This window comes from Paraburkholderia sp. BR14374 (genome assembly GCF_040948685.1).
GTDB classification, from domain to species: Bacteria; Pseudomonadota; Gammaproteobacteria; order Burkholderiales; family Burkholderiaceae; genus Paraburkholderia; species Paraburkholderia youngii.
This window is the reverse complement of record NZ_JBFPKF010000007.1, coordinates 1-56437: the sequence shown is the minus strand read 5'-3', so window position 1 is coordinate 56437 and position 56437 is coordinate 1. Positions and strand designations below refer to the sequence as shown.

The window sequence follows — 56437 nt, the reverse complement described above, 5'->3', positions numbered from 1 at the left end:
CCGGCTCGGAGTAACCCTGACACCACCAGTCCTCCATCGAGACGATGCGCGGCAGAAACCGTTCGCGCTGCGCGTCGGTGCCGAACTTCTGGATCACAGGTCCGACCATCGAAAGGCCAAACGGCATCTGGCGCGGCGCGCCGGCGGTAAAGCATTCCTCGTCGAAAATGTTGCGCTGCGCGGCATTCCAGGCGGCGCCGCCGAATTGCGCGGGCCATGCAGGTGCGCCCCATCCGTTCCCGGCCAGAATGCGTTGCCAGCGCACATAGTCTTCGCGCGGCACATGGCGGAAGTTCAGCACCCGTTCACGAATGTCGTCGGGCAAATGCGTCGCCACGAATTCGCGCACCGTGGCGCGAAATTCCTTGTCGGCGGGACTCTCTTTCAGGTCCATTTCAGCCTCCCTCCGGGCCGCCCCAAGGGAGGCTGAAGCCCCCCCGGGGGGCCGCGAACAACAGTGAGCATGCGGGTCGTTTCATTTCAGGCTCCAGTCGCTGCCCGGCAAAGCACGTCGGGGTTGCCGGGCACGGTTTCAGGCAATTTCCACGATGCCGTTGTTCAGCACCACCGCGTCGCGCGCGTCGACGCGCGCGCGCAAATGCAGGCGCGTGTCACTGTCCCGCCAGAACTGGAAGCGCACTTCTTCGCCGGGGTAAACCGGCGAAGTCAGGCGCAACGCCAGTCGCTTCAAGCGCGATGCGTCGTTGCCCGCGAACCTGCGAATCGCCGCGTAACCCGCCATACCGTAGGTCGCGAGGCCGTGAAGAATGGGACGGCTGAAGCCCGCCTTCGACGCTACCTCCGGGTCCGCATGCAGCGGGTTCGCATCGCCCGAAAGGCGGTAGATCAACGCAGCATGGGCACCGGTCGGGAACACGTATTCCGCATCGGGCGCACGCTCCGGCACCGCCGGCAGCGCTTCGGGCGGCGCGTCGCTCGCGCCCGACTCGGCGCTGAACCCGCCGTCGCCACGCAGAAAGGACACCTGCCGGACTTCGGCAAGCTGTTCGCCCGTCGAGGCGTCGATGATGTCGCGCTTGAGTTCGACGATCGCGCCTTTGCCCGCGCCCTTGTCCGAGATGCGGCTCACCCGCGTCTTGCTGACGATGGTCGCCGCCACCGGCATCGGGCGCACGAAACGCACGTCCTGCTCACCATGCACGAGCTTCAGATAGTCGATGCCGGTGCGCGGGTCGCGCATCCACGATTTCGGCCACGCGAACGCGGCCGCGCAGGTCGGCATCGCTTGCAGGTCCTTTTCGTACACGTAGCGCAGCTGTTCGGTGTCGAGCGGGTCTCCGCCCAGCCCGAGACCCAGCGAATACAGCATCACGTCGCGCTCGCTGTACGTCTGCGTAACATCCTCGATCGGCCAGTTCTTGACGACTTCGTAGTTCAGCATAAGGTGATAGTCCTATGTGTGCTCAGTGGTCCGTGAAGTTGGGCTTGCGCTTTTCGAGGAAGCTCGCCATGCCTTCCTTGTAGTCATCGCACTGGTTGGCGATCGGCATGTCCAGTCCGGCGTACATCACCGCCTCGTGGGGCGTCTGGAACGGCACCTCCCAGACCTGCTCCTTCATGATGCGCATCGAGCGCGGCGAGCAGTACTCGGCCATTTCGCGCGCGTAGGCATAGGTCTCCTCGACGAGCTTGTCGGCCGGGATTGCCCGATTCACGAGTCCCATCCGTTCGGCTTCACGTCCCTTGATCTTGCGTCCCGACATCAGCAGGTCGAGCGCGTGCGCCTGGCCGACGTGGCGCGCGAGTATCCAGGCCATGCCGTATTCCGCGGTCAGGCCCCGGCGCGCGAATGCCGTCGTGATGGTGGCGTCTTCCGACGCAAAGCGGATGTCGCAAAAGAGCGCGTGGATCAGGCCAATGCCGACCGTCGCACCGTTGAGCATCGCGATCACCGGTTTCGGGATGGCCGGATAGTACGAGCAGCGCGTCTGCCAGTCGGCACGCTTGCGCATGTCGAACGGGCGCGGCAGCTTCGTCATCAGCGCGGTCGGGTCGCCGCCAAAGCTGTGGATATCGCCGCCCGCGCAAAACGCATTGCCAGCACCGGTGAAAACGATGACGCGCACGCCATGATCTGCGCCCGCCGCCTGCATCGCCTCGTACACCTCGGTCGCCACCTGGTCGTTCCAGGTGTTCATGTGTTCAGGACGGTTCAGCGTAATGGTTGCGATACGGTCCTTGACGTCGTACAGAATGGTCTCGAAGCGCATGAGATCCCTCCAAAGCTCAGAATGAACGCGGCAGGTCGAGCACGTGCTCGGCGACGTAGGACAGAATCAGGTTCGTCGATATCGGCGCCACCTGATAGAGGCGCGTTTCGCGGAACTTGCGTTCGACGTCGTATTCGCACGCGAACCCGAAACCGCCATGGGTTTGCAGACAGGCATTGGCGGCCTTCCACGAAGCCGTGGCCGCGAGATGCTTCGCCATGTTCGCTTCCGCGCCGCACGGCTGATGATTGTCGAACAGCTCGCAGGCCTTGTAGCGCATGAGGTCGGCCGCGCGCACGTCGATGTATGACTCGGCAATCGGAAACTGAATACCCTGATTCATGCCGATCGGCCGGTCGAACACGATGCGCTCGCTCGCGTACTTCGATGCGCGATCGACGAACCAGTAGCCGTCGCCGATACACTCGGCGGCGATCAGTGCGCGCTCGGCGTTGAGTCCGTCGAGGATGTACTTGAAACCCTTGCCTTCCTCGCCGATCAGGTTCTCTTCAGGGATTTCCAGATTATCGAAGAACAGTTCGTTCGTCTCGTGGTTGACCATGTTCGGAATCGGTCGCACGGTCAGGCCATTGCCGATCGCCTGATGCAGGTCCACGAGGAAGCACGACAGCCCATCCGACTTCTTCTTCACGTCCGACAGCGGCGTGGTGCGCGCGAGCAGGATCATCATGTCCGAGTGCTGCACGCGTGATATCCACACCTTCTGGCCGTTCACCACGTAGCGGCCGTCTTTTTTTACAGCATTGGTCTTCAGCTTGGTCGTGTCCGTTCCGGTGGTCGGCTCGGTCACGGCCATCGATTGCAGACGCAACTCTCCGCTCGCGATCTTCGGCAGGTATTTGCGCTTTTGCGCTTCCGAGCCATTACGCAGCAGCGTATTCATGTTGTACATCTGGCCGTGGCAGAACCCGGAGTTGCCGCCGTTGCGGTTGATCTCCTCCATGATCACGGACGCCTCGGTCAACCCGAGGCCGGAACCGCCATACTCCTGAGGAATCAGCGCAGCCATCCAGCCGGCCTTCGTCAGTGCGTCGACGAAGGCCTCCGGATAGACCCGCTCATGATCGATACGGCGCCAGTACTCGTCCGGGTACTCCTTCGAGAGGTCACGCAACGCGTCGCGCAGTTCCTGATATTGATCGGGTTTGGAAATTCGGCTCATGAATGGATTCCGTTTGCTTGGCTGGACGCGCGGCTCACGCTGCTGCATCGATCAGCCCGCCGGCATTGGCGAGCTGGGTCAGATGATGTTCGGTCGAACCGAACTGGATATCGATCACGCTCAGGCGTCTCAGGTAGTGGCCGATCTTGCACTCTTCGGTCATGCCGATGCCGCCGTGAAGTTGCACGCCTTGCTGACCGACGAAACGGCCCGAGCGTCCGATCTGCACTTTCGCCGCGGACATACTGCGATCGCGTTCGGCCGCATCCGGCTCCTCGCTCATCATGGTCGCGAACAGCGCCATGCTGCGAGCCTGCTCCACCATGACGAGCATGTCGACCGCGCGATGCTGGAGCGCCTGAAACGATCCGATAGGCACGCCAAACTGCTTGCGGACCTTCAGATACTCGACCGTTTCTTCGTGCGCGGCGGCCATTGCGCCCACGGCTTCCGCGCTCACCGCCGCGATGGCGTGCGCAACGACCGTTTCGATCAGCGGCAACGCGGCGCCCGCCGCGCCCAGCACGTCGCTATCCGCAACGCGCACGCCAGAAAATTCGATGTCTGCCGCACGCAACCGGTCTTGCGTCGGATACGAGTGGCGCGTCACTCCCGCCGCGTCGCCCCTGACCACGAACAGACCGATGCCGTCGCGCGCGCGTCTGCCGCCCGAGACGCGCGCCGACACCACCAGAAGATCGGCGCTGCCGCCGTGCAGCACCACGCGCTTGGCGCCGTCGAGCACCCAGCCGTCGGCGTCGCGCCGTGCGGTGGTCGCAACGTCCGCAAGGTCGTAGCGCGACTGCGCCTCGCTGTGGGCGAACGCCATCTGCAGCTCACCCTGCGCAATCTGCGGCAGAATCGCCGCACGTTGCGCCGCGTCGCCGCCGAGGCGCACGAAGCCGCCGCCCAGCACGACCGTCGCAAGATACGGTTCGACTGCGAGCCCACGGCCCAACGCCTCCATCACGATCATCGTTTCGACCGGGCCGCAGTTGCTACCGCCGTATTCCTCGTCGAACGAAAGGCCCAGCAGACCCATGTCGGCGTAACGCGCCCAGAGTTCCCGGCTGAAACCGTCAGGCTCAGCGAGATACTTCGCGCGCTGCTCGAAGCCGTACTCGTCCTTGACGAGCCGCTCGACGCTGTCCTTGAGCATGCGTTGCTCATCGGTGAAATCAAAGTCCATATCTGATGCTTCTCCGCAGTTCGCCGGTCGCTCAAAGTCCGAGTACGGACTTGGCGAGAATGTTCTTCTGAATCTCGTTGGAGCCGCCCACGATCGAGACGTGGCGCGCGAAGTAGTGATTCGGCGCGATCGTGAGCCCCCATTCGGGTTCCCGAACCGGATCGCCAAGCCCGCGCAGGAAGTCGAGATCGAGCGGCAAGGCGTCCGGACCGGCGACCTCGAGGAGCAATTCAGCCGCGAGTTGCTGCAGCTCCGAACCCTTGATCTTCAGGATCGAAGTTTTCGGGTCGGGCACGTGGCTGTCCTGCGCGCTGCTTTCGGCGATCACGCGCATCTGCGTCATTTCCAGGGCCTTCAGCTCCACCTCGACGGCCGCGACACGTTCGCGAAAACGCGGGTCGTCCCACAGCACGCCGTCGCCGCAGGGCACGCGCTTCGCGAGCTCCTTCGCATGACGCACGCGCATCTTCGAAACGCCCACGCGCGCGATGCCACTGCGCTCGTTGCCAAGCAGATATTTCGCGTAATCCCAGCCCTTGTTTTCCTCGCCGATCCGGTTCGCAACCGGCACGCGCACGTTGTCGAAGAACACCTCGTTGGTTTCATGGTGGCCGTCGATCGTGATGATCGGGCGCACGGTCAGGCCCGGTGTCTTCATGTCGATCAGCAGATACGTGATGCCCTGCTGCTTCTTGCCGCTCGAATCCGTGCGCACGAGACAGAACATCCAGTCGGCGTGATGCGCGGTCGAAGTCCACAGCTTCTGCCCGTTGATCACGTAGTGGTCGCCGTCGCGGACCGCCTGGGTTCGCAGCGCGGCCAGGTCCGAACCGGCGCCGGGCTCGGAAAACCCCTGGCAGAACCAGTATTCGAGGCTCGCGATGCGAGGAAGGAAATGGCGCTTCTGCTCTTCGCTGCCGAACGCGATCAAAACCGGACCGATCATGTTCACGTTGAACGACAGCGTCTCGGGCGCCGGCGCCATGTGCAGCTCTTCCTTGAAGATGTACTGCTGCACCGCGCTCCAGCCCGTCCCGCCCCACGCCTTGTCCCACGCGGGAGTCGCCCAGCCGCGCTCGTACAGAATGCGCTGCCAGCGGCGCAGGTCGGCCGCCGAATAACGCTGCCCCAAGGTCGCCTTGCGTCGAATGTCGGCGGGCAGCGCTTCCTTGAAGAAGGCTCTCACCTCATTGCGGAACGCCAGCTCTTTGTCGGTATATCGCAGATCCATGAGTGTCTCGTTTCGTCTTGATGGGTCGCCTGACGGTGCGGATCAGGCCAGCGTTCCCGCTTCTTTCAGCTCGCCGATGCGGCCCGGATCGAGCCATGCGGCCAGCGCGGCCTCGACCGTGGACGCGTCGGGGGCCTCGGGCGGCGTCGGCTTCGCGGGCACGGTGGCGGAAAAGCGTGGCGCCGGCGCGGGCTGCACGATGCCGTCGACTTCGATGAACGTGCCGCGCGCCTTCAGATGCGCATGCTCGGGCGCCTCGGTCCACGACAGCACGGGAGCAAAGCACGCGTCCGTATGCTCGAGCAGAGTCGACCACTGCTCGCGCGTGCGGCTCTTGAACTTGAGCGCGAACAGCGCGCGTGCCGCGGGCCAGTTGCTCGCGTCGAGCTGCGTTCCCAGCGTTTGCGGATCGATGTCGAGCAGGCGAAGCAATTCGACATAGAACTTGTCCTCGATAGGGCCGACCGTGATCCACTTACCATCCGCGCATTCATACACGTCGTAGAAGTGCGATCCCGAGTCAGTGACATTCGTCCCGCGGCCGTCACGCCAGATGCCGGCGGCCTGCATGCCGAAGAACGTGGTGGCGAGGTTCGCCGTGCCATCGACGATTGCGGCATCCACGACCTGCCCGGCGCCGCCGTTGCGCGCATGCAGAATCGCCGAGAGCAGTCCCATTGCCAGGTACAGCGACCCGCCCGCATAGTCGCCGATCAGATTCAGCGGTATCGACGGTGGCTGGTCGCAGCGGCCAATTGCGTTGAGTACGCCGGTGATCGCGATGTAGTTCAGGTCGTGCCCGGCGTACCGCGCGAGCGGACCTTCCTGGCCCCACCCGGTGATGCGTCCGTAAGCGAGCTTCGGATTACGTTCGAGGCAGACCTGCGGGCCCAGCCCGAGTCGTTCGGTCACGCCCGGCCGGAAACCTTCTATCAGTGCGTCGGCGCGCTCCACCAGACCGAGCACGAGCTCGACGGCCTGCGGGTCCTTCAGGTCGAGAGCAATCGTCTTTCGGTTGCGCAGCAACAGGTTGTAGCGCAGCGGACGCTCGATACCGAGCTTGACCGGCTGGCGGCGCTCGATGCGCAACACCGTGGCACCCAGATCGGCGAGCAGCATCGCCGCCATGGGCCCCGGCCCGATGCCCGCCAGCTCGACGATTCGAACTCCTGCAAGCGGCCCCATCGTTCACCCCTTGCGAGCGTGGGCGCGCATCGCGTCCCATTGCTCGTCGGTCCAGTCCTGCATGGCGCGAAAGGTCGGACCGCCCACACCCTGCATCCAGCGGCCGCCGTCGATCACGATCATGTCGCCGGTGATGTAGCCGGAGCCATCCGACGCCAGATAAGCGTATAGATCGGCAAGTTCCGTGTGATCGCCGAAGCGCCGCAGTGGCACCGAGCGCTCCTGCGGTTCGACCTGCGAGCCGGGCGGGTACAACTGCTCCCATGCACCCGGCGTCGGGAAGAGTCCGGGCGCCACCGCGTTCAGGCGAATGCCTTTCGGGCCCCACTCGACCGCGAGGCTGCGGGTCATCGCCAGAACACCCGCCTTCGCCGCGGCGGACGGCACGGTAAAGGCCGAGCCCGTCATCGTGGGCGTCGATACCGTGCTGATCACGTTGCCCGGGTGACCCGCGTCGATCCAGCGCTTGCCCGCCGCGATCGTGCAATAGAAGCTGCCGTGCAGCACGATGTCGAGCACCGCATCCACTGCCCGCGCCGACAGGCTTTCCGTGCGCGCGATGAAGTTGGCCGCCGCGTTGTTCAGCAACACGTCGAGCGGACCGTCCCGCCAGATCGTGTCCATCATCGACTCGACGGACTCCGCGCTGCGCACGTCCGCCTGCACCGTCGTGACACGGGCGCGCGGCACCGCGCCGCGAAACTCGTCGGCCGTCGCGTCCAGCACTTCCTTGCGGCGACCACAGATGACGAGTTCGGCGCCCAGTTCGAGGTAGCGTCGGCCGATACTCTTGCCAAGGCCAGTGCCGCCTCCGGTGATGAGAATTCGTTTGTTCTTCAGCAGGTCGGGCGTAAACATATGCGTTGAACTTCCAGTAGAGACAGCAACGGAGAATGGCAGCGTCAGGCGCCCGTGAAAACCGGCTTGCGTTTTTCCATGAAGGCCTTTACCGCCTCCGTGTGGTCGCTCGTTTGACGGGTCAGCGGATTGAGGTCGGTTTCGAGGCGGCATGCGTCTTCGATCGAATTGCCCGCGTTGACGAGGCTCGCCTTCAGGAGCGCGAGCGTCACTGGCGGATAGCTCGCGAAGCGCGCCGCGGTCTCGATCGCCGCATCGAGCACGCCGCCGCTTGCGGCAACCTCGCTGACGAGGCCGAGGCGGCGCGCCTCGGCTGCGTCGATCACATTGCCCCGGAGCATCAGCTCACGCGCCTTGCCGCCGCCGATCTTTTGCGGCAGCGTCCACAGAATGCCGGTATCGGGCAACAGTCCAACCTTGCTAAAGGCACAAGAATATTTCGCTGTATCGGCGCTTACCACGACATCGCATGCGGCAGCCAGTGACACCCCCGCCCCGTAGCACGTGCCCTCTACCGCCGCAACGACGGGTTTCGTGCCCGTATAGATCAGCTTGAAAAGACGCACGCCCACTGCGATGCGCTCACGAAGCGCCAGCAGCGGTGGCGTGGCCGCGTGCATTTCGGACAGGTCGCCGCCCGCGCAAAAATGGCCGCCCGCGCCCGTCAGCACGATCGCGCGGGTATCCGGGTCGTCGTGCATCAGCCGCTGGAACACCTCGGTCAGCGCGAGACGCATCTTCATGGAGAACGCGTTGCGGCGCTCGGGATAGTTCATCGTGACGACGGTCACGTCGCCTTCGCGGCGTAGCTGCACGATCTCGTCCGCAGCCTTTTCTTTCTGCTCGATAGTCATCGCATTGCTCCCCGCGCTCACTCGCCCGTGAAGACCGGTGTGGTCTTTTCCATAAACGCCTTGCAGGCAGCCTGATGGTCTTTCGACTGACGCAGAATGGGCTGAAAGTCGATCTCGGCTCTCAGCGCGCCTTCCATGGTCGTCGCGACGTTGGTCAGCGCGTCCTTCAGCAGCGCCACGCCGAGCGGCGGCAGCTCGGCGAGGCCGCGCGCCACTTCGATTGCCTTCGCGCGCGCAGTACCCGGCTCGACGACTTCGTTCGCAAGGTGAATCTTTTTGGCCTTGTCTCCGCCGATCTCGGTGGCGAGCGAGAGCATCTCGCGCGCGCGCGCCATGCCGATGCGTTTCGGCAGAGTCCACAGAATGCCGGTATCCGGTATCAGACCTACGCGCAGAAACGCCGCGCAAAACCGCGCAGTCGAAGCCGCGACGACGTAGTCGGTCGCCACCGCGAGCGACAGACCGGCGCCGAACGCCACGCCTTCCACCGCCGCCACGACCGGCTTCGGTCCAGCCTGCATTTCCCGCACCACGACGCACGACTCCGCCAGGATCTCGCGGCTTTGCAGGATCGTGCGCTTCGTCATCTCGGAGATGTCCGCGCCCGCGCAAAAGTGCTCGCCCGCGCCCGTGAGGACGATTGCGCGCGAATCCGCATCGTCGACCATCAGCCGATGCATGGTGTCGCGCAGCAACTGGCGCATCTGGCGTCCCATCGCGTTGCGGCGCCTGGGATTGTTCAGCGTCACGATCGCGACGGGTCCCTCGCGGGTCACCTCGATCAGCGACGTCACTTCGCTTTCTGCCGTTTGTTTTTCGCTCATATCGCCTTCCCTCAGTCGGCCACGAATACCGGCTTGCGCTTTTCCATGAAGGCGCTTACCGCCTCCTGGTGTTCGCGGCTGCGGCGCAGGATGGGCTGCAGGTTGACTTCGGCTTCGATCGCATCGTCGAGCGTGCGGATGCCGGTCGCGAACGCGGCCTTCAGGTGCGCGGTGGCCACCGACGGCAGTTCCGCGTACTGTTGCGCCACCTTCAATGCGGCGTTCAGCGCCTCGCCGGGCTCTACGACCTGATTCGCAAAACCGGTCTCGCCTGCTTCGACGCCATCGAACTCGCGCGCGCTCAGCATCAGTTCGCGTGCAAGACCGCCGCCCACGCGCTGCGACAGCGACCAATACAGCCCGGTGTCGGGCAGCAGCCCCACCTTGACGAACGCGCTCGCGTATCGCGCGGCCGACGACGTGACGACGTAGTCGCAAGCGGCGGCGAGCGAGAGCCCGGCGCCGAACGCAAACCCTTCGACGGCGGCGACAACCGCTTTCGGTCCTTCGACCATCAGCCTGAAAATATCGAGCGGCAGTTCATTGCGCTGGCGGTATTCGAGTACCTTGCGCGCCTGCATCTCCGAGATGTCTCCGCCTGCGCAAAACGTATTGCCTGCGCCGGTCAATACGATCGCACGGCAAGTTTCCTCGTGATGCATCAGGCGATAAAGCTGCGCGTACAAGGTCTCACGCATTTTCAGCGAAAACGCGTTGCGCCGTTGCGGATAGTTCAATGTGACGATCGCGATCGCACCGTCTTGCCGGACCTGTACGATCTCTGCTGCATCGTTGCTGGTCTCTTCGCTCATCTGTCCGTCTCCTGTCGATCAAAGTTGGCGCTGTAGCACTTACTCTGATCCCATGCAAAGCTGTTGACAGTGACCCTGGCGGGCGGCGTGTCTTACAGCGTTTCCTGCGTTCCGAGAATCACCGTGGCCTGGCTCGACAGCACACCGCCGTTGCCGTGCGCGATCGCCAGCTTCGCGCCGGGGATCTGGCGCTCGCCGGCGCGGCCCGTCAATTGCCGCATCGATTCTTCCATCAAAAAGAGCCCATACATGCCGGGGTGAACGCAGGACAGACCGCCGCCGTTGGTGTTCACCGCGAGCCGGCCGCCCGGCGCGATGCCGCCGTCCGCGACGAAGTGGCCGCCTTCGCCTTTAGCGCAAAAGCCAAGGTCTTCGAGAAACAGAATGGTGTTGATCGTGAAGGCGTCGTAGAGCATTGCGACGTCGATATCGCCTGCTTTCACGCCCGCCATTTCGTACGCCCGTCGGCCTGATTCCGCTGCGGCGGTCACCGTGAGGTCCGGCATGTTCGCGATTTCGCGGTGCGAGGTGGCCGAAGCCGCACCGAGCAGATACACCGGTTTGTCCGTCAGATCGCGCGCCCGATCGGCGCGCACCATGACGACCGCCGCCGCGCCATCGGTCACGAGACAGCAATCACGCACGGAAAGCGGGTCTGACACGAGGCGTGCGCCCATCACATCTTCGATCGACAACGGCGTACGCATGTACGCTTCGGGATTGAGCTGCGCCCACTTGCGCGCGGCTACGGCCACTTCGGCGAGATGCTCGCGCTTCGTGCCGTACTGATGCATATGCCGTGCCGCCGCAAGCGCATAGGACGAAACCGGATTCATCGGCTTGTACGGGCTCTCCCACGGCGAGGGGCGCGACGATTGCACCAGCTTGCCCGCCGCGCTGCGCTGATTGCTTCCATATGCGATCAACGCAACGTCGATCTGTCCCGTACACAACGCCATGGCCGCGGTGTGCGCGTATATTTCGAACGCCGAGCCGCCGCTTCGATTGTTGTCGGTGAACCTCGGGTTAATACCGAGGTATTCGGCAAACGTGAGGCCCGAGAGCATGTCGTCCGGCGTACACACGAAAAGCCCGTCGACATCGCCAGGCGTGAGCCCTACCTGAGCCAGCGCGTCAACGGAGGCACGCGCAGCAAGATCCAGCGACGACAAGCCAGGTGCTTCCCCAATGCCATAGGTGGCGCCTGCCACCAGTGCGGTACGCCCGCGCAAGTTGAATTCCATCGATCTACCTTTCATCGGTGCGACCGGCTCTTGACGGCCGGTTGCGGTTAGCGGGCGTCAGGCTGGTTCGAACACAAGCAGTGCCGCATCTCCCCGGTACACGATCTTCGCCTGCACGGGCATACCAATGCGCACGGCCTCTGACTCGATGCCCTCTACACAGCTGAGCATGCGCACACCTTCTTCCAGATCGATCACGGCGACGTTGTAGCTTGGCGTGGGCGATTTCTGGCGCACCACGGTGGTGGAATAAACCGTGCCATTCCCGCAGGCTTCGACCCACTCGAGGTCGCGCATCCCGGTAACCGGCTCAGCTACGCGCGGGTAGAACACATAGCGACCGCTGCTGCGGCTACGCTGGATCATCAAGCGGCCCTCGGCCAGAAACTTCTGATAATCGACTTCAGGACAAAGAGAGTCCATTCCCCGCTCCTCCAAATCGTTTTGCCACGGGCTCGCGCCGAATCGAGCCGCTCTGTCGGGTCAAAATGGAACACATAACCGAACACTGTTCCAAATCTTAAACGCATTGGAAGAATGCTGTCAACGCCGGGAAACCCCTGCCACGCCCCGTCGCGCAAGGCTGCCACTACATCCCGACCAAATTCCTGGCGCACCTCGGAGAAACCCGCGGCCGCAGGTTTCAGCGCTTGACGACCCGCAAGCGATTCGTTTAATTTATCGAACATTGTTCAAGTACGTGAAGAGACCGGACGTGATTCGGAAGAGGTCGGCGGGGGCGACGTGCCCCTCTCCGGTGACGAATCCGGGGCCGCCCCAGAAAAACCGCTAGCAAGAGAGCTCGAAGTGACATACGAACTAACAGACGACCAGGTTCAGATCCGCGACCTCATCCGCCGCGTCGCAAGGGAGCGCGTGGCGACACGCGCCGACGAGATCGACCGTACGGCCGAGTATCCACACGATATGTACGCTCTGCTCAAGGAACTGGGCCTCTTCACGCTGCCGTTTCCCGAAGCGTATGGCGGCGCCGGCAGTTTGATGTCGGCCTGTATCGCCGTCGAGGAATTCGGGCGGGTTTGCTACAACACGGGCTATCTGCTGGTCGTGCAATGGACGCCGTTCGGAGCGATTCTCGAAGGCGGCACCGAAGAACAGAAGGCTCGTCTTCTGCCTGGACTCGCCTCCGGTGACTTGCGCGGTGCGCTGTCGATTACCGAAGCGCAAAGCGGCTCCGACGTCTCGGGCATTCGCACCACGGCACGCCGCAAGAACGGCGGATATGTGCTCAACGGCTCGAAGATCTGGTGCACGAATTCGCATATCGCCGACTTCATTCTGGTCGCCGCCAAGACGCTCGATGAAGAAGGACAGCCGCTCGGCATCAATCTATTCATCGTCGATCGCAACACGCCGGGTCTGACGATCGGCAACGAAGAAGACAAGATGGGCGCGCGCGGCGTCCCGTCGTGCCCTCTCTATTTCGACGACGCTTTCATCCGCACGGAAGATCGTCTCGGGCCCGAAGGCGGCCAGGGGTTCAAGGTGGCAATGGAGGCGCTCAACACCAGCCGCCCCATCGTGGCCGCGCGCGCGGTAGGCATCGCGCAGGGCGCGATCGATCACACCGTCAAATTCATTCAGGACCGCGTTGCATTCGGTCAGAGCATCAGCAACTTTCAGGGCGTGCGCTGGATGATCGCTGACATGGTCACCCAGACCGAGGCTGCGCGCCAGCTCGTCTATCGCACGGCGTCGCTCGTCGACGCGGGCGTCAGAGGCCGTGAACTCGCCCCAATGGCGGCGATGGCGAAGATGTTCGCATCGGATGTCGCGATGAAGGTCGCGACCGACGCCGTACAGCTTTTCGGCGCCGCGGGCATCTCCAACGAGTACCCGATCAATCGATATTTCCGCGACGCGAAGGTGGTGCAGATCATCGAGGGCACCAACCAGATTCAGCGCAACATCGTCGCGGACAACGTGCTCGGCCGCATCAAGAAGAACTGACGACGACAGCTGATCTAACAATCGAGCGACAACAACAGAGGACAGGCAATGGTAGAAATCGAAACGGTTGGTCTGGGGATTCACTGGGAGGATCTGCCCGTTGGACGCAAGTTCAAGACCGTAGGCCGGACGGTCACGGAAACGGATGTCGTGAATTTTGTCTCGGTGACCGGCATGCTGGAAGTCCTGTTCACCAACACCGAGTTCTTGCGCGAGCAATCCGCCATCAAGGGCCGTGTCGCGCCGGGAGCGCTGGTGTTTACGCTCATGGAAGGGCTGCTCACGCAGGCCACCATGCAGGGCGTCGGCTTTGCGTTCCTGAACATGGAGCTCGACATCAAAGGCCCGACCTACGTGGGCGACACGATCCATGTCGAATGCGAAGTGATCGAATGCCGGCCTAGCAAAGGGCGCCCCGGCCTCGGGCTCGTGCGCACCCGCAACCGCGTGGTCAAGCAGGACGGCACGGAAGTGATGGTGTACACGCCGCTCAGGCTCGTTAAGGGCAAGGAGTACAAGGCCTGAGCATGGAAAATCCACAACAACCTCTCGAACAGGCGACCGGCCCGCTAGCCGGTGTCCGCGTGATCGATCTGACCATCAACGTGCTCGGTCCGGTCGCCACGCAGTTGCTCGGCGACATGGGCGCGGACGTCATCAAGATCGAACCGCCCGAAGGCGACCAGAACCGCAAGAACGGTCCCGGCCGCAATCCCGACATGGCCGTGTTCTATACGATCATGAACCGCAACAAGCGGAGTGTGATCCTGAATCTCAAGCTGGCCGAATGCCGCGAAGCGCTGCTCAAGCTCGTCGAGACCGCCGACGTGATCGTGCACAGCATGCGCCCGAGCGCGGCTGAGCGCCTCGGCATCGACTATGAGACGGTGCGGGCGCGCAATCCGCGCATCGTCTATGCGTCGGGCGCGGGCTATCGAATCGACGGTCCCTACAAGGACCGCCCCGCTTTCGACGACGTGATCCAGGGCGAGAGCGGCATCGCCTCGATGAACCGCGACACGGACGGCTCGCCGCGCTACTTCCCCACCGTGATCGTCGACAAGTTCTGCGGCTACGTGCTGGCGTCGTCGATCGGCATGGCGCTCTATCACCGCGAGCGGACCGGTGTCGGCCAACTCGTGCATGTGCCGATGTTCGAGACGATGCTGCAATTCAATCTGTTCGAGCATCTTTGGGAAGGTGCACTGGGCTCCAATGACGGAACCGGTCTCGGCTACCCGCGCATGTTCTCGCCGCACCGCCGGCCCTACGCGACAAAAGACGGGCATATCTGCCTGCTCGCCGTGAACAACGAGCAATGGCGCCGCGTGCTGTGCGCAATCGATGCCGCGCATCTGCTCGACGACCCGCGCTTCTGTCACATGACCGAGCGCATGCGCAACATCAACGAGCTGTACCGCATCGTCGGCGACGCGATCCGCAACAAGACGACCGCGGAATGGAACGCGATCTTCGCCTCCGCCGACGTGCCGCACGGCCCGGTACGCGACCTGAAAGACCTGATGCACGACGCGTACATCAAGGAGACCGGCTTCTTCCAGCGTTTCGAGCACCCAACCGAAGGCGACATGGTAATGACCTCGATACCGGTGCACTTCTCCGAGTCGCCCGGCAACGTTCGCTATCTGCCGCCGAATCTCGGCGAGCACAGCATCCAGGTTCTGATCGAAGCGGGTTACAGCGAAGACGAAGCCAGCGCGCTAGTCGCCCGGGCCACGGGCAAAGCCGACGAAGTTTCCGAAGCGCTGAGCAAGGATTAACTGGCGCGAAAGCGCCTCGCATATCAGGGAGGGAATCAATGAAGGGGCTCAAGGAGAAGGTCGTCATCGTCACCGGCGCCGCAGGCGGAATCGGAACGGCCATCAGCAAGCGATTCGGCGAGGAAGGCTCGACCGTCGCGCTGTTCGATCTGAACGAAGAGGGCGCGGCGCGTGTTGCGGCGGAGATCGAAGCAGCGGGCGGCAAGGCGCGCGCGTACCGCGTCGACATCACGGATCACGAAGGCGTGCATGCCGCGGTGGCGAGAGTCGAGGAAGAACTGGGACCGATCGAGGTTCTCGTGAACAACGCCGGCTGGGACATGGGCGCATTTTTCCTGCAAACCGAGAAGCCGTTCTGGGATAAGGTAGTTGCGATCAACCTGTACGGACCGCTGAACATGCACCATGCCGTGCTGCGACGGATGTCCGAGCGCGGCCGCGGCCGTGTCGTCAATATCTCGTCGGATGCGGGGCGCGTGGGCTCCTCGATGGAAGCGGTGTACTCGTTCTGCAAGGGCGGCCTGATCGCATTCACGAAGACGATGGCGCGCGAAATGGCTCGCCAGATGATTCCCGTCAACGTGGTTTGCCCAGGTCCCACCGCGACCCCTCTTCTCGACAACCTCGCGCAAGGCGAGAAAGGCGAGCGCATCAAGGCGGCCCTCGTGAAGGCCGTACCGTTCGGCCGCATGGGCGACCCGAGCGACATCCCGGGCGTGGTTGCCTTCCTCGCGAGTGACGACGCCGCCTTCATCAGTGGCCAGGTCATCAGCGTGTCTGGCGGTTTGACGATGGCCGGCTAAAAGGCACTGCTGCCGCAAACAACCAACAACATTGGACTACGACATGGAATTCAAGGACATCAGCTATCAGGAGGCGGATGGGATCGCGACGATCACCATCAATCGCCCGAAGGTCTACAACGCATTCAGCGCCAACACCGTCGAAGAGCTCATCAAGGCTTTCGGCCTCGCGGGATGGAACAAGGATATCGGCGTCGTCGTGCTCACGGGTGCCGGCGACAAGGCATTCTGCACGGGCGGCGACCAGTCCGGCGACGGCTACAACGGGCGCGGCACCGTCGGTCTGCCGATCGAGGAACTGCAAAGCATCATCCGCGATATTCCGAAGCCCGTGATTGCCCGGGTGAACGGCTACGCAATCGGCGGCGGCAACGTGCTCGTGACGATCTGCGATCTCGCCATCGCTTCCGAGACCGCGGTATTCGGCCAGGTCGGCCCGAAGGTCGGGTCGGTCGATCCCGGTTTCGGTACTGCCTACCTCGCGCGCATCGTCGGCGAGAAGCGCGCGCGGGAAATCTGGTATCTGTGCCGCAAATACAGCGCGAAACAGGCGCTCGACTGGGGTCTCATCAATGCCGTCGTGCCGCCCGACCAGCTCGACGCCGAAACGAAGAAGATGTGTGACGAGATTCTGCAGATGAGTCCCACCGCTATTGCGCTGGCGAAGCGTTCGTTCAATATCGACACCGAGAATATCCGCGGTATCGGCGCATTCGCAATGCAGGCGCTCGCGATGTACTACGACACGGACGAATCAAAGGAAGGCGGCAATGCGTTCCGCGAAAAGCGTAAGCCGGAGTTTCGAAAGTACGTGAAGTAAGCGAAGAAGAAGCGTGGGCGACGGGCGTGCGAGCCGCCGCCCGTTCACCTGGCTCGAGTAGTGAGGGCCACGCTGGCCGCTTCAACGATCGCCGATCTCGATCCATCGTCCGCTGCGGCCGGACTCGATCACCGCCTCCACTACCCGGTGCGCGTGGGCAGCCTCTTCGAAGCTCGGCGATGGTGTGCGCTCGTGCTTGATCGCTTCGAGCATGTCGTGAAACATCCAGCCCATCGACACCATGTACGACGGAGCATTCTGTTTCGAGAACCCCGTTCCCGGCACGGCGAAATAGTGCTCCGGGGTTTCGAGCCATTCGCCCGCGGCCGTGCCGAATTCGAGCGGCTCCGGCTTGCCCGCATAGAGACGCGATGAAATGCCATCGCCGAACGTGGGATCGACGTAGAGCAGGCGTCCTTTCGTTCCCCACAATTCGGCACGAATGCCGGGGCCGTCGGCGACTGCCCAGCTTGTCTGGATCGTGCCCAACGCGCCGTTTTCCATGCGCAACACGCCGCAGCCGAGATCGGCGGTGTCTGGCGCGTACGTGCTACCGTCCGGCAAACACCATTGCTTGATGCCCGTCGTGTCCGACCCGGTCGCCGCCTTCACCCGGCCGAGCAATGGCATCAGAAACAGGACCATGTGGCTGCCGAAATTGCGCCATGCGCTGCCGCCGCTTGTGGATTCGGCTAACCACTTGTACGGCGACACGCCGCCGCCAGGATAGGAGGCATGGGGATAAATGAAACCATCGTGGTTACGCAATGGCTGAAGAAGCTGAAAATTGAAACCGAGTGGCTCGCCAAGGAAGCCCTCTGAAACAAGCTTCAGCATGTGCATCGCCGCGGGCACCCAGCGGAACTGCGCGTCGACCACACCGACCAGCCCTTTTTTCGCGGCCAGTTCGCTCTGCGCGAGCGCATGTTCCGTATCGACCGCGAACGGCAGCGCGTCATAGACGTGCTTGCCCGCGTTGAGCGCGGCCATCACCATGTCATAGCGATACGAAGGCCGGCTGCCGACATCGATGATGTCGAGAGTGGGATCGGCGACGAGATCCGCGACGTCCCAGTAGGCGCGCGGCACGCCGAAGGCTTTCGCCGCTGCTTCGGCGGTCTCGCGGTGCGCGGTGCAGACTGCCGCCACCTCCACATCCGGCAATAGCCGCCAGGCGCTGCCATGCACTTTCAGGCTCCAGTTGGCGCCGATGATGCCGATTCTGCGTGTCACGATCGTTTCTCCATGTCTCGTTGCTCCCTGTCGTTGGTCAAAGGCCTGTCGGGTCCAGCCGCCGCTTTGCCTCGGCGCGATAGCCGCTGATGATCGATTCGAACTCTCCCCAAACGCTTTGCGGCTGGTCGAAGTGCGTCGTGTCATCGATTTCGGCCAGATGTCTCTCGATGTCTTCCGGCGTAGGGGGACGGCCGTGCTGGCTCAACCACCCATCGGCCTCGCCGACGAAAACGCGTGCGAACCGCCCGCCCGTTGCCGTGTAGAGCGCGCGATTGGCCTTGCACCGTTCACTTGCCAGCCATATCGCCATCGGCACGACGAATTCGTTGCGGATGCCCGGCGCGACTAGTGCGAAATCTTCCGGCATACCGTCATGGAAATCGGCAGGCCATTCATCGCTGCCCTGACCGAGCCGGCTGGCGCCGCACGGGAGCAACGCGTTGACCTGAATGCCGTACTTCTCGCCTTCGGCGCCGATGCTGTTCATCAGCCCCACCAAGCCCGCTTTTGCGGCACCGTAGTTGGCTTGCCACATGGAACCAAACATCGCGGATGCGGAACTGGTCAGGACGATTCGCCCATATTTCGCGGCCTGCATCGCGCGCCACGCTGGCTGGCCCACATAAAATGCGGCCATCAGGTGAACATCCATGATCGAGCGAATCTGCTCGTCGGTGAGTTCCTCAAATGGCGCGTTGCGTAGAAATCCGGCGTTGTGAATGAGGACATCGACCCTGCCGAATGCGTTCAGCGCGGCGTCCACGATTGCAGTTCCACCGGCTCTCGTCGCGCAACTTTCATGGCAGGCGATCGCTTTGCCACCTGCGGTTTCGATTTCTTCGACGACACCCAGAGCCGCGCTCCGGGCACCGATGTCCGACAGCACATTGCCGCGCGGATCGGTTCCCAGATCGTTCACGACGACGGCGGCGCCACGCGCCGCCAACGCCTTCGCATAGTCGCGGCCCAATCCGCTTCCCGCGCCAGTCACGATCGCAACGCGGCCGTCGAAGCGAATTGTCGAATCCGCATCCAACACGTCCTGCGCGTTCATGCCGGCGCTCCGACATCGACGCGCAGTCGCTGCAGCTTCATGCTCTTGATATGCCACTGGCCGTCGATCTTCTGGTAGGTCTCGACATAGTGGCCGTAGCCGTGGAGCGTGCGATTCGGATATCCCGAGTCCGCTTCCCAGCGCAACATGTCTTCCATCGCCCAGATGCCGCTCGCCGTCGTGCCCGACGTGATCTCGATTTCCGGACAATGGCCGTGATGAACAGTCACGCATTCCGCAAGAGGAACACTGACTGCCCGTTCGATTTTTTCCCTGCCGACGAGAATGCATCCGGGCACGTCATCGCTGATATCGAACCGGGCATCAGGCGCGAATACGGATTTGAAGCCGTCCCAGTTCTTTGTGTCGATGCAACGAAAATAACGCGCTTTGAGTTGCTTGATCTCCTCGATCGCAACGAGCTTTTCGATGTCGGTCACTCGGGTTCCTCCATTGATCGACGCGGTCGCATCGGAGTCTTTATCGAAACCCGCTATCGCGTGTTCCGCTGATTGCCTTGAGGTTCTTGATCAACAATAGCACCGCCAGTACCATTATTCAATACATGAGATTGCGACACGCTTCGGTCTCGCGCACATCACTAAACGAAAGGACAAGGCGAATGGGCATTCTGGATCGCAGAGGCGCACTTGAAGGTCGCAGAGCGGTGTTGATTGGCGGCGCCGCAGGAATTGGAAAAGCGGTCGCCCTGGCACTAGGCGAGGCCGGCGTCGATATCGCTTTGTGCGACATCGATGACGAAGGCATTGCGGACACATCGGCGCAATTGCGAGCGCTCGGCCGCCGCGTGCTCGGCATGCAAGCGGATGCCACACAGCCAGAGCAGCTCGCGCAGTTCTATGACGCGACTGCGGGCTACTTCGATGCGATCGATCTACTCGTGAACGTGGTTGGCGGCACTCGTATGCAGCCCTTCATCGAACGTACGCAACGCGATTGCGCGGACGACATTCAGCGCAACTTCGGCTACGTGATTGAATCCATGCGTTACGCGGTGCCGCTGTTACAGCGCGGCGGCCGTGGCGGCTCGATCGTGAACTTTACGACCATCGAAGCGCATCGCGGCGCCGGCGGCTTCGCAGTCTACGCTGGTGCGAAGGCCGCAACGACCCACTTCTCGAAGGCAATGGCCTGGGAGCTCGGTCCGCTCGGAATCCGCGTGAACCTGATTGCGCCCGACACGACGCCCAGCGCGGGCAACGCCGCGGCTATTCCCGAACCCTGGCGCTCGCTCAACGCCGATGCCCCGCCCGAGTGGTGGGCGAAGGCCTTCGAGATGTACATCCCGTTGCAAGCTCCTCCGAGTGCGGACGATCTGGCGAATGCCGTATTGTTCCTCGCGTCTGACCTTGCGAAATCGGTCACGGGTCAGGTGCTGCATGTGGATGGAGGCGCCGCGGCCGCCCTCGGCATGTTGCGCTGGCCATACGACGATGGCGCAACGCTCCCCGTTCCGATGGGGGGCACCTTGCGTAAACTGTTTGGCTAATGCCGTAACGGAAATCGCGACTACTTCCGATCCATTGCGCGCGGAAGTATGCCGTCGAGGAACAGCGTAAGTGCCAGCTCTAGCGCGGCATGCCGCTCTTTATCGCGAAGCGGCTCGCCAAGGAAGCTGGCGAGGCCGCCACTCGTCAGCGCGCCAAAGCACGCGGCCGCCGCGCGCGGATCGGAGACCACGATCTTTCCGTTGATTGCCAACGCGGTGAGATAGTCAGCGATCGGAGCCAACGCCCTGTCTTGCTGATCGACGACGTCTTCGAGCATCTCGTTCAGTTCTTCTCGCGCCTCGCTTACCGCCCTCCACATCGCGCGTATGTTCGGGTCCGCATGGTAGGACTGGATGATTTCCCCATAGTCGCGCAGCACGGAGCGCGGCGAACGACGTGCGTCGGTGGACACGTTGGTGAGCGGATCGAGCAGCAGCGGAACGCCGCGCTCCATCGCCGCGCGCAGCAGGCCCGCCTTGCTTCCATAGCGCCGGTAGATCGTAGACTTGCTCGCGCCAAACGATGCCGCAATGCCGTCCATCGTCGCGGCTCGATAGCCGACGGCCATGAACTGTTCCAGCGTATGGTCGAGCAGTTCGTCCTGGCGCCTCTCTGCATCGGCCTTGAATGGGCGACCCCGTTTTGCGCGTGGTGAAGCCTCCCCCTTACGCGCGGCTCGCGACCCTTTCTCTGCGCTCATGACTTGTCGATAGATGATGCGTATGGTTCGCCGGTATTGGAACCACTTCGCGTCAGATTGTAGCCTGGGGGTCGCAACCGCCTGAGCCTCGTGACGCGCTGCTGCTCGCTCTATCGTCGCCGCGCTGGCCGTCTAGGTCATCAGTCTGTTCAACCGGCTCGACGCCGCCACCGCGTCGTCGATGATCTCGTCGAAAATTGCCTCGACCTTCCGGACCGCGTCAGCAAAGACCGCGGCGTGCCCGTAGTCGATCATGCCTTTGCTTGTGTCGCCAGTCACGTAGGCCTCGTGCGCGAGCGCGCCCATCACATGCGGACGAAACCGCTCGAACTCGCTCACCTGCGCACGATCCAGTTCCATGACCGCCTCGGCGCTCTCGTTGCGCAGCACGCGGTGGTGATCGCGAATCGCAGACTTGACCACGACGCTTTCGCTGCCGTCGCCCGCCACGACCTTTGCTTTGACCTCGGGATGAATCCATAGCTCCTCGGCGACCATCATGCGAGTACCCATCAGGACCGCGTCGGCGCCCATCGCGAGCACCCCTGCAAGCTGCCGCCCGGTGCCGATGCCGCCGCCGATCACGACCGGCAAGCCGATTTCCCGCGGCGCCTGCGCGGCCTGCACGATGCTGCCGATCTGGTAGACGCCTGGATGGCCGCCGCATTCATTACCGACGACGATCACGCCGTCGACGCCCATCCGCGCCGCCGTATGTGCATAGCGCACGGCGGGCACCTTGTGCAAAACCTTGATGCCCGCCTCCTTGAGCAGCGGCACGACCGCTTCCGGGCTCGCACCGGCCGTCTCCACGCAGGCAACCTTCTCTTCGATCAGAATGCGGATCTGTTGCTTGACCCGCTCCACGCCACCCGCTTGCCGCGATATGTACAGATTGACGCCGAAGTTGCTGGCACCGGTGAGCTCACGGCAGGTGCGCAACTCATTGCGGAATTCGTCGGAATCGGGAAAGCCCGCGCCGACAATGAAGCCCATGCCGCCTGCGTTGACCACCGCCGCGACATATCGTGCGTCGGATACGCGCGGCCCGAGACCGCCGCAAAGAATCGGGTGGCGAATACCGAGCAGATCGGTGATTCGCGTGCTGAACGTGTGGGGGCGCACGATGCCATTTCCTCCCGCACGTCAGCGAAACGAAATCGTGTGGCCGCCATCCACCGCGATCGTCTGGCCGTTGATATAACCGCCCGAAGGCGAAGCGAGCATCACGGCGAGCCCGGCGATCTCCTCGACCTCGCCGAAGCGCTGCGATGGATTGCGGCCACGGTACCATTCGACCAACGCCTCATCCTCCCATTGCGATCGCGCCATCTCGGTCTTGAACGTTCCGGGCGCGATGCAATTGGCGGTGACGCCTTTTGCTGCGAATTCCATCGCGAGGTTCCTCACGAGCTGCATGTCGGCGGCTTTGGTGAGCCCGTAAGTTCCCGTCGCGGCATCACCGAAAAGGCCGACCACGGATGCCACCGAAATGAAGCGCCCATAGCCACGCTCGATCATGCCGGGCACGGTCAATTGCGCGAGCCAGATATTGCTCTGAACGTTGACCTGCATGAACTTGTTGAACGTTTCGTCTTGCAGATCCAGGGTGGATCCGATCCACGGATGAATCGCCGCATTGGCCATCACGATATCGACTCGGCCCCACTCGCCGTTCGCCGCGGCCACTAGTCCTTGCAGTTCGGCTTTACGGCCGATATTGCACGCGAACGGCGTGGCCACGCGGCGGCCGATCTTATCGTTGATGGATTGCGCCGCAGTTTCGCAGGCGTCGGCGTTCCGGCCGGAAATGACGACTTTCGCGCCGTGCTCCGCCATGCCGAGGGCGCTGGCGTAACCGATGCCGCGACTTGATCCGGTGACGATCGCGACCTTGTCGGTGAGGTCGAATAGTGATGAGCGCATTGGTACTCCCGAAGTGAGCGGACCGATGAACACGAGGTTCAACGAGCGGATTTAGCCTTGCTTGCGCTTCTGCTGAGCGATGAAAGCCGACGCGATCTGATGATGCTCGTTGCTGAGCGTCGCCGCCAACTGCCGCGCAAGCGTCGTGTCGAGCATCTGCGCCGCGCTGCGATGAAGATGCAGGTTCATCAGCTTCTTGGTTTCACGCAGCGCATTGCGCGGTTGCTTGAGCAGTTTTTCAGCAAGCGCCAAGGCCTCGTCCATCAGCTTTTCAGGTTCGACGACGCGATTGGCAAGACCGAATTCGACCGCCTGCTGCGGTGTGATCCGGTCCCCGGTGAAGATCAGTTCTTTCGCACGCAGCAGACTGGTGTAGAGCGGCCACGCCACGGAGATCCCATCACCGACGACCAGACCGATGTTGATATGCGGTTCCGCGAGAAACGACTTCTCCGACATCAGAACGATGTCGCACAAGGTCGCCATTGTCGCGCCCCAGCCGACGGCCGGCCCGTTGACCGCGGCGATCAGCGGAATCGGCACGTCGATGAAGCCGTGTATCGTTCGACGCGCGTTCTCCTGGACCTGCGCGGCGAACTCGGGGTCGTCGAGCGTCTTGACAAAGTGATTCATGTTTCCGCCAGCGCTGAACGCTCGTCCCGCACCGGTGAGAATGCCGACACGCGCGTCGGGGTCCGAGGCTAGCGCAGCAAAAAGCTTGGGATAGCTGAACAGCATCTCCGTGGTCGACGCGTTCAGATCGTCTGGCCGATTGAGCGTAATGACGCGCAGGCCGCCGGCGGCTGTCACCTGAATATCGTCTGGAAGATCGTAGAGATTTGTCATGCGGGTACATACGTCCCTTGAGCTAAGCGCTTTGGTTGGGCAGCCGGTTATTTCCCCACCTGCCACGCCATGCCGCCATTCTTCTTTCTTTGCGCCAATGCAGCCTTCTCGATTCGCAAGGCCTCTTCCAGTGAAGTTAGCGCACCCTGATCGACCACACGCTTGACCGTCGCGACGAGATCGGGCCGGCGGCTCGCGATCGTCTTCGCGAGTGAGCTTGCCCGCTCCATCAGTTGATCGTGGCCGACCACCTCGTTCACGAGGCCAATGCGCAACGCCGTGGCCGCGTCAATCGGGTCACTGGTAAAGCTGATCTGCTTGGCCCACCTCGGACCCACGATATATGGCAATCTCGCAGTCATGCCGCCGCCGGCGAGCGCGCCGATTTTCGTATGCGTATCGGCAAAGCGCGCGCGCTCGGACGCGATGATGAAATCGCATCCCATCGCAAGTTCCAGACCGCCGGTAACGGCAGCGCCGTTGACCGCCGCGATCACCGGCTTGGTGATGCGCGGCCACATATCGATCATTTCCGCGACCCACGAGCGCGGCGCATCGGGCGCCGAGAAGTCGTTCAGATCGAGCCCCGCGCAAAAGGCCGGATCTGCGCCGGTCACGATCAGCACACGCAGGCTTTCGTCCGCTTCGAAGCGGTTCAACGCGCCGACGAGTGCTTCGGTCAATGCAAGGTTCAGCGCGTTGCGAGCCTCGGGCCGATTCAGTGTCAGCGTAAGAACGGCATCTTCTCGAGTCACGCCGAGCAAATCGGTTACTTTCGCGTCCATCGCAATTCCTCGCTAGGGTTCACGCCAGCGCAGCCAATACCTCGCACTGAATCTGCCGTGCGTAACGATTCAGGTGATAGTCCATGTTGCCGAACAACGCGTCGAGTACCAGATGGCGGCGATAGTGATGGCCCACCTTGTATTCGTTCGTAATGCCGTAACCGCCGTGCAACTGGATGCCTTGCTGCGTCACGAACTTCGCGCTGCGCGTGGTCTGCGCCTTGCAGCCTGAAACCTCGACGCTTCTATTTGGCCCGTTCTCGCTGAGCGCGAGCAATGCGCGATGCAGTGTTGCTCGCGCCTGCATCGCATCGATCGCCATGTCGGCCATCCGGTGTTGCAGCGCCTGGAAGCTGCCGATCGCGACGCCGAACTGCTTGCGGGTCTTCAAATATTCCGAAGCGAGTTCGATGGCGTCCTCGATATCACCCACGAGTTCCGCACAGATCGCGACGATCGTTTCGTCGACGGCGGCCTGCAGCCCTTCGAAGGCATTGCCCGCTTCGCCTAAGACATCGGATTGCGCCACCACGACGCCTTCGAGCAGCAAGTCGGCCGATGGCGTGCCGTCGAGCAACGCGCAGGTCTTGAGCGTCACGCCTGCCTGCTTCGGATCGACGACGAAAATACCGATGCCATCCTTGTCGCCGGCCGCACCGGCCGTGCGTGCGACGACGAGGAGGCGATCGGCGACAGGTGCGCCCACCACGAGCGTCTTATAGCCATCCAGCCTCCAGGTCCCGTCGGTGGTCTTCGTGGCGGTGGCCGTCACATAGTGCACCTGGCCTCGCGCCTCGCGCTCGCTGTGCGCGACCGCATAAACAGCCTCCCCCGAGACGATCTCGGCAAGCAGCGTCTCGCGCTGCCCTTCGCGCCCACAGCGAGTCACCAACGACGCGGGAAACACACCGCACATCGCATACGGTTCCAACACCAGCGCGCGGCCGATGTGCTCGGCCACAATGGCGCTTTCGACGGGCGAGAAACCGAGCCCGCCCATTTCCTCCGGAACGGCGATACCGAGCCAGCCCATTTCGCCGAGCGTGCGCCACGTGTCGCGCGAAAAGCCTCCTTGTTCCGAGGCCAGTTTGCGGCGATGTTCGAACGTATAGCTCTTTTGCACAAAGCGCTGCGCGCTTTCCTGTAGCATCCGCTGTTCGTCGCTCAACTCAAAATCCATGCTGCACCCTCTTTCTGCCGGCAATTGATGCGATTCCCCCCAACGGGAATCGACGGATGTTCGTGGATCGACTCGAGCTCACAGGTCGAACATCGCCTTGGCGATGATGTTTCGCTGAATTTCGGCCGTCCCGCCATAGATCGTGCAAGCACGTCGATAGAAAACCTCTGCCGCGAGGCCCGGCGCGTACTCGGGCCCGATAAACGACGCGTCGCGCAGCGCTCGCTCTTCGTTCGGATCGGGATAGAACACGGCAGCGTAGTCGCCGATCACCTCGAGCAGCATCTCGGTCAGCTTCTGATGGAGCTCCGAGCCTCGCACCTTTAGCATGGAGCCGATTGCCATTCCGCCGCTGCGCTCGTCGATCCCTTGATGCAGGATCTTCTGCACCGCCATGTCGATGGCGCGAACCTCCAGCTCGTACTGCGCAAGACGCGCCGCAAACGTCGGGTCCTGGATCAACGGCTTGCCGGCCGCGTGCTCGCGCGACGCGTAGTGCCGGATCTTGCGCAGATAGCGCTTGAGCGCCGGGGCCTCGGCGCCGAGGAACGCGCGCTCGTTGAAGAGCAGAAATTTCGTATACCCCCAGCCCTTGTTCACTTCGCCGATCAGGTTTTCGGCGGGCACGCGCACGTTGTCGTAGAACACTTCGGCAAGGTGGTTGCAGCCGTCGAGCGAGCCGATCGGTCGCACGGTAACACCCGGCGAGGTCATGTCGAGCAGCAAAAAGGAAATGCCTTTTTGCGGCTTCGCTTCAGTATCCGTGCGCACCAGCACGAAATTCCATTGGCCAGAGGTGCCAAAGCTGGTCCAGATCTTCTGCCCGTTGACGATGTAATGGTCTCCATCGCGAACCGCCGTCGTGCGCAGCGATGCGAGATCGGAGCCCGATCCCGGCTCCGAAAAGCCCTGCACCCAGAACACTTCCCCGCGTTGAATCGGCGGCAGAAAGCGGCGCTTCTGCTCTTCATTGCCGAACTCGCAAATCACCGGGCCAACTAGCGACACACCCGCCTGGTTCTGCGCCGGCGCACCCGCCAGATAGCACTCTTCTTCGAATATGTAGCGCTGCATCGCGCTCCAGCCTGTGCCGCCGTCCGCAACCGGCCAATGCGGCACTGACCATCCGCGCGTCTCATGCAGAATGCGGGTCCAGCGCTGCGAATCGTCGTCGCCTGCGAGAAAGCCCTGCTGCCCGCGAAAGGCCATATCCGCCGGCAGATGCTGCTTGAGAAACGCCCGAACTTCTTCACGGAACGCCATGTCCGCAGGGTCTACGCGAAAATCCATTGTTTAGCTTCCGGCGTTTTCAGTACGTTGAACCCGATCTGCATCCGCTGCCGCGGCAGCGTTACCGACCAGGGTGCGCGGCGTGGGCGGCACGCGATACAGCTCGTCGACGACGCCACGCCGCCGCTCGAGCACATTGCGTTGGCTGATTGCGCTCTTCGCGCTCAATTCGCCGTTATCGAGCGTCGGCTGCTCGCTTTCGAGCACGATGCGGACAATGCGGGCAGAGCTACCGCCGGCACGCGCGGCGAGCTTGTCGAGCCCCGCCTGGAAGAAGGCGCGCACACCGCGGCTGTTGATGATCTGGTCGACGTCCGGCATCGGATCGTGAAGGTCGTCGCAAAGCGCACGGCACGCTTCGATGTCGGGGAAGACGAGCGCGCTCAGGTATTCGCGGTCGTGCCCGGCGATCACGATGTCGCGCGCATACGGGCCAAACACGTTCAGCGCGTACAGTCGCAACTCCGCGACGTTGACCCATGTACCCGTGGATAGCTTGAAGTTCTCCGCGATGCGTCCGTCGAAACGCAGTCCAAGTTCCAGACGCTGCGGGTCGATGAAGGTTGCGGCGTCACCCGAGCGGAAATAGCCCTCGTCGTCGAACGCGGCGGCGGTGCGCTCGGGATCTTTCCAGTAGCCGGGCGTAACACAGTCGCCGAAAAAGCGGATTTCCAGCTTCTCGTCCACCGGAGCCACTTTCACTTTGACGCCGGGCACGGGCAAGCCCGCGATCGCCTCGCGTCGCGGATCCCAGGCTGCCGACATTGGCGTCGGGCCCGCTTCCGTGCCGCCGATGCCCGACATGATAAGAACACGCTGGCCGATGGTTCGCACCGCGAGCTCGTCGAGTTGCGCCCAGATGTGCTTCGGCAGGCTAGCGCCGCCGTAGTAGATGAGCGCAAGCTTGCTGAAGAATTTTTTGCGCAGCGCGTCGTCCGCCTTCAGATGCGGAATCAGCGAGGCCAGCCCTTGAGGCGTATTGAGGTAGACGACCGGTGCGATTTCGCGCAACGCCTGCACCGTCGGACCAATTTCCTCCGGCGTCGGCTTGCCTGGGTCCAGGTAGTACGTACCCCCGCCATACAGCACCATGCCGAAGTTGTGCGTGCCGCCAAAGGTGTGATGCCACGGCAGCCAGTCGACGAGATCCGGTGGCCCATCCTGAAGAAACGCGAACACCTGGGCGACTTGCTGTCGATTGCTGCACAACATGCGTTGCGGGTAGATGACGCCTTTCGGTGCGCCCGTCGTTCCCGAAGTAAACATGATCTTGCCCACCGTATCGGGGCCGACCGCGTTGAACGCCTTTTCGACGTCGGCCGTAACCGGCGTCTTCAGCCAGTCGGCGACACGCGAACCGGCACGCCCCTCCGGCAACGGACCGACGACGACACATTCCACGTCGCCGAACACCTCGCGCAATGCACGGCCATATTGCGCGCCGTCATCAGCGAAGACGAGGCCGGGCGTGCATACGGCAGCGAGTTGCCTGAGCTTCGAAAAGTCCTGCGACAAGAGCGAATATGCGGGCGTCACCGGAATATAGGGAACCCCTACGTGCAATGCGGCGAGCGCGAACAGCGCGTGTTCGAAGCCCCGATCCGAAAGAATCATCAACGGACGGGACGGCGACAAGCCTCGGTCGAGCAACGCCTGCCCCAGCGCACGCGCACCGTCGAACGCCTGCCGATAGGTCAGGGACTCCCAAGACTTGCCGTCCGGCGTCCGCCGCGCGAGCAGCGCACGCTCGGGTGTGACACTCGCCCAGTGTTCGAGCCGCTCCGTCAAGCGGACGGGATACGGTTCGAGCGGTTCCTTCAGTTCATACACCACGCTTCCGTCGGGCCTTCGCTCGACGATCGCGTCCATGCTGCCGAGGCGGATCGGGCGAAACGGCACATCCATCAGGGCATCGTGCGAAGCCGTAGCTGCATCCATCTGAATCGTCCTGTTGTTATCTGGCACGTCATGTCCCGCGCGCGCTCGCATCGCCATCCGATACACGCAAAATCTCGCGGATCAAGACAAACCAATAATTGAACGTCGATCATCAAGTTGAACCAGCATAGCGCGAAATCGAACCCGCGTCTATCCGTTGTCACCCACAAGGAAGCCGGATATCCAACCCGCGATCCGGCGCGAATGAAGCAAGAAATGCTCGGCACCATCTCATCCTTGCGCACTGCACAATTGCGTGGACACGAAAACAAAAATGCGCTAATTTTCGAACATCATTCATATTGTTAAACACGAACCGGATCGTAACCGATTCGCGGGACCAAGGAGCCATCATGTCGGATGAGGTCGTCGTCACCGCTGCCGTTCGCACCGCTATTGGAGATTTCGGTGGCGCGCTATCGAGCGTTCCGCCCACGACGCTCGGCGCAACCGTCGTTCGCGCGCTGCTCGAGCGTACGAATCTGCCGGGTGAAGATGTGGGTCATGTGGTGTTCGGCAACGTGATCCATACCGAGCCTCGCGACATGTATCTCGCGCGCGTCGCCGCGATGGAAGGCGGCGTCAGCGCCGAAGCACCGGCACTGACGCTCAACAGGCTGTGCGGCTCCGGCCTCCAGGCAATCATCTCCGCCGCCCAGGCCATCGCGCACGGCGACACCGAAATTGCGATCGGCGCAGGTGCGGAAAGCATGTCGCGCGCAGCCTACGTGGCCACCGGCGCGCGTTCGGGTTCGCGCATGGGCGACATCCGTCTGATCGACATGATGGTCGGCGCGTTGACTGATCCGTTCAGCGCTTGCCATATGGGCGTAACCGCAGAGAACGTCGCGAAGAAGTACGGCATCACGCGCGAAGACCAGGACTCGCTCGCCGTCGAATCGCACCGGCGCGCTGCGCAAGCCATTCACGACGGCAACTTCAGCGAGCAGATCGTGCCGGTCGCCTTGCGTACGAAAAAAGGCGAAATCGCTTTCGATACCGATGAGCATGTGCGGTCGGGCACGACCCTCGCCGATCTCGCCAAATTGCGCCCGGCGTTCCAGAAAGACGGTACCGTCACGCCCGGCAATGCGTCCGGTCTCAATGACGGCGCCGCAGCTGTCCTGCTGATGGCCCGCCGCACCGCAGAACAACGTGGCCTTCGTCCTCTTGCGCGGCTCGTCTCCTGGGCTCACGCGGGCGTCGACCCGCAATTCATGGGCATTGGTCCGGTGCCTGCAACACGGAAGGCGCTGCAGCGCGCGGGTTTGACCGTCGCCGATCTCGATGTGATCGAAGCGAACGAGGCGTTCGCCGCGCAAGCTTGCGCGGTGGTGAAGGAACTGGAATTCGACAGCGCCAAGGTCAACCCGAACGGGTCGGGTATTTCGCTCGGTCATCCGATTGGCGCGACCGGCGCCGTCATTGCGGTCAAAGCCATTCACGAGTTGCATCGTTGCGGCGGCCGCTATGCGCTCGTGACGATGTGCATCGGCGGGGGCCAAGGCATCGCGGCCATCTTCGAGCGCATTTAAGGCTTTCCGCAGCGTTATTCGTTCAACCAGAGGGGGAGACGTGGTACGTCCCGAACAACTGCTTCACGCGCAACGACAGCCGGTGGCGCCACGCCCCGCTGCGACGATGCTCCTGGTCCGCGACGCGCAGTACGAAGGTTGGCCAACCATCGAAGTGCTGATGACACGACGGTCGGCGCAGGCGAGCTTCGCGCCGGGCGCGTTCGTCTTTCCCGGCGGAGCGATCGACTACTCCGATGCACGAATCGCCGGCAGCGCACGACGGCGCGCCACGCAAGACGATACGCAGGCGGTTCAGGCCGTGGCTGCCATTCGGGAAACATTCGAAGAACTCGGCGTGCTGCTGGCATGGCGACACGACGGTGTGCTCGTCGACGACCACGACATTGCGAAGCTCGAGCGGGCAACAACGATCGAGGACCATTGCTCGCAGCATGGGCTCACGCTCGCTGCGGATTGCGTTTATCCGTTTGCTCATTGGATCACCGACCGTGATCTGCCGCGGCGCTTTGACGTCCGGTTTTTCGTGGCGCGCATGCCGGTCGATCAAACCGCGGTCGCGGACGGCGCCGAGCAGTTCGAACCCTTGTGGGTCCGTCCCGACGAGGCGCTGGCACGCCATGCCGCTGGCGACTTCGCGATGATCTTCCCAACGGTGCGCACGCTCGAGCGCCTTCGCTCGTTCGACTCGGTTGATGCACTGCTCGCCGCGTGTAGGGCGGAAAAATCACTCTGGAGCAGTTGTCCGCGTGGTGGGATGAAAGCAGGCAGTGTCATGCGGTGCATGGAAGGCGATACCCCATACGGCGAATTGCGCCTCGTGTGCCCCGATGGCCAGGTGCTCCACTGTCTCGATTGGCGATCCACAGAAGCGATCCCACTCCTGCGAAACGTGATGCGATTGACCGCGACGAACGGCGGCTTGATGACCGGTCCAGGCACGAATAGCTACATCGTCGTCACGGCGACGACTGGCTTCATCGTCGTCGATCCGGGACCAGGCGACCAGGCGCACCTTCAACGCATCTTCTCGGCAACGGGCGGCGACATTCGCATGATCGTCTGCACGCACTCCCACGTGGACCATGCGCCTGGAGCGAGGCCGCTGCAGTCGATGTGCCCGCACAAGCCACCCATCCTCGGCGTGCCGTCAGGACCTGCCGCCAAGGCAAACAATCACTTCGTCCCCGACCGTGAATTGCTCGACGGCGAGGTGCTCACGCTTGCGCATGACGGACAGACGCATCGATTGCTCGTGGTCTCGACGCCCGGGCACGCAAGCAACCACGTGTGCCTGGTCCTTCTGGAGGACGGACTGCTATTCAGCGGCGATCACATTTTGAATGGCAGCACGACCATCATCGATCCGCCGGACGGCAATATGACGGCGTACCTTGCGTCACTAGACCGACTCGACGCGATCTGTACCGAACGAGAGATCGAATTTATTCTCCCCGCACACGGGTACGTGCTCGACCGGGCGCGTGACCAGATCGCGCGCCTCAAGGCACACCGGCTCGCCCGGGAAGCCAAGATCGCCGACGCGGTCAAGGCGCTGCCGAGCGGTTCGATCGACGATTGGCTGCGGCTTGCTTACACCGATGTTCCCGAAAGACTTTGGCCAGCCGCTTGCCGGTCGCTGCTGGCTCATCTGGAGCGGCTCGACGAACACCGTCATCTGACCGCGCGCGCGTGCTTGCGCTCGTAATGCCCTGTATCGGCTGTCCACCCGCCCCCTGAATCTCAAGCGCGGACAGCCGCATTCGATTGCCGTCCTCTTTCGACTTCAGCTCTCTGCTACGAGCGCGGTCAGCCGGTCATGAATGAGTGCGCGCGCCTCAGCCACCATCCGATTCACGAGTTCCGCACAGGTGGGTATATCTTCGATAAGCCCGATTGCCAGACCGGCCGGGAACGTTCCATCTTCCGTATCGCCCGTCTCGTACATACGCTTGCCGCGCTCCCCGCTGACCAGCGGCTTGAGATCCGCAAACGTCGCACCCTCTTTATGCTCCAGTTCCAGCACTCGCTCCGCTACCGAATTCCTGAAGATACGCGACGTGTTCTTCAGCGTGCGGAAGATCAATGCCGTATTGCGCTCATCATGCTCTACTAGCTTGCGCTTGACGTTCTCGTGAATCGGCGCCTCCCGCGTTGCCATGAAACGCGTTCCCATGTTGATGCCATCCGCGCCGAGCGCGAGTGCGGCGACCATGCCGCGCGCATCGGCGATGCCACCCGAGGCAATCATCGGGATGCGCAGCTTCGCGGCCGCGGCCGGCAACAGGACCAGATTCGGCACGTCGTCCTCGCCGGGATGGCCGGCGCATTCGAATCCGTCCACGCTCACGGCGTCGCACCCCAACGCCTCGGCTTTCAGCGCGTGACGCACCGACGTGCACTTGTGGATCACCTTGATCCCCGCAGCCTTGAATGACGGCATATACGGCTCGGGATTGCGTCCCGCCGTCTCGACGATCTTCACGCCACTCTCAATGACCGCTTGCACGTACTCGTCGTACGGCACCGGCTTAATCGTCGGCAGGATGGTCAGGTTTACGGCGAATGGCCGATCCGTCATCGAGCGAACGCGAGCTATCTCGTTGCGCAATGCCTCCGGTGTGGGCTGAGTGAGAGCGGTGATGGTGCCGAGCGCACCGGCGTTCGAGACAGCAGCGGCCAATTCCGCGCGGCCCACCCACATCATGCCCCCTTGAACAATCGGGTATCGAATCCCAAGCAACTCTGTAATGCGCGTTTTCATCTGCTGATTCCTGTGTAAGTGCATCCTGATTCGTCAACGTGCAGCGGTCGAGCGTCGCGTGTGAAATGCGTCGTTGGTTTATATTTACGAACATCGTGCAATTATATACACTTCTCCATTGCCGATGCTCATGTGCTGCACTCGCGGACACGCATGTGATTGCACGAGGCATGAACGATCAGGAGAATTGATGAACAAGCGAGACAACGAGATTAGCGCTGAGGAAGCGTCGGTTCTCCCGACCATGGATCAAGCGGAAGAAGCCGTGCGAACACTCATCCGATGGGCAGGCGACAACCCCGAAAGGGAAGGCCTCATTCAAACACCCGCACGCGTCGCGCGCGCATACCGCGAGTTCTTCTCGGGCTACGAATCCGATCCAATGCAGATCCTGGCAACCACGTTTTCCGAGGTGGATGGCTATGACGAGATGGTGGTGCTAAAGGACATTCGCTTCGAAAGCTACTGCGAACATCATATGGTGCCCATCATCGGACGCGCGCACGTTGCCTACTTGCCCGAGCATCGCGTGGTCGGCATTTCGAAACTCGCGCGCCTCGTCGATGTCTATGCCAAGCGTCTGCAGATTCAGGAGAAGATGACCGTTCAGATCGCCGACGCGTTGAACACCGTGCTGCAACCCAAGGGGGTCGCCGTCATTCTCGAAGCCGCACATCAGTGCATGAGCACGCGAGGCGTGCATAAGCCGGGCGCGTCGCTGGTGACGAGTCGAATGCTGGGCGCATTCCGTGATGATCCTTCCACGCGCCGCGAGTTTCTCTCGATTGTCGGTCACGGCGGGAATACGTCATTACCCAATAGCTAAAAGCCAACGTCGGCTTCCAGCCGGCGTTGGCTTTTTGGGGTAAATCGATTTGCGTATCCGCGGCGAGCGTCGTTACAGGCTTGCGTGCGGCGTCAAGCCTCGGCGGGTTGACGCGTCGTTAGAGGCCGTTCATAAGAAACGTCTTCACGATTTCTTGAACTTACGCCATTGCTCATCAGGATTTCACGCCATGCCGCAGGTACTTCTGCAGGCGTGAGTTCGTTGATAGCTTCAGAGATGCAGACACGAGCCGCGATCGCCCATACACCATCACGCTTCTCGAAGCGGTCGATATAGCGCCCCACCGCCAGCGTGTCCGGCTTGACGCGATTTTCTCCGAAGAAAAGCCAGTACGTTTCCGCGTGCGCCTCATTGCCCTGCAATTCGACGCTGTGATTGAACACCATATGGTGGTGCGACAACTGATGCTCGGTGTGGTATCCAAACGCCCAGTCGACGAATTCCTCTGCAGTTCCAACGAATGCGCCGTGATCGTCGATGGCGCCCGGATGGTATGCCGACAGCGTCAACTCACGGTCCATGCGGTCGACCCCGCGACAATACCGGTGCACGCATTCGAGTATGTCCTGTTTGTCCAGCAGCGCTTCCACGCGTGCGTTCAACTCTTCATTCATCGTTTTTACCGTTAGATGGTCATGGCGACAAAAAAGACGACCGCGCCAATCACGGCGCCAACGAAGCAATAGCCTTCGCCTGTCGACAAATCAGCTTCCTGCGCTCGCGCACGGCTCGCGATCGCACATCCGATGATGCCCGCAAGTGCCGTCAAGCCAAGCACGGCAAACGTCATCACGACGCCGAACAGCGCGGACCGACCTAGTTCTTCCATGTGCAGGTCACGTTGCAGCAGCCAGACCGCTGCTGCCGAAATCGACAGAAGAATGAGCGGCAGCCATACTCTGCGCGCTTCTCGTGCGCTCTCGCGAGTCAGCGTTTTCATCTTGTCCGGCCCCCCGTGCGCAGTTTGCCGAGAGTACCAGGCGCCATTGCTTCCAGCGCGCGCGTCACCCAATTCGGCTGTCTTGCGCGAGCCGATTCGTCCGGCGAGGGAGCGCCGTTTTCAGCGCGCTCACGACGATAGTGGAACGTGTAGTCCGCAAGTGGACCACGTAAATCGCTGTCGAGAAAGTACATCGCATGTCTCCGATCAGACTTATGCCTGGCGGGCGCTTGCATGGCGCCTCTAGATAGACATCCTAGGTCACGGAAAACCGTTATGCAACAAGTCGTTCAATTAATGACGTCGGTGTTTTCACTAGCCGTGAATGGATAGACCGAATCGCATGCCCGGGCGGCCGTTGCACACATGGTCATGTGTGCAACGGGGTCGGCAATGAGACGCGGACGGGCAATCAGGAGACCTGGAAGCCGCCATCGACAGCGAGAAGCTGTCCGGTGACATAATCCGATGCCGGCGACGCGAAGAACAGCACAGCCCTCGCGATATCGGAGGCGACACCGATGCGGCCCAGCGGCATGCGGCCAGGCTGCGTAATGGGCCCGTGGGCCTGATGAACCTTCGTCGATGCGGCCGCGCCCTCCGTTGCCACGCCGCCGGGCAGCACTGCGTTCACGCGAATTCCATGTGGTGCGAATTCGAGAGCTGCGACCTTGGTGAGGTTGTTGACACCCGCCTTCGATGCGCCGTAGTCGCCGTTGTCGAAAATCACCGGCTGCAGCGAAGCCACCGACGAAATATTGATGATCGAACCGCCGTTTTTGGCACCCTGCATCCGCTTGATCGCTTCGCGCATGCACAGGAAGGTGCCGCGCAGGTTGACGCCGAGCACCTTGTCCCACTTCTCGGCCGACGTCTCGACGAATTGCGTCTTCGGATAGATACCCGCGTTGTTGACGAGAATATCGAGGCGCCCGAGCTTCGCCTGCACGGTTTCGTACATCGCGAGAATCGACGCTTCATTGCCGATGTCCACTTTGACCGCGATAGCCTTGCCTGACGCGCTTTCGATTTGTTTGACCGTCTGCTGCGCCGCTTCCTCGTTCAGATCCGCCGCGACCACCGCCGCGCCGGCCGACGCTAGCAGCAGGGCCGTCTCCCGTCCGATGCCCGAACCTGCCCCTGTCACCACCGCTACTTTCTGATCGAGATTGAATAGACTCGCCACATTCGTGCTCACTGCTCCTCCTTTTGGCTCGCATCGCGAGCAAGTTGTTTTCTGAACGTCATTCGGAAAAATAAACGCACCACTTGATGGTGTCAAGATAAACCAGGAACCGGATGACGGAAGGAGCAGCGACTGCGCGTATCACGTAGCAGTCGACGACGCGATTTCACGCATGATGTCGAGCATCGTTCGGTGGTAGGGCTTATGAGGCCTATCCGCCCACACCAGCGACACTTCGGTTTCGCCCGAAGCTGGAACATCCTCGATGTCGATGTAGGCGACACCCTCCACGGGCAAGTAACGCGCCGAGTCCAGCATCAGGCCGACACCCAGTTCGTGAGCCACGAGATTGAGCATCGTATAAGGATGGCGCGCTTGCTGGGTCACGCGCGGCGACAGCCCCGCCTCGCGGCGCGCTGCCTCGAACGCGGCGAAGAGCGGCTGCGACATCTGCTGAGGGAACATGATGAGAGGATATCGCGCGAGATCCGCGATGTGAATCGAACGCTGCGTCGCCACCGGCCACTTCGCCGGAACCGCGGCAACCACACGCAGACGCTCGATCACCACGCTTTCCAAACCCGAGACGTCCGCGGCGCTGGTGACCACCACGCCCAGGTCAATGCTGCCGTTTTTCACGCTGGCGACGGTCAAAGCACTGCCGCGCTCGATCAACCGGACGTCGACACCGGGCCATTGCTTGCGGAGCCCCTGAATGGCTAGCGGCATGATTCGAACCGCGCACATTGGCACGAACGCAACGCTCAAACTCGCCAGTTCGTCGGCGGCTTGCCGCACGCGCCGCTCGGCCAGCTCGGCTTGCGCGATCAGTGGCTTCGCTTCCGCGAGCAACGCGGCTCCGGCGGGCGTGAGGGAAACGCCTCGCGGTGTGCGTTCGAGCAGTTTGATACCAAGCTGCTCCTCCAGCCGCATGATCGACTGGCTGAGCGGCGGCTGCGCCATGCCCAGTCGCGCAGCCGCACGGCCAAAGTGCTGGGTCTCCGCAACCGCAACGAAATGTCTGAGATGCCGCAATTCCATGAGCTGATATGACTTTGATATCGACTGTCGCCAGCATATCGCCTTTGTCCCGTTGCGGGGCACTGCGGACGAACCCTGGTCACATTCTTGAACGCGGGGGCCCCAACGACATATCGGGTGCTCCGCAGCTTGACGTCAAGCAGCGATCCACATACATTTTAGAATGACGTTCTACAATACGAATAATAACCAAAGACAGCTCAGGTGAGCTTGGACAGACATGGGGCAACAGGACAATACGAATCGCGATTACGAGCTACAGGACCATGAGCTGATGGTCTGCTGCGTAGGCGTGCAATCTCAGGTGGTCTATACGAACCCGGTTTATCAACGCGTCACAGGCTTTTCGCTGCAGGAACTTCGGGCTACGCAGGGAGCGGACCGCATACGCGGAAGCACTGTATCGACGTTTTCGCTCTGACCATGACGGAAAGCTCGGATGGGAGCAAGGGCGCATCGTGCGCCGCGGCATCGTTGGCAAGGCCGCCGGCCGGATTCGCTCGGTTGGTCTGAAGCGCTACATCTGGGGTGTCCTCGGCGTGCTCACCCTGGTGGACATACTCGGACTGGCGAGTTGCGCTGACGGTCTTTCCTCGTTCTCGTTATGGAGCGAACTCGCCGCGCTGATTCTGCTGACCTCCGCTGCGGGCGTGTTCCTGTCTCGCGTCATCGCTGCCCCGTTGCAGGAAGCCGCGCGAACTGCGATGAAGATTGCCGCGGGCGATCTGAGCGCCACGTGCCACAGCGTTCGAAGCGATGAAATCGGTGATGTGCTCCGAACGCTGAATCAGGTCAGTATCAACATGCGTGCCACCGTGCTCGACGTCCGTAATGGCGTAAAGACCATGCAACAGGCAACGAACGATATTGCCGCGGGCACGTTCGAGCTTTCCGGACGAACGGAAACGCAGGCCAGCAGTCTCGAAGAGACGGCTGCTTCGATGGAGCAGATCAACTCGACGGTGGGTCACAATGCCGACGCGGCCAGACAGGCGAGTAGTCTGGCCGCCCGCGCGAGCCAGGCGGCCGAAGATGGGGGACGAGTAGTAGATCAGGTCATCTCGACGATGGAGAAAATCACGCAGTCGAGCAGCAAGATTTCGGACATCATCTCCGTCATCGATGCCATTGCCTTCCAGACCAACATTCTGGCCCTGAACGCCGCGGTCGAAGCCGCGAGAGCCGGCGAAGACGGACGTGGGTTCGCCGTGGTAGCGGGCGAGGTCCGGAATCTCGCTCAACGCAGCGCGCAGGCCGCAAAGGAAATCAAGGCGTTGATCACGCAAAGCGTCGAAACGGTCGAAGGAGGATCGAAGCTGGTCGATTCGGCAGGCAAGACGATTGCCGACATCGTCGCACAAGTTCGTGGCGTAACCAATCTGGTCAGCCAGATCGCGGAGGCATCGCGAGAGCAGTCGGCCGGAGTCAGTCAGGTCAGCGTTGCGGTAGAACAGTTGGACCGCATGACGCAGGTGAACTCAACGCTCGTTCAGCAGCACACGGCCGCAGCCGCTAGCATGAAGCAGCAGACCGAGCGACTCGCCGAAATGCTGTGCGTTTTCACGCTTTCACGCGACGAACGAAACGCGCTACTGAGCGGAACTGCGGCGTAAAGCCGTAATGGTAGATGTGTTGACGATGTCTCCAGCGTCCCGGCTATTCGATAACACCGTCCTGATCTCCGACCGCCGTGTACTAACACAACTTTGGAAATGCTCATTCGCGCGCTCCAGATCAGGCAAATCGTCGCAGAGGTCAACCCGCGATAATCATCTCCGCCGCCTTCTCAGCCACGGCGATCGTCGCGGCGTTCGTGTTGCCCGAAATGATGTTCGGCATGACGGAAGCGTCGACCACGCGTAGCCGCTCGACACCGCGAACCCGCAACCGGGTGTCGACTACGGCCATGTCGTCGGCTCCCATCCGGCAACTGCCTACCGGGTGGTAGCCGATGCCCACGTGTTGGCGCACGTACGTCTCCCACGCACTATCGCTTTCAGGCAACGACGCAGGTTCATGATCGCCGATCACGTGTCTCGCCAGCGGGGTTGCGGCGAACACCTCGCTCACAAGACGGCTGCCCTTGATGGTCAACGCAAGATCGCGTGGATCACCGAGCAACGCGTGCTCGATGACCGGCTTCGAGCACGGATCCAGATCCTTCAGGCGGATCCGTCCGCGGCCGTGGGGTCTCAGCACCTGCGAGCCGATCGTCACGCCTGCCTGCTTCGCGAGCGCGGGATGTCCGCCGACGAAAGCTATCGCCAGCGGCAAGAAACTCATGGCAATGTCCGGCTCGGTCAGTTCGGGTGCGCTGCGCGCGTAGGCCATCGCGTGGACGGCTATCGAGGTCAGAATCCCTCTCTTTACCGTTGCATACTTCAGCAGATGTCCCGCGAGACGCAGTGCGCCCACCATTGTGTTGTACGTCGGCACGTCGGTCAGTCGGCTCTGGGAAACCCCGCAATGTTCCTGCACATTACGGCCGACGCCGGGCAGATCGGCGACGATTTCAACACCCATCGCGGACAGATCGGCACCAGCGCCGATGCCGGATCGCAGCAACACGCCGGGCGAAGCGATCGTTCCCGCACTCAGCACAACTTCGCGGCGAGCGGTAAAAGTGCGCCTCTCGCCTGCGACAATCACCTTCACACCAATCGCCCTCCGTCGTTCGAAGAGCACACGGTCCACGATCGCGTCAGTCGTGACAGTGAGATTGGGCCGATCTAGCGCAGGTTCGAGGTAGGCCTTGCGAGCGCTGCAGCGTTTGCCCTTCCGGGTCGTGCCATAGACGATGAATGATCCATGCACGTCGCCTGCGCAATACTCGGCACGCGCTGGCATCCCGCACTGCCCCGCAGCCTCGAGAAAGGTGTGAGCCAATGGATGCAGTACGCGCGGCGGCGAGACGCTCAGCGGACCATCAGAGCCATGCGCCGGGGACGCGGGACCGGTGAAATTCTCGGACTTGCAGAAATACGGAAGTAGATCGTCGAATGCCCAGCCCGGGCACCCGCTGTCCCGCCACGCGTCGTAATCTCCACGCTGGCCACGGATATAAACCATCCCATTGATGCTGCTGCTTCCACCTAGCGCCTTTCCCGCTGCCCATGTCGTCACGCGCGCACCGGCGGAGGGATCGGGCGCGGTCGCATAAATCCAGTCCGCCTTGGGATTGCCCATCAGCGCGAAACTGCCGGCTGGCACGTCGAAGAGAAATCCCTTCCCTTCCTTGCCCGCCTCCAGCAGCAACACGCGTGTCGAAGGATTCTCGCTCAATCTCGCCGCAATGACGCACCCAGCCGAACCGCCGCCGATCACGATATAGTCGAAAACGCTTTCGCTCATCGCTTGCCTTCTCTGCGCGCAACGAAGACGTTCTTGAGTTGCAGATATTCCTCCATACCGGCCCAGCCACCCACCCTGCCGAAGCCGCTTTGGCGGTATCCGCCGAACGGCGCGCCGGGTGCCATCGACGCGAAGCCGTTGATGTTCACGTAGCCCGCGTCGAGGCGCTCGGCGAACGCGTGCGCCCGGTCGAGATCATTGGTGTGCAGATAAGCACCGAGCCCGTAACGGGTACCGTTGGCGATCGCGAGCGCTTCTGCGTCATCGGCAAACGGAGTGATCGACAACACGGGACCGAACACCTCGTTCTGTTCCAACGCACTCCCGGGCTGCACATCGGCGAACACGGTCGGCTGGATAAAAAAACCGTTGGCCAGTTCGCCGCCCAATCGCTCGCCGCCCGCAACCAGCTTCGCGTCGCGTCGCGCTTGCGCGATGATGCCGAGGATACGATCGCAAGCCGACTGGCATATCACCGGTCCGGCGACCGTGCCGGAATCGAAGGGATCACCTACCTTCATGCTGGCAGCCACCGCCGCGGCGCGCGCCACCATTTCGTCGTAGCGGGATCGGTGCACGAGCAAACGGGTCGGGTTCACGCAACCCTGCCCGCTCAGCCCCAATGCGCCATACACCGCCTGGATCGCTGCGGCGTCGAGATCGGCGTCTTCGAAGACGAGATTGGCGGACTTCCCGCCCAGTTCCAACGCGACCGGCTTCAGACATGCCGCCGCTGCCGCCATCACACGCCGCGCGACGCCTTCGCCGCCCGTGAACGTGACCTTGGCGACGTCGGGGTGAGCCACGAGCGCCTCGCCAGCCTCGGCCTCGCCGGGCACGACGTTGAACAGACCCGCTGGCAAGCCGGCCTGATGAGCGAGTTCAGCGATGTGCAGCGCGACGAAAGGCGCAAGCGCTGGCGGCTTCAGAACGACGCCATTGCCGGCCGCGATTGCCGGCAGCGCCATCATGCAGGTCGCCATCAGCGGACCGTTCCAGGGAATGATGACGCCCACCACACCATAAGGCTCTCGCCGGGTGTAATTGAAGCCCGGCGCCGGATAAGACTCGCCGTACGAACCTTCGATCTTGTCGATCCAGCCCATGTAGTGATCGACCCAGCCCAGCGCCATGTCCATCAGCGGCAATCCCACTGGAATGCCGGACTCCCGGGCGCCGAGAAATGCCAACTGCTGCTGGTTCGCTTCGAGCAGCTCGCCGAGGCGCCTGAAGCATCGTGTCCTCGCGCGCGGCCCCATCTCCATCCATACGCGTTGGGCCGCCTTGGCCGCCTTGACGGCGCGGTCGATGTCGCTCGCGCTAGCCAGGCGCACAACGGCCTGAGGACGACCCGTCGAAGGGTTGACGTGCTCGATGGCGTCGCCATCACCTTCGACAAATGCGCCGCCGATAAAGAGTCGGCCGGGGACGTCGAGCGGGTGTTGATGCGAGGGGGAAAGTGACATGTGCTGTTCCATTGAGCGTTTGACTTCTCGAGGCAGAAGACGCGTGCAGGAACAGACGCCGGGCGCGCCGTCGTGGTCGGTTTTGTCGTCTCCTGAACGTTCTGCTGCCCGGCTGACGCGCGACGCGAGCCGGCTCTGATAAATTCGATTCTAGCGATGGCCCATGCTTTACACTGCTTACCGAACGGAACATCTAGAGTGACTTTCTTTCATTAATTGACGATGCCCGAAATCCGAAACCTGCAGCCTTTCGTTCAGGCCGTCCGTTGCGGCAGCTTCATCGCAGCGGCCACCCGGCTCCAGGTCACACCGCCTGCCGTCAGCAAGAGCATTGCCGCTCTGGAGCGTGAACTGGGCGTGCGCCTCTTCAACCGGACCACCCGCAAGCTCAGTCTGACGAGCGAAGGGCGGCAGTTCTTTCAACGCGTGGCGCCGTTGTTGAGTCAACTCGACGAAGCCGTCGCGGATGTGCGGCGCAGCCCTGAGCATCCGGAGGGGGTGATCAAGGTTTCGGTGACGCCCACGTTCGGAAGGCATTGCCTGACTCCGGTGATCGCGGCGTTTCTGCAACGTTACCCGCTCGTCGAAATCGACATCAGCTATGACGAGGTTGCGCCAAGTCTGGTCAATGACGGTGTCGACGTGAGCATTCAGCATGCGCGCGGACGAGGAACCAACCATGTCTCCCGTCCGCTGTGTGACTACCCAATCGTACTGGTCGCGAGTCAGGACTACCTCGAACGCAGGGGCGTGCCGCAATCGCCGGATCAACTGGCCGCACATGACTTCATCGGCATCCGGATGCCTTTTGGGCTCGCGGCGCTTCATCTCGAACGCTTGCCCGGCGGCACGCGAAAACGAACCAATCGCGGGGAAAAGGCGTTCATCCATCATCCCCGCGGCCGCCTCACCGTCGCGGGTCAGCCGGATACCAGCCTGATCGCCGCTCTCAGCGGCGCCGGCATCACGCCGTCCTCGGTGCCTGTGGTGCTGCCGTATCTGCACTCCGGAGCGCTCAAGATCGTGCTTCCCGACTACAGGGTGCGCGGAGACGAGGCGGAGGGTGCGGGACCACGCATTTACGTGCACTATCCCCACCGCCAGTATCTGCCCGCGAAAGTCAGGGTTTTCGTGGACTACCTGCTCGAACGCTTTCGGACAACCGATTTCGGCAAAGCGCAACTCGACGGATATTCGGCCTGAGCGCCGGCCGCCTTCACTCGCGGTCGGTGCCGCGCCGCCGATACGCGGAAGGACTCGTCGAAACGTGCTTGCGAAAGATGTTGCGAAATGCGCGCACGTCCGAATAGCCCACCATGACGGCGATCTGCTCGACGGAGATCTGCGTGTTGCGCAGCATCCTCTTGGCAGACTCGATGCGCAGTGAACTCGCATAGGCACGCGGCGTCACGCCCAGGCTACGTGTAAAGCGACGCAGCAACGTGGCATGACTGACGGCGAGGAGGTCCGCCAGCTCGCTGATCTTGAAGTCCTGAGCGAAACGCTGCGCGAGCCAGAATTGCGCGCTGCTCACGAGCGGATCGTCGCTCGTCAGGCGGCCTTCCTCGCGCTCGCCGTCGGTGCCGGTCGTCGATGCGAGCCATTGAGCGGTGTGCGGCGATATCGCACGATCGACCAGACGGGCTACGAGTTGCCACTCGCTTGCCGGCACGCTGCAAGTGTGCACGCCGTCATGCTCGGCTATCGTGGAACCCGGGTCCACGCGCACCTTTGGAAAGCGCGACCGGAACAGGCTTCTGAGCACTCGCGGGACCGCTGCCGGGCCACCGTCGAGCAAGCCCGCCTGCGCGAGCAGCGCCCCTGCCGTGCCGCTCGCTGCCAATACTGCTCCCCGCGCACGCTGCCAGCGCAGCCAGTCCGTCACCGGCTCCGCGTGGTCGAGGAGCGTAACGAGTGCCTCTTCACTGGCGACCGCAAAAGCCGGGACATAGACGATGCGGTACTCGGTATCGCCAAGCAGGTTCCCGTCACTCTCCATCCTTCGCCCGCCGGCGAACTCCAGGTCGTTCCCGTTGGCGCCGAGAAGACGCACCTGGGTCTTCATCGTGTGCCGGTAGGGAGGAGCGAACTGCCCAAATATGTGTCGTGCGATCAGCGCGAATCCGTCTACGAGCGCGCCGACGCTCGATAGATAACTGCCTGGCAGCACGAGCGCGGCAACGTCTTTTACCGGTTCAGTCGGAGCGGCGGGCTTGCGAATTTCGATCCCCCAATATGCAGATTTTGATCCTCTTTCGCCGCGATCTTAGCACGCATCATCGTTGCTATCGCCGGCCACCAGAACGGCGGGGAACGCGGAATCGCATCCGCTGCCAATAGCCGCGCCGTCGCGGTCAAACAGGAGACAGAAGTGAAGAACCTCGAAGAAAAGCTTGCCTACGGTTTAAAGGTATTCGGCGAAATCATGGGTGAAGACAAGGCAGCCGGCTTGCGCGCCGCGAGCGAGTCCACCGGCTTCGGATCCGACATTTCGCGCCTTGCCGTCAACTACGCGTTCGCGGATGTATGGGGCGACGACAAACTCGAGCGCAAGCAGCGCAGCCTCGTCACGCTGGGCATCCTCATTGCCAACCGGCAGACGCTCGAACTGAAGAACCACGTCCGCATTGCCGTGCGCAACGGTCTGAGCGCACGCGAACTCGAAGGTGTACTGATGCAGGCGCTCCCGTATGTCGGCTTTCCTGCCGTCGCCTCCGCTACCACGGCCGTTCTCGAGACGCTGCGGGAACTGGGCATCGACACCACCACCCGCACCTCGGAAGAGCGCGGCTTGCTGTAAGGCGCCATCGGAGCGCCCCGCGATCTAAGGAGACAATTTATGAGCACGCCAATCATGGATATCGTGCCGGCAATGCGCGAATTCAACGTTTCCAACGACCTGATCGGCGATCACGCCGCGCTGCAAGCACGATGGAACGAAGACGGCTACCTGTTTTTCCGCGACGTTCTGGACCATGAGCCGCTGGAGCGCATGCGCGGTCTGCTGGTCGACCACCTCGACAGCCACGGCTTCGTGGACCGCAACGATCGAGACGTGCGATGGACCGGCAAAGAACGCGAAAACTTCAGCTTCTTTCCTGTGAAGGCGATGAATGAACAGCGTGCCGCACGCACCGTGATGGAAGACCCGGCGATTCGTGCGTTCTTTCAGCGGCTGTTCGGCGTACCGCTTTACTGGGTGCCGTTCACCGAATACCGCACGTCGCCGCCCGCTATCGACAAAAGCCGCACGCGCTTCGACTTCATTCATGAAGATGCCATCTACAGCGACCGGCTCGATTTCATCATCTGCTGGATTCCGCTCAGCGATATCGATGCGCAAGTTGGCGGGCTGGCCGTAGCGGAAGGATTGCACAAGCTTCCGTGTCTGCACAGGAAAGACGGCGACAAGATCATCCCGATCGATCTCGCTAGCGTGCCCGAAGACGCATGGCGCCGCACGAATTACCGCTTGGGCGACGTCCTGTTGATGAGTCGGCGCACGCCGCACTCCGGCCTCAGCAATCATTCGGATCGTTTTCGTCTTTCTCTCGACACGCGCATTCTGCCGCACGGCGGAAGTTTCCCGTTCGAGCCGCGCCTGCCGTATGTGGGGACGCTGACGTCGATCGCATCGGACCAGATCGTCGTGCGCGACGCGCATGGCGACCATGTGCTGCGACTCGACGAGACGAGCTATCTGCGCGGTTTCCAGGGCAACCGTCTGCGCGGAGACGAAATCGCCGACGTTTATCAGCCGGGCTGCGAAGTGATCGTTGCGCATGAAGGCGGCCTCGTTCAAACGCTGCGGCCGCAGCACTGATCGTCGTATCAGACGCGAAGACGAGGCATCGTCTTCGCGCCACCTCACGCCTTACGTTTCCAAAGCATCGGCTCACGCTCCGCTCCCACATTAATTGAACATCGTGCTAGTATCAGAACGCGTGCTTCGGAGCACGAGGCCGCGCATCTGCAATTACTGTCACCGGGATCAGCGGCATCGCGCGCGAACCGTCCAGGCATGACACGCCTGGCCTGCGTATCGTTCGACCACGGGACAAGTCATGATCGATTCATCCGACGCGGTACTGGTCATCGGCGCCACTGGCATGCAAGGCGGTGCCACGGCTCGGCATCTCGTTGCGGCTGGGCGCAAGGTGCGTTTCCTGACACGAAATCCAGACTCGCCGGCTGCGCGTGCACTTGTCGAAATCAATGCGCAGGCCCTCCAAGGAGATCTGGACGACAGCGACTCCCTCGAAAAAGCGCTGGAGGGCGTCGGTTCCGTCTTCTCCGTTCTCCTTCCTGATTTTGATCGCAGCGACAGCGAACGCCGCCAAGGCTTTGCGCTCATCAACGCAGCACGTAACGCGGGCGTCGCGCAGTTCGTTCATACTTCGGTGGCGCAGGCGGGCAATCACGAAACGTTTCCCGGCTGGAACGACAAGCGTTGGAACCGAAAATACTGGACGGACAAATGGGACGTCGAAGAGGCCATTCGCTCGGCGGGTTTCCAATCGTGGACGGTCTTGCAACCCGCATTTATGATGGACAATCTGGCTGAGCCGAAAGCAGCCGCGATGTTTCCGCACCTACGCGAAGGCCTGCTGCTCACCGCATTACTACCCGACGCACGACTCGACTGGATTGCCGCCGACGACGTGGGTGCGCTCGCGACCAGCGCGCTAAACGATCCGCAACGCTGGCACGGGCAAACCGTGCCGCTGGCGTCCGAAAAGCTCACGATGTCCGAAGTCGCGCAGCGCCTCGCCAACGTAATGGGTGTACAGATCCGCGTTTCGCACGTCTCACCGGATGAAGCCAGAGCAAAGGGACTCTTACCGGGATGGGTGAATGCACAGGAATGGATCAACGCGGTCGGGTATCGCGTCGATCTCGATGAGCTTTCCGAACGTGGTGTCCAGCTCACTCCGATGGTGGACTGGATCGATGCGAATCGACAGCGCATCCCACTCGCATAGCGGTCGTTGCGAAGCAATCGATCTGTCGCACGTGCGAGAAGTCCTGCTTATGTCCAGCCCCAAGCAATGGAAAATCCACGATGAATGACCGTGCACCCTCATGGTTCGATGGCGCGATGACGCAGCCGCGTCGATCCCACTTCACCGAAGGCAGCGGGGTCAGCGTGCACTATGTCTCGTGGAATGCCGCAGACACAGCTAAGCCGCCCCTCGTTTTCGCGCACGGCTTTCTCGGGCACGCGCACTGGTGGGACTTCATTGCGCCGTTCTTCACCGATCGCTTTCGCGTTTTCGCTCTGGATTTCAGCGGCATGGGCGACAGTGCCTACAGGCAGGAATACAGCGCCGGCATTTTCGTGCGCGACCTCGTCGCCGTCGTGGATGCAATCGGCTCTGGACCGTGCGTCGTGGTCGGCCACAGCTTTGGCGGATCGCGTCTGCTTCAGGCGTGCGCGACCTTTCCCGATCGTCTCTCGCATGCAATCGTGCTCGATTCGTATTTCATGCTACGCGGCGACAACTTGCCTGCGGTGGAAAGACGGCCGCCGCCACGCCCCTATCCGGACTGGCGTACCGCCGTCAGTCGCTTTCGACTCATCCCTGAACAAGATTGCGAGCCGTGGCTGCTCGAGCATCTCGCGCAAACATCGCTTCGTCAAACCGCCGACGGCTGGATATGGCGCTTCGACCCGAAGCTGCGGACTCTCCAGCCGGTCGAAGGCGAGGAAGACCTGCTGAATCGCATCACAGTACCCGTCAGCTACGTTCATGCCGAGTGCAGCAGCGTGGTCAGCGCCGATCGCGCTCGCCGCATCGTGGATGCGATTCCCGGCGCGAAGGGCCCCATCACGATGCCACGCGCAGGCCATCACATGATGCTTGACCAGCCACTCGCGCTGGTGAGCCTGCTACGAGCATTGCTGGCATGAACCCCGACATGCGCGATCCGACGACAACGCCGTGGTCGACCGAGCTGCCTCTCTCGGCCCTGATTGCGCACGCGGTCGAAAAGCGCGGCGCCACTGCGCTGCATTTTCATACCCAGGGCGGTGCCTACACTTGCACCACCCGGTCGCTGCTGCACGACGCGAAAGAGATAGGCCGGGCGTTGAGAGCCATCGGCCTGCGTCGAGGCGATGTGATCGCGATACAACTGCCCACCCAGCGTGAGACTGCGTTGCTGTATCTGGCTGCACTCGAGATTGGTGCGGTGCTCGTGCCAATCGTGCACATCTACGGTCCCGCCGAAGTCGGCTTCATCCTTCGACAATCGCGCGCCCGATTTCTTTGCGTGCCCGACTTTTGGTCCGGCACCGACTATCTGGAGCGTGTCGCCGCGCTTGGCAACACGCCCGACCTCGAGCGCGTTATCGTCGTTGGCGATCGGGCGCCCTCGAACGGCATCACATTTGACGCGCTGCAACGACTCGCCGCGACAACGCATGATCAGCGCCCTGTCGACCTGCCAACGTCGGAAGATACCTGCCTGCTGCTGTACACGTCGGGAACGACAGCCTCGCCGAAAGGCGTGCAGCACTCTCATCGCACCGTAGGCGCAGAGTGGATGATTCCATTCATCGACGGGCCAGGGCCGTATATGACACCCTTCCCTGCTGGTCATATTGCAGGCTTCAATTTCCTGTTGCGTCCGTTCATAACCGGCACCGAAATGGTGTTTATGGACCGATGGGACGCCTCACTTGCCGCGCGACTGGTCGATGAGTATCGCGTGCGCCTTTCTGGCGGCACACCGTTCCATCTTCAGGCGCTTCTAGAAGCCGCTCGCCGCGACGGGCGCAGTTTGGCGTCCCTCGTGTCTTACGGCCTGGGCGGCACAGGCGTCACGCCGGAGCACGTCGCGATCGCCGACCAGGCCGGATTCGCCGGAACCCGCGCGTACGGGCTGACCGAGCATTCGACAGTGAGCGTCGGATGGGCCGATTCTCCCTTTGATATCCGGGCCTGCACGGACGGCCGCATTCAACCCGGCTCGCAGGTGCGCGTCGTCGACGAGTTGGACAGCGACCTGCCTACGGGACGCGACGGTGAGATTCTGATCAAGGGACCAGAGTTGTTTGTCGGTTACACCGATCCCGCGCTCAATGCGACCGCGTTCACGCATGATGGCTGGTTCCGGACCGGCGATATCGGCCGCGTCGACGAAAGCGGCTGCCTGACCATCACGGATCGCAAGAAAGACATCGTCATTCGCGGGGGAGAAAACATCTCGTCGCTCGAAGTAGAGCGAGTGCTTGCCACGCACCCGGCCGTGCGCGATGTCGCCGTCGTCGCGCAGCCAGACGCGCGATATGGCGAAAGAGTCTGTGCGGTCGTCGTCTTGCACGAACACACCTCGCTCGATCTGAGCGCAGTCCAGACCCACTTTGCCGCTGCGGGAGTGGCGAAGCAAAAGACGCCGGAACACCTTTGCGTGGTTTCGGAACTGCCGCGTACGCCTTCAGGAAAGGTGAAAAAAGGCGATTTGCGCAAGCAGCTTGCGGCGCAATAATAGTGGGTCGGTCGATATTTATCGAGCCTGGCCGTCGTGGCGAGACTTAAAAAATCGATCTCGCCGCCTTGACACCTCATCGGACGAAATAAGGCGATCATAGATCGCACGCGCCGCGGCCATACCCGCATCGAAATCGGCCGATTCGGCCGCGGCGGCGATAGCATTCAGACACTCGCTTTTCACCGCCTCGCTACAGCTGAGGCGTGAGCGCGCCTCGGCAACCACGGAAACCGGATCGCAATCGGGCAACGGCAGCCGGCGAATCAACGGTAATGACGTGCTCCCTACCTTCTCACGCGCCAGTTCTATCGCAACGCGCAACAGGTGCTCCTCATCGCCCTCAACGATCCGGTCGAATAACGCGGTGCCGCGGAACGTTCCTGCGCGCACGATCTGAGCGCCAAGAATGAAATCGATCGACTTTGCGAGGCCCAGCACGCGCGGCAAACGCTGCGTGCCGGAAAGAGGGATCACGCCGAGCTTGCATTCGGGCAGACCGATCTGCGCATTGTCCGCGACCACACGGTAGTGGCACACCAGCGCGGTTTCCAGGCCGCCACCAATTGCGAACCCGTGGATAGCGGCTACAACCGGCTTGTCGCTCGCCTCGATCACCGGATGAACATGCATCGACAACGCTGGCGCAGCCGTTGCAGCAGAAGTGCCGAATTCGCGAATGTCGCCTCCCGCCGAAAAGCCGCGTCCACTGCCGGCAAGCACGATCGCGCGAGCAAGCGCATCGCGTTGGGCTGCGTCGAACGCAGCGACGAGTCCACGGCGCAGCCCCAGCCCTAGACCGTTGACCGGTGGATGGTCCATCGTGACGATAGCGATGTCGTCTTCTACACGATACGTTACGTCGGCGAAGCGCTGCGGCTGGCAATGCATCATCTGTTGTTGGCTGTAGCGTTTGACGAGGCCGGTAATGTGTGGCTAGCGGCTGTTCGCAAGCCAGCTGGGCATATCCGCTGGCCACGGATCGGCGTACACCGCGTGCACACCCATCGCGGTCGTGTAGGCCAGGTTCAGTACGTTGCAAAATGCGATGAAAGCCAACACCCGAAGCGCCGTGCGAACCGCTGGACGACAGTCGATACGATCGACGCCTCGCTCGATGGCCGTATGTCCGTTCTTGTCGACGCTCAGCAGAATGAAGGCCGACGCCACGAAAGCAGACGGAAACAGCAAAAACTCATAGACCGGAAACTGGTAGTAGTGACCGCCCCAGAAAGAAGCGCTCTGGAACGCACCTGGCCACGCGTCGAACCCCATGAACCGGCTGGCAGAGATGTCGAGCAAGCCCATTGTCATCCAGATCACGGCGAAGCCCGCGAGCGCGAGTCGCAGGTTGCCGGCACGAGGCCAACGCTTGCGGGTCGCACGCATCGCCCACAACGCCACCACGGCGGTGCCCGTGAAGGTATAGAAGTAGCTTGGCGCGTCGATCAGAATCGGCTCGGCGATGCGAGCATGCGACGATTGCCAGAACGGAATGAAACGGCACCAGCAGCCGAAGTTCAGCGCATGGGCGTTATAGGTGAACATCGGTCGAAGAAAGTCCAACCACGGATCAAGCCAATATGCTGAGAGCCAGCCGATCATCATCAAACGCACCGCGTCGATGCGGCGACTCTTGACGATTCCGTAGACATACCAGATCGCTACTGGAATCAGGATCAGCACGCTGACCCACTGGTAATGGTCGATCGTCGCTTTCACGGACTCTGGAATCGGATCCGCGCCCAATTCCACGGGGCGGAAGTCCTCTGAACGAATCCATGCCACATAGGCGCGGATTTGTGCAAAAGCGAAAAGCGCACCGAGCGCTGCCCACGCATACACCCTATGCCAGGTTGTGCTGCTGCGCGGGGCGACCATTTCCGACATGCGTTGCCTCCTTCATCACGCCGTCATTCACCTATGTGAATGTTGATCGCAAAAATGTACTCCTACCGATGCGGCTACGTCAAGCGCATACGCAGGTTATCGACCCATGAGCTCGTGAATCTCGTGATCGAGCGCCGCCTTCGCGAACCGAGGCGCGACTGCGCAATTGTTGACTTCCGCCTGCCACTCCACGGGATTCACAAGCCAGAAGAACAGCCCATAAACGATGTGGCGCCGGTAAGCATCCAGCGCGCTTTCAAATGACGGCGGCTTGTCCACGCCGTGAAAAGCGAGCCGCTCGAGATAGTATTCGAGCAACTCACGCTCCCATCGCGGCCGATCCGCGATATCGAGTGCCGATATCAGAAAGTACGTGACGTCATGGGCCCACGGTCCGCGTCGATACGCCTGCCAGTCAAGCAAGCCGGGCTTGCCGTCGCGGTCGAAATAGAGGTTGCCGAGGTGCACGTCGCCGTGAAGAAACGTCATCGGCCCGATCCGGTCGAAAGCACGCAGATCGAGGAGCGCCTGCTCCATCCAGTCACGATCATGAAACCGCTTAGGCACTGCAGCGCCGCGCGGCAACTGTGTATAGCTGGCGAACACATCCGGTTTCAGTTGGCCCCAGTGATACGTGCCCGCCTCGCCGTCGGGCAGCGGGTCCTGCGCGGGGAGCCAGCCCAGTTCGCCACCGTTCTCGAGCGCAGGCGATTGCCAGAACTGCGCATGCCACCGCGCCTGGGCATCCAGATTTGCCGCCGCCTGCGCAAACGTCAGCGGCCGCTGCACGCGACAGAACTCCACTTGCCGAGAACGTAGATCCTCGAGGATCACGATTGACTGCCCGCTTCGACTGTCCGTCTCTGCATAGAAGCAGGCAGGCACATTCGCAAGTAAGCACGGATGGACTTCTTTGAAGAACCTCGCCTCGTATTCGTATATGTAGGCGTTCAGATTGCGATACTCGGGAACGAAGCCGCCCTTGACGATCAGAGACTCCGGCATGCCAAGCTCGCGTCCTCTTGCGTTGTAAGCGAGACGCACCCTGACTTTGGTAGCCGTGCCGTACATCACGTCGTCTATAGCCAGCGATTTGATCGCTACGCCCTCATGGCTCTGGGCGAGCGCCGAGGTCAGCCATGAAGGTGTGATTTCCTCGACCTGCAACGGAAGCCTGCCGGTGTCTGACTGTGGCCCGTGTGATTCCGTCAGGGCGAGGTTTTTCTTCGCAACACTCATCTTGACGCGCTCCTGTGAGTTCCGTGTGCGTTCGTGCTCGACATCGTCCACGCGCATGTTGCGCGGCACGTCTGAAGGCTTACAACGAGGGAAATCCCGGCTGGCGCTTCTGTTTCTTTATTAGCACGACGTGCGTTTATCTGCACGGCCCCGCTTCGACGGCTCGCTAACACGGCGCCGAGCCGGCTTTTTTCTCGCGGTTCGCGAAAGCGCGGAATTAGTGAAATTCGTTCACTCTAATCGTTCCGTCCAGTAACCATTGTGTACCGGGTGTTGTGGCTAGAATTCATAAAAATGCCTAAACCGAGCCCCCCAGGAGACAACTCGATGACCACGACCGTGCTTGAACGGCTATTCGGCATTAGCGGGAAAATCGCTGTCGTTACCGACAAGGGACGCAATTCCAGCATCGATATTGCGCCGGTTCTGGCCGAGGCCGGCGCGCGGGTGGTAGTCGCGGATCACAGTGCCGCGCATATGCAACCGGTCGTCGACAAGATCCTTTCGGCGGGCGGCGAAGCGATCGCCATCGAGACGGACGTGGAACGCGAAGCGTCGGTGATTGCCTTATTCGATCTGGTCAAGGCCACTTGGGGCAGCCCGGACATCGTAGTCAATTGCGCGGCGATGACCAATAACGGCCCGCTTACGGAGTTCTCAGAAGCCGCCTGGGACGAAGTCATGGCGATCGACCTGAAGTCTGTGTTCTTTTGCATGCGAGAAGCGATCAAGCACATGCTCGCCGCAGGCCGGGGTGGACGCATCGTGAACGTCACCACCATGGGCGCCACCCATGCCGTGCTTAATGGCAATGGCGCCTATGGCGCCGCGCGCGCCGGCGTCGCGGGGTTAGTGCGGTCCGCAGCGCTCGACTATGCCCGATACCGGATTCTCGTCAACTGCGTGCTGCCCGGCGCGGTGCCCGGCAAGGTTCAGTTTCATCCGGATATGCAGGCTCGCCTGAAGACAGGACAACTCACCGGACCCGGTACGGATGCGGAGCGACGTCTGCCGCTCGGATGGGGCGACCCCGTCGATATCGCCGCCGCGGTGCTTTATCTCGCGGGGCCATCGGGCCGCTATATGACGGGCCAATCGATTACGCTCGACGGCGGATTTCTGATTAGCTGAAGGCGTCGGCGGCCCGAACTTCATCGACCAATCAAACCGGAGCATTCCATGTTTAGTGAAACGCAGATCGGCGCGCGCCTCGCGCAGATTTTCAATCTCACGGGCAAGACTGCCGTTATTACCGGCTCTGCGCAAGGTCTCGGCCGCGAGACCGGGCGGCTGCTTGCCGAGGCCGGCGCTAATGTCGTGATTGCCGACCTGAACCCGGATGCCGCTTCCGCAACAGCAGCAGAGATCGAAGCCAACGGCGGCGTCGCGATTCCATGCAAAGTCGACGTTGCCGACGAAGCATCCGTCAAGGCACTCTTCGCCGCCGTCGATGCAAAGTTCGGCGGTGTGGACATTCTGATCAATAACGCCGCGCACCGTTCGAAAGCCGAATTCTTTGAAATGTCCGTCGAACAATGGGACCAGATGCAGGACGTCACACTGCGGGGCACGTTTCTGTGTTGCCGCGAGGCTATCACGCGTATGAAGGCAAAGGGCGGCGGTGGCTCGATCGTCAACATTTCCTCCGTTGGCGCACTTCGACCCACGCTGTGGGGCGTCAATGCCCATTACGACGCTGCGAAGGCTGGCGTTGATAGCATCACGCGATCACTCGCCAGCGAGTTCGCAGCCGATGGCATCCGCGTCAACTCGATCCTCCCAGGCGGCATGGCCAGCGAAGGCGGCAAGAACATCAGCGCGACCTTCAAGATTCGAGGACCAATCGTTGGTGCAGGCCGAGTTCCGATGGGACGGATGGCCGCCCCGATCGAGGTCGCCCAAAGCGTGTTCTTCCTCGCAAGCCCTGCCGCTAGCTATGTCACTGGACAGATCATCGCCGCGGACGGCGGCTTCACGGTTAGCTAGGTAACTGCCACTGCGTGGCTCGCCCGACTGCAAAACATCAGGACACTGAAATGCCAAAGATTACGTTTATCGAGCACGACAACACCGAGCATATCGTCGATGCGATTGCCGGACAGTCGTTGATGCAAGCAGCAATCGACAATTCGGTGCCCGGCATCCTCGCAGACTGCGGGGGCTATTGCAATTGCGCGACTTGCCATTGCTACGTCGACGATAGGTGGACCGCAAAGATTCCGCCTGTAAAACGCGCAGAACTCGACATGCTGAGCGGCGCTATCGATACCAACAACAACAGCCGACTCGGTTGCCAGATTCAATTGACCAACGACCTCGATGGGTTAGTCGTCCGGCTACCCGTTTCGCAAGTCTGACAAAGCCCACGGCGAAAACCTGTTCGCGGAGAACACACATGTCTCACAGCGCGGTCCCTCTCGTACCAGTCCCCGACCACGTTCCTCACGAGCTCGTGGTGGATTGGGATTTCAGCAAGCCTCCCGGCGGCGAAGCCGACATCATCAGCGCATGGAAACGTCTGCACGATGGTCCGGAGATCATCTGGACGCCGTACAACGGCGGTCACTGGATTCTCACGCGAGCGGAAGACATCGAATTCGCGCAGCGCAATCACGATCCGTTTTCCATGCGCGAAATCACGCTGCCCGCTAGTACAACAATGCAGATCTTGCCGCTCTCTGCCGATCCGCCTGAGCATGCCGACTATCGCGCACTGATCAACCGCTTCTTCGCGCCGAAAGTGATACGCGACATGGAAGGCGAGATCCGTGAACTGGCTGTCTCGTTGATCGAAAGCTTCCGCGAAAAAGGCCGATGCGAATTCATGGCCGACTTCGCGATGAAGTTTCCCATCACGATCTTCATGCGGCTCGTGAACCTCCCGCTCGCCGATCTGGACGATCTGCTTGCGTGGACCGAGGCGAGCGTTCGCGCCAACGATCCCGAGCGTCGAGAGTGGTCGCAGCGCATGCTGTTCGGCTACCTGGAGAGCATCATTCGTGAGCGCCAGAAAGAGCCGGGTACGGACCTGATCAGCGCAATAGTGAATGGAACCGTGTTCGACCGGCCCCTCACGGAGCAAGAGATCCGCGGCATGATGGTCAACGTCATCTTTGGCGGGCTCGACACTGTCGCGTCCACCATGGGCTTTGCGGTGCTCTATCTCGCTCGTAATCCCGCGCATCGTCGTCAGCTGGCGGAGCACCCGGAGCTGGCGGGCAACGCGGTGGAGGAA

At 62.0% G+C, this 56437-nt stretch carries 56 protein-coding genes (1 of these 56 cut by a window edge); 20 read left to right on the top strand and 36 right to left on the bottom strand.

The window, feature by feature from the left end; all coding sequences use genetic code 11:
* From AB3X86_RS18120 to AB3X86_RS18060, 13 genes are all read right to left on the bottom strand, one after another.
* Positions 1–394, bottom strand: the start of a protein-coding gene (locus AB3X86_RS18120) for an acyl-CoA dehydrogenase family protein (protein WP_368597043.1). It extends 815 nt beyond the left edge of the window; the window shows 394 of its 1209 coding nt (coding positions 1–394); the start codon lies at positions 392–394; its stop codon lies beyond the left edge, outside the window.
* 138 nt (positions 395–532) lie between these two features.
* Positions 533–1402: a MaoC/PaaZ C-terminal domain-containing protein gene (locus AB3X86_RS18115; protein WP_368597042.1), complete on the bottom strand. Its 870-nt coding sequence runs from the start codon at positions 1400–1402 to the stop codon at positions 533–535.
* Positions 1403–1424: 22 nt separating this feature from the next.
* On the bottom strand, positions 1425–2231 hold the full coding sequence (locus tag AB3X86_RS18110; protein WP_368597041.1) for an enoyl-CoA hydratase: 807 nt from the start codon (positions 2229–2231) through the stop codon (positions 1425–1427).
* Between the two features lie 16 nt (positions 2232–2247).
* Positions 2248–3414 (bottom strand): acyl-CoA dehydrogenase family protein, encoded by a 1167-nt coding sequence (locus tag AB3X86_RS18105; protein WP_176122713.1) that lies wholly within the window; start codon positions 3412–3414, stop codon positions 2248–2250.
* A gap of 34 nt (positions 3415–3448) precedes the next feature.
* Positions 3449–4603, bottom strand: coding sequence for an acyl-CoA dehydrogenase family protein (locus AB3X86_RS18100; protein ID WP_368597040.1), 1155 nt, complete (start codon positions 4601–4603; stop codon positions 3449–3451).
* A gap of 31 nt (positions 4604–4634) precedes the next feature.
* Complete coding sequence (locus tag AB3X86_RS18095; protein WP_368597039.1) at positions 4635–5834, bottom strand: acyl-CoA dehydrogenase family protein; 1200 nt, start codon at positions 5832–5834, stop codon at positions 4635–4637.
* A gap of 42 nt (positions 5835–5876) precedes the next feature.
* Entirely contained in the window at positions 5877–7019 is a 1143-nt protein-coding gene (locus tag AB3X86_RS18090) for a CaiB/BaiF CoA transferase family protein (protein ID WP_368597038.1), read from the bottom strand.
* Positions 7020–7022: 3 nt separating this feature from the next.
* Positions 7023–7877: an SDR family oxidoreductase gene (locus tag AB3X86_RS18085; protein ID WP_368597037.1), complete on the bottom strand. Its 855-nt coding sequence runs from the start codon at positions 7875–7877 to the stop codon at positions 7023–7025.
* A 44-nt stretch (positions 7878–7921) separates the two neighbouring features.
* Positions 7922–8731 (bottom strand): enoyl-CoA hydratase/isomerase family protein, encoded by an 810-nt coding sequence (locus AB3X86_RS18080; protein WP_368597036.1) that lies wholly within the window; start codon positions 8729–8731, stop codon positions 7922–7924.
* A gap of 17 nt (positions 8732–8748) precedes the next feature.
* Positions 8749–9555 carry an enoyl-CoA hydratase/isomerase family protein gene (locus tag AB3X86_RS18075; protein WP_368597035.1) on the bottom strand — a complete coding sequence of 269 codons (807 nt, stop codon included), beginning with the start codon at positions 9553–9555 and terminating at the stop codon, positions 8749–8751.
* An 11-nt stretch (positions 9556–9566) separates the two neighbouring features.
* Positions 9567–10367 (bottom strand): enoyl-CoA hydratase/isomerase family protein, encoded by an 801-nt coding sequence (locus AB3X86_RS18070; RefSeq protein ID WP_368597034.1) that lies wholly within the window; start codon positions 10365–10367, stop codon positions 9567–9569.
* 92 nt (positions 10368–10459) lie between these two features.
* Positions 10460–11611, bottom strand: a complete 1152-nt coding sequence (locus AB3X86_RS18065; protein WP_176134834.1) for a thiolase — start codon at positions 11609–11611, stop codon at positions 10460–10462.
* A 57-nt stretch (positions 11612–11668) separates the two neighbouring features.
* Positions 11669–12034: a Zn-ribbon domain-containing OB-fold protein gene (locus AB3X86_RS18060; RefSeq protein ID WP_368597033.1), complete on the bottom strand. Its 366-nt coding sequence runs from the start codon at positions 12032–12034 to the stop codon at positions 11669–11671.
* 384 nt (positions 12035–12418) lie between these two features.
* On the opposite strand from AB3X86_RS18060, the gene AB3X86_RS18055 reads away from it, so the two are divergent.
* From AB3X86_RS18055 to AB3X86_RS18035, 5 genes are read left to right on the top strand one after another with little or no spacing between them, the layout of a single operon-like run.
* Positions 12419–13582: an acyl-CoA dehydrogenase family protein gene (locus AB3X86_RS18055; protein WP_368597032.1), complete on the top strand. Its 1164-nt coding sequence runs from the start codon at positions 12419–12421 to the stop codon at positions 13580–13582.
* A 48-nt stretch (positions 13583–13630) separates the two neighbouring features.
* Positions 13631–14107, top strand: a complete 477-nt coding sequence (locus tag AB3X86_RS18050; RefSeq protein WP_176111382.1) for a MaoC/PaaZ C-terminal domain-containing protein — start codon at positions 13631–13633, stop codon at positions 14105–14107.
* 2 nt (positions 14108–14109) lie between these two features.
* Positions 14110–15363, top strand: a complete 1254-nt coding sequence (locus tag AB3X86_RS18045; RefSeq protein WP_176122723.1) for a CaiB/BaiF CoA-transferase family protein — start codon at positions 14110–14112, stop codon at positions 15361–15363.
* Between the two features lie 38 nt (positions 15364–15401).
* The gene (locus AB3X86_RS18040; RefSeq protein ID WP_176111384.1) at positions 15402–16166 is read left to right on the top strand and encodes a glucose 1-dehydrogenase; all 765 of its coding nucleotides are present in this window, start codon (positions 15402–15404) and stop codon (positions 16164–16166) included.
* Positions 16167–16209: 43 nt separating this feature from the next.
* Complete coding sequence (locus tag AB3X86_RS18035; RefSeq protein ID WP_368597031.1) at positions 16210–16986, top strand: enoyl-CoA hydratase-related protein; 777 nt, start codon at positions 16210–16212, stop codon at positions 16984–16986.
* 81 nt (positions 16987–17067) lie between these two features.
* Here AB3X86_RS18035 and AB3X86_RS18030 read toward each other — a convergent pair whose 3' ends face one another.
* From AB3X86_RS18030 to AB3X86_RS18020, 3 genes are read right to left on the bottom strand one after another with little or no spacing between them, the layout of a single operon-like run.
* Entirely contained in the window at positions 17068–18219 is a 1152-nt protein-coding gene (locus tag AB3X86_RS18030; protein WP_368597030.1) for a Gfo/Idh/MocA family protein, read from the bottom strand.
* Positions 18220–18256: 37 nt separating this feature from the next.
* Positions 18257–19276, bottom strand: a complete 1020-nt coding sequence (locus AB3X86_RS18025) for an SDR family NAD(P)-dependent oxidoreductase (protein ID WP_368597029.1) — start codon at positions 19274–19276, stop codon at positions 18257–18259.
* A complete protein-coding gene (locus tag AB3X86_RS18020) occupies positions 19273–19716 on the bottom strand; it encodes a nuclear transport factor 2 family protein (protein ID WP_368597028.1) in 444 nt (147 codons plus the stop codon). Before AB3X86_RS18020 ends, AB3X86_RS18025 begins: the two co-directional genes overlap by 4 nt.
* Before the next feature lie 182 nt (positions 19717–19898).
* Between AB3X86_RS18020 and AB3X86_RS18015 the strand changes: the two genes are divergently transcribed.
* Positions 19899–20786, top strand: a complete 888-nt coding sequence (locus tag AB3X86_RS18015; protein ID WP_368597027.1) for an SDR family NAD(P)-dependent oxidoreductase — start codon at positions 19899–19901, stop codon at positions 20784–20786.
* Between the two features lie 20 nt (positions 20787–20806).
* On the opposite strand, the gene AB3X86_RS18010 is transcribed toward AB3X86_RS18015, so the two are convergent.
* The 8 genes from AB3X86_RS18010 to AB3X86_RS17975 all read right to left on the bottom strand — a co-directional run bounded on the left by AB3X86_RS18010 (position 20807) and on the right by AB3X86_RS17975 (position 29452).
* On the bottom strand, positions 20807–21487 hold the full coding sequence (locus AB3X86_RS18010) for a TetR/AcrR family transcriptional regulator (RefSeq protein WP_368597026.1): 681 nt from the start codon (positions 21485–21487) through the stop codon (positions 20807–20809).
* A 132-nt stretch (positions 21488–21619) separates the two neighbouring features.
* The gene (locus tag AB3X86_RS18005) at positions 21620–22612 is read right to left on the bottom strand and encodes an NAD(P)H-dependent flavin oxidoreductase (protein WP_368597025.1); all 993 of its coding nucleotides are present in this window, start codon (positions 22610–22612) and stop codon (positions 21620–21622) included.
* Between the two features lie 21 nt (positions 22613–22633).
* The gene (locus tag AB3X86_RS18000) at positions 22634–23413 is read right to left on the bottom strand and encodes an SDR family NAD(P)-dependent oxidoreductase (protein ID WP_368597024.1); all 780 of its coding nucleotides are present in this window, start codon (positions 23411–23413) and stop codon (positions 22634–22636) included.
* A 51-nt stretch (positions 23414–23464) separates the two neighbouring features.
* Complete coding sequence (locus AB3X86_RS17995) at positions 23465–24259, bottom strand: enoyl-CoA hydratase/isomerase family protein (RefSeq protein ID WP_368597023.1); 795 nt, start codon at positions 24257–24259, stop codon at positions 23465–23467.
* A gap of 47 nt (positions 24260–24306) precedes the next feature.
* Positions 24307–25044 carry an enoyl-CoA hydratase gene (locus tag AB3X86_RS17990; RefSeq protein ID WP_368597022.1) on the bottom strand — a complete coding sequence of 246 codons (738 nt, stop codon included), beginning with the start codon at positions 25042–25044 and terminating at the stop codon, positions 24307–24309.
* A 19-nt stretch (positions 25045–25063) separates the two neighbouring features.
* Positions 25064–26224: an acyl-CoA dehydrogenase family protein gene (locus AB3X86_RS17985; protein ID WP_368597021.1), complete on the bottom strand. Its 1161-nt coding sequence runs from the start codon at positions 26222–26224 to the stop codon at positions 25064–25066.
* Between the two features lie 78 nt (positions 26225–26302).
* Positions 26303–27514, bottom strand: a complete 1212-nt coding sequence (locus tag AB3X86_RS17980) for an acyl-CoA dehydrogenase family protein (RefSeq protein ID WP_368597020.1) — start codon at positions 27512–27514, stop codon at positions 26303–26305.
* A 3-nt stretch (positions 27515–27517) separates the two neighbouring features.
* Entirely contained in the window at positions 27518–29452 is a 1935-nt protein-coding gene (locus AB3X86_RS17975; protein ID WP_368597019.1) for an AMP-binding protein, read from the bottom strand.
* Positions 29453–29805: 353 nt separating this feature from the next.
* Between AB3X86_RS17975 and bktB the strand changes: the two genes are divergently transcribed.
* Positions 29806–30987, top strand: coding sequence for a beta-ketothiolase BktB (bktB, locus tag AB3X86_RS17970; RefSeq protein WP_368597018.1), 1182 nt, complete (start codon positions 29806–29808; stop codon positions 30985–30987).
* Between the two features lie 22 nt (positions 30988–31009).
* Here bktB and AB3X86_RS17965 read toward each other — a convergent pair whose 3' ends face one another.
* A complete protein-coding gene (locus AB3X86_RS17965) occupies positions 31010–31369 on the bottom strand; it encodes a hypothetical protein (RefSeq protein ID WP_368597017.1) in 360 nt (119 codons plus the stop codon).
* Between AB3X86_RS17965 and AB3X86_RS17960 the strand changes: the two genes are divergently transcribed.
* On the top strand, positions 31352–32695 hold the full coding sequence (locus AB3X86_RS17960; RefSeq protein ID WP_368597016.1) for an MBL fold metallo-hydrolase: 1344 nt from the start codon (positions 31352–31354) through the stop codon (positions 32693–32695). The genes AB3X86_RS17965 and AB3X86_RS17960 overlap by 18 nt on opposite strands.
* Positions 32696–32773: 78 nt before the next feature.
* On the opposite strand, the gene AB3X86_RS17955 is transcribed toward AB3X86_RS17960, so the two are convergent.
* Positions 32774–33751, bottom strand: coding sequence for an NAD(P)H-dependent flavin oxidoreductase (locus tag AB3X86_RS17955; RefSeq protein WP_368597015.1), 978 nt, complete (start codon positions 33749–33751; stop codon positions 32774–32776).
* Positions 33752–33941: 190 nt separating this feature from the next.
* Between AB3X86_RS17955 and folE the strand changes: the two genes are divergently transcribed.
* The gene (gene folE / locus AB3X86_RS17950) at positions 33942–34577 is read left to right on the top strand and encodes a GTP cyclohydrolase I FolE (protein ID WP_368597014.1); all 636 of its coding nucleotides are present in this window, start codon (positions 33942–33944) and stop codon (positions 34575–34577) included.
* A 92-nt stretch (positions 34578–34669) separates the two neighbouring features.
* Here folE and AB3X86_RS17945 read toward each other — a convergent pair whose 3' ends face one another.
* The 4 genes from AB3X86_RS17945 to AB3X86_RS17930 all read right to left on the bottom strand — a co-directional run bounded on the left by AB3X86_RS17945 (position 34670) and on the right by AB3X86_RS17930 (position 37765).
* Positions 34670–35212 carry a nuclear transport factor 2 family protein gene (locus tag AB3X86_RS17945; RefSeq protein ID WP_368597013.1) on the bottom strand — a complete coding sequence of 181 codons (543 nt, stop codon included), beginning with the start codon at positions 35210–35212 and terminating at the stop codon, positions 34670–34672.
* A gap of 11 nt (positions 35213–35223) precedes the next feature.
* Positions 35224–35610 carry a hypothetical protein gene (locus AB3X86_RS17940; RefSeq protein WP_368597012.1) on the bottom strand — a complete coding sequence of 129 codons (387 nt, stop codon included), beginning with the start codon at positions 35608–35610 and terminating at the stop codon, positions 35224–35226.
* 340 nt (positions 35611–35950) lie between these two features.
* The gene (locus AB3X86_RS17935) at positions 35951–36736 is read right to left on the bottom strand and encodes an SDR family NAD(P)-dependent oxidoreductase (RefSeq protein WP_018436029.1); all 786 of its coding nucleotides are present in this window, start codon (positions 36734–36736) and stop codon (positions 35951–35953) included.
* 129 nt (positions 36737–36865) lie between these two features.
* Positions 36866–37765, bottom strand: coding sequence for a LysR family transcriptional regulator (locus AB3X86_RS17930; RefSeq protein ID WP_368597011.1), 900 nt, complete (start codon positions 37763–37765; stop codon positions 36866–36868).
* Positions 37766–38223: 458 nt separating this feature from the next.
* On the opposite strand from AB3X86_RS17930, the gene AB3X86_RS17925 reads away from it, so the two are divergent.
* Positions 38224–39378 carry a methyl-accepting chemotaxis protein gene (locus AB3X86_RS17925; RefSeq protein ID WP_368597010.1) on the top strand — a complete coding sequence of 385 codons (1155 nt, stop codon included), beginning with the start codon at positions 38224–38226 and terminating at the stop codon, positions 39376–39378.
* A gap of 142 nt (positions 39379–39520) precedes the next feature.
* Here AB3X86_RS17925 and AB3X86_RS17920 read toward each other — a convergent pair whose 3' ends face one another.
* Both AB3X86_RS17920 and AB3X86_RS17915 read right to left on the bottom strand, forming a co-directional pair.
* Positions 39521–41116 (bottom strand): GMC family oxidoreductase, encoded by a 1596-nt coding sequence (locus AB3X86_RS17920; protein ID WP_368597009.1) that lies wholly within the window; start codon positions 41114–41116, stop codon positions 39521–39523.
* Entirely contained in the window at positions 41113–42582 is a 1470-nt protein-coding gene (locus AB3X86_RS17915; RefSeq protein WP_368597008.1) for an aldehyde dehydrogenase, read from the bottom strand. The genes AB3X86_RS17920 and AB3X86_RS17915 overlap by 4 nt, the downstream gene beginning before the upstream one ends.
* Before the next feature lie 222 nt (positions 42583–42804).
* Between AB3X86_RS17915 and AB3X86_RS17910 the strand changes: the two genes are divergently transcribed.
* Positions 42805–43785: a LysR family transcriptional regulator gene (locus AB3X86_RS17910; protein WP_368597007.1), complete on the top strand. Its 981-nt coding sequence runs from the start codon at positions 42805–42807 to the stop codon at positions 43783–43785.
* Between the two features lie 13 nt (positions 43786–43798).
* Here AB3X86_RS17910 and AB3X86_RS17905 read toward each other — a convergent pair whose 3' ends face one another.
* Positions 43799–44752 carry a GlxA family transcriptional regulator gene (locus tag AB3X86_RS17905; protein ID WP_368597006.1) on the bottom strand — a complete coding sequence of 318 codons (954 nt, stop codon included), beginning with the start codon at positions 44750–44752 and terminating at the stop codon, positions 43799–43801.
* A 201-nt stretch (positions 44753–44953) separates the two neighbouring features.
* Here AB3X86_RS17905 and AB3X86_RS17900 point away from each other — a divergent pair, with 201 nt between their 5' ends.
* The 5 genes from AB3X86_RS17900 to AB3X86_RS17880 all read left to right on the top strand — a co-directional run bounded on the left by AB3X86_RS17900 (position 44954) and on the right by AB3X86_RS17880 (position 50073).
* Complete coding sequence (locus tag AB3X86_RS17900; RefSeq protein WP_176111409.1) at positions 44954–45382, top strand: carboxymuconolactone decarboxylase family protein; 429 nt, start codon at positions 44954–44956, stop codon at positions 45380–45382.
* Between the two features lie 39 nt (positions 45383–45421).
* Positions 45422–46405 carry a phytanoyl-CoA dioxygenase family protein gene (locus AB3X86_RS17895; protein ID WP_368597005.1) on the top strand — a complete coding sequence of 328 codons (984 nt, stop codon included), beginning with the start codon at positions 45422–45424 and terminating at the stop codon, positions 46403–46405.
* Between the two features lie 241 nt (positions 46406–46646).
* Positions 46647–47564: an NmrA/HSCARG family protein gene (locus tag AB3X86_RS17890; RefSeq protein ID WP_368597004.1), complete on the top strand. Its 918-nt coding sequence runs from the start codon at positions 46647–46649 to the stop codon at positions 47562–47564.
* A gap of 80 nt (positions 47565–47644) precedes the next feature.
* The gene (locus tag AB3X86_RS17885) at positions 47645–48493 is read left to right on the top strand and encodes an alpha/beta fold hydrolase (RefSeq protein WP_368597003.1); all 849 of its coding nucleotides are present in this window, start codon (positions 47645–47647) and stop codon (positions 48491–48493) included.
* Positions 48490–50073, top strand: a complete 1584-nt coding sequence (locus AB3X86_RS17880; RefSeq protein ID WP_368597002.1) for an AMP-binding protein — start codon at positions 48490–48492, stop codon at positions 50071–50073. Before AB3X86_RS17885 ends, AB3X86_RS17880 begins: the two co-directional genes overlap by 4 nt.
* Before the next feature lie 18 nt (positions 50074–50091).
* Here AB3X86_RS17880 and AB3X86_RS17875 read toward each other — a convergent pair whose 3' ends face one another.
* From AB3X86_RS17875 to AB3X86_RS17865, 3 genes are all read right to left on the bottom strand, one after another.
* Positions 50092–50964, bottom strand: a complete 873-nt coding sequence (locus tag AB3X86_RS17875) for an enoyl-CoA hydratase-related protein (protein ID WP_368597001.1) — start codon at positions 50962–50964, stop codon at positions 50092–50094.
* Between the two features lie 45 nt (positions 50965–51009).
* Positions 51010–51954 carry a spirocyclase AveC family protein gene (locus AB3X86_RS17870; protein ID WP_368597000.1) on the bottom strand — a complete coding sequence of 315 codons (945 nt, stop codon included), beginning with the start codon at positions 51952–51954 and terminating at the stop codon, positions 51010–51012.
* 105 nt (positions 51955–52059) lie between these two features.
* A complete protein-coding gene (locus AB3X86_RS17865; RefSeq protein ID WP_368596999.1) occupies positions 52060–53202 on the bottom strand; it encodes an aminoglycoside phosphotransferase family protein in 1143 nt (380 codons plus the stop codon).
* A 327-nt stretch (positions 53203–53529) separates the two neighbouring features.
* Between AB3X86_RS17865 and AB3X86_RS17860 the strand changes: the two genes are divergently transcribed.
* The 4 genes from AB3X86_RS17860 to AB3X86_RS17845 all read left to right on the top strand — a co-directional run.
* Complete coding sequence (locus tag AB3X86_RS17860) at positions 53530–54333, top strand: SDR family NAD(P)-dependent oxidoreductase (RefSeq protein ID WP_368596998.1); 804 nt, start codon at positions 53530–53532, stop codon at positions 54331–54333.
* Between the two features lie 48 nt (positions 54334–54381).
* Positions 54382–55188 carry an SDR family NAD(P)-dependent oxidoreductase gene (locus AB3X86_RS17855; protein ID WP_368596997.1) on the top strand — a complete coding sequence of 269 codons (807 nt, stop codon included), beginning with the start codon at positions 54382–54384 and terminating at the stop codon, positions 55186–55188.
* 50 nt (positions 55189–55238) lie between these two features.
* The gene (locus tag AB3X86_RS17850) at positions 55239–55559 is read left to right on the top strand and encodes a 2Fe-2S iron-sulfur cluster-binding protein (RefSeq protein ID WP_368597285.1); all 321 of its coding nucleotides are present in this window, start codon (positions 55239–55241) and stop codon (positions 55557–55559) included.
* A gap of 269 nt (positions 55560–55828) precedes the next feature.
* On the top strand, positions 55829–56437 hold a 609-nt coding region (locus AB3X86_RS17845; RefSeq protein WP_368596996.1), incomplete at its 3' end, for a cytochrome P450.

Bases quoted from the DNA above. Each gene is read 5' to 3' on its own strand.
- AB3X86_RS18025 (WP_368597029.1), bottom strand. From the start codon at position 19,276: ATGAACGCGCAGGACGTGTTGGATGCGGATTCGACAATTCGCTTCGAC.
- AB3X86_RS18000 (WP_368597024.1), bottom strand. From the start codon at position 23,413: ATGCGCTCATCACTATTCGACCTCACCGACAAGGTCGCGATCGTCACC.
- AB3X86_RS18095 (WP_368597039.1), bottom strand. From the start codon at position 5,834: ATGGATCTGCGATATACCGACAAAGAGCTGGCGTTCCGCAATGAGGTG.
- AB3X86_RS18065 (WP_176134834.1), bottom strand. From the start codon at position 11,611: ATGGAATTCAACTTGCGCGGGCGTACCGCACTGGTGGCAGGCGCCACC.
- AB3X86_RS17975 (WP_368597019.1), bottom strand. From the start codon at position 29,452: ATGGATGCAGCTACGGCTTCGCACGATGCCCTGATGGATGTGCCGTTT.
- AB3X86_RS17920 (WP_368597009.1), bottom strand. From the start codon at position 41,116: ATGAGCGAAAGCGTTTTCGACTATATCGTGATCGGCGGCGGTTCGGCT.
- AB3X86_RS17990 (WP_368597022.1), bottom strand. From the start codon at position 25,044: ATGGACGCGAAAGTAACCGATTTGCTCGGCGTGACTCGAGAAGATGCC.
- AB3X86_RS18075 (WP_368597035.1), bottom strand. From the start codon at position 9,555: ATGAGCGAAAAACAAACGGCAGAAAGCGAAGTGACGTCGCTGATCGAG.
- AB3X86_RS18110 (WP_368597041.1), bottom strand. From the start codon at position 2,231: ATGCGCTTCGAGACCATTCTGTACGACGTCAAGGACCGTATCGCAACC.
- AB3X86_RS17870 (WP_368597000.1), bottom strand. From the start codon at position 51,954: ATGGTCGCCCCGCGCAGCAGCACAACCTGGCATAGGGTGTATGCGTGG.
- AB3X86_RS18045 (WP_176122723.1), top strand. From the start codon at position 14,110: ATGGAAAATCCACAACAACCTCTCGAACAGGCGACCGGCCCGCTAGCC.
- AB3X86_RS18115 (WP_368597042.1), bottom strand. From the start codon at position 1,402: ATGCTGAACTACGAAGTCGTCAAGAACTGGCCGATCGAGGATGTTACG.
- bktB (WP_368597018.1), top strand. From the start codon at position 29,806: ATGTCGGATGAGGTCGTCGTCACCGCTGCCGTTCGCACCGCTATTGGA.
- AB3X86_RS17855 (WP_368596997.1), top strand. From the start codon at position 54,382: ATGTTTAGTGAAACGCAGATCGGCGCGCGCCTCGCGCAGATTTTCAAT.
- AB3X86_RS17930 (WP_368597011.1), bottom strand. From the start codon at position 37,765: ATGGAATTGCGGCATCTCAGACATTTCGTTGCGGTTGCGGAGACCCAG.
- AB3X86_RS17915 (WP_368597008.1), bottom strand. From the start codon at position 42,582: ATGTCACTTTCCCCCTCGCATCAACACCCGCTCGACGTCCCCGGCCGA.
- AB3X86_RS18085 (WP_368597037.1), bottom strand. From the start codon at position 7,877: ATGTTTACGCCCGACCTGCTGAAGAACAAACGAATTCTCATCACCGGA.
- AB3X86_RS17945 (WP_368597013.1), bottom strand. From the start codon at position 35,212: ATGAATGAAGAGTTGAACGCACGCGTGGAAGCGCTGCTGGACAAACAG.
- AB3X86_RS18010 (WP_368597026.1), bottom strand. From the start codon at position 21,487: ATGAGCGCAGAGAAAGGGTCGCGAGCCGCGCGTAAGGGGGAGGCTTCA.
- AB3X86_RS18015 (WP_368597027.1), top strand. From the start codon at position 19,899: ATGGGCATTCTGGATCGCAGAGGCGCACTTGAAGGTCGCAGAGCGGTG.
- AB3X86_RS18080 (WP_368597036.1), bottom strand. From the start codon at position 8,731: ATGACTATCGAGCAGAAAGAAAAGGCTGCGGACGAGATCGTGCAGCTA.
- AB3X86_RS17885 (WP_368597003.1), top strand. From the start codon at position 47,645: ATGAATGACCGTGCACCCTCATGGTTCGATGGCGCGATGACGCAGCCG.
- AB3X86_RS18050 (WP_176111382.1), top strand. From the start codon at position 13,631: ATGGTAGAAATCGAAACGGTTGGTCTGGGGATTCACTGGGAGGATCTG.
- AB3X86_RS17980 (WP_368597020.1), bottom strand. From the start codon at position 27,514: ATGGATTTTCGCGTAGACCCTGCGGACATGGCGTTCCGTGAAGAAGTT.
- AB3X86_RS17910 (WP_368597007.1), top strand. From the start codon at position 42,805: ATGCCCGAAATCCGAAACCTGCAGCCTTTCGTTCAGGCCGTCCGTTGC.
- AB3X86_RS17865 (WP_368596999.1), bottom strand. From the start codon at position 53,202: ATGAGTGTTGCGAAGAAAAACCTCGCCCTGACGGAATCACACGGGCCA.
- AB3X86_RS18060 (WP_368597033.1), bottom strand. From the start codon at position 12,034: ATGGACTCTCTTTGTCCTGAAGTCGATTATCAGAAGTTTCTGGCCGAG.
- AB3X86_RS17850 (WP_368597285.1), top strand. From the start codon at position 55,239: ATGCCAAAGATTACGTTTATCGAGCACGACAACACCGAGCATATCGTC.
- AB3X86_RS17880 (WP_368597002.1), top strand. From the start codon at position 48,490: ATGAACCCCGACATGCGCGATCCGACGACAACGCCGTGGTCGACCGAG.
- AB3X86_RS17895 (WP_368597005.1), top strand. From the start codon at position 45,422: ATGAGCACGCCAATCATGGATATCGTGCCGGCAATGCGCGAATTCAAC.
- AB3X86_RS18035 (WP_368597031.1), top strand. From the start codon at position 16,210: ATGGAATTCAAGGACATCAGCTATCAGGAGGCGGATGGGATCGCGACG.
- AB3X86_RS17985 (WP_368597021.1), bottom strand. From the start codon at position 26,224: ATGGATTTTGAGTTGAGCGACGAACAGCGGATGCTACAGGAAAGCGCG.
- AB3X86_RS18090 (WP_368597038.1), bottom strand. From the start codon at position 7,019: ATGGGGCCGCTTGCAGGAGTTCGAATCGTCGAGCTGGCGGGCATCGGG.
- folE (WP_368597014.1), top strand. From the start codon at position 33,942: ATGAACAAGCGAGACAACGAGATTAGCGCTGAGGAAGCGTCGGTTCTC.
- AB3X86_RS17955 (WP_368597015.1), bottom strand. From the start codon at position 33,751: ATGAAAACGCGCATTACAGAGTTGCTTGGGATTCGATACCCGATTGTT.
- AB3X86_RS18040 (WP_176111384.1), top strand. From the start codon at position 15,402: ATGAAGGGGCTCAAGGAGAAGGTCGTCATCGTCACCGGCGCCGCAGGC.
- AB3X86_RS18105 (WP_176122713.1), bottom strand. From the start codon at position 3,414: ATGAGCCGAATTTCCAAACCCGATCAATATCAGGAACTGCGCGACGCG.
- AB3X86_RS17875 (WP_368597001.1), bottom strand. From the start codon at position 50,964: ATGCATTGCCAGCCGCAGCGCTTCGCCGACGTAACGTATCGTGTAGAA.
- AB3X86_RS17860 (WP_368596998.1), top strand. From the start codon at position 53,530: ATGACCACGACCGTGCTTGAACGGCTATTCGGCATTAGCGGGAAAATC.
- AB3X86_RS18100 (WP_368597040.1), bottom strand. From the start codon at position 4,603: ATGGACTTTGATTTCACCGATGAGCAACGCATGCTCAAGGACAGCGTC.
- AB3X86_RS17890 (WP_368597004.1), top strand. From the start codon at position 46,647: ATGATCGATTCATCCGACGCGGTACTGGTCATCGGCGCCACTGGCATG.
- AB3X86_RS18070 (WP_368597034.1), bottom strand. From the start codon at position 10,367: ATGAGCGAAGAGACCAGCAACGATGCAGCAGAGATCGTACAGGTCCGG.
- AB3X86_RS17995 (WP_368597023.1), bottom strand. From the start codon at position 24,259: ATGACAAATCTCTACGATCTTCCAGACGATATTCAGGTGACAGCCGCC.